General features: G+C 39.5%; 59 protein-coding genes and 1 pseudogene (2 of these 60 cut by a window edge). 24 read left to right on the top strand and 36 right to left on the bottom strand.

The window, feature by feature from the left end:
• The 3 genes from NSS60_RS02125 to NSS60_RS02115 all read left to right on the top strand — a co-directional run.
• On the top strand, positions 1-481 hold the 3' portion of the coding sequence (locus NSS60_RS02125; RefSeq protein WP_196762586.1) for a ZIP family metal transporter. Its footprint begins 59 nt before the window's first position; only the last 481 of its 540 coding nucleotides appear in the window; its start codon lies beyond the left edge, outside the window; its stop codon occupies positions 479-481.
• 91 nt (positions 482-572) lie between these two features.
• Positions 573-896: an ArsR/SmtB family transcription factor gene (locus NSS60_RS02120; protein WP_033015899.1), complete on the top strand. Its 324-nt coding sequence runs from the start codon at positions 573-575 to the stop codon at positions 894-896.
• 18 nt (positions 897-914) lie between these two features.
• The gene (locus NSS60_RS02115; RefSeq protein WP_064214496.1) at positions 915-3,014 is read left to right on the top strand and encodes a heavy metal translocating P-type ATPase; all 2,100 of its coding nucleotides are present in this window, start codon (positions 915-917) and stop codon (positions 3,012-3,014) included.
• A 731-nt stretch (positions 3,015-3,745) separates the two neighbouring features.
• Here NSS60_RS02115 and NSS60_RS02110 read toward each other — a convergent pair.
• Entirely contained in the window at positions 3,746-4,312 is a 567-nt protein-coding gene (locus NSS60_RS02110) for an SCO family protein (protein ID WP_033015904.1), read from the bottom strand.
• A gap of 307 nt (positions 4,313-4,619) precedes the next feature.
• On the bottom strand, positions 4,620-4,997 hold the full coding sequence (locus tag NSS60_RS02105; RefSeq protein WP_042410023.1) for a FixH family protein: 378 nt from the start codon (positions 4,995-4,997) through the stop codon (positions 4,620-4,622).
• A gap of 320 nt (positions 4,998-5,317) precedes the next feature.
• On the opposite strand from NSS60_RS02105, the gene NSS60_RS02100 reads away from it, so the two are divergent.
• Positions 5,318-6,232 carry a cation diffusion facilitator family transporter gene (locus NSS60_RS02100; RefSeq protein WP_033015916.1) on the top strand — a complete coding sequence of 305 codons (915 nt, stop codon included), beginning with the start codon at positions 5,318-5,320 and terminating at the stop codon, positions 6,230-6,232.
• Positions 6,233-6,640: 408 nt separating this feature from the next.
• On the opposite strand, the pseudogene NSS60_RS02095 reads toward NSS60_RS02100, so the two are convergent.
• The 3 genes and pseudogenes from NSS60_RS02095 to hxlA all read right to left on the bottom strand — a co-directional run.
• A pseudogene (locus tag NSS60_RS02095) lies at positions 6,641-6,802 on the bottom strand (IS701 family transposase); the annotation flags it as partial.
• A 495-nt stretch (positions 6,803-7,297) separates the two neighbouring features.
• Positions 7,298-7,855: a 6-phospho-3-hexuloisomerase gene (gene hxlB, locus NSS60_RS02090; RefSeq protein ID WP_064214570.1), complete on the bottom strand. Its 558-nt coding sequence runs from the start codon at positions 7,853-7,855 to the stop codon at positions 7,298-7,300.
• Between the two features lie 4 nt (positions 7,856-7,859).
• Positions 7,860-8,495, bottom strand: a complete 636-nt coding sequence (gene hxlA, locus NSS60_RS02085) for a 3-hexulose-6-phosphate synthase (protein WP_064214571.1) — start codon at positions 8,493-8,495, stop codon at positions 7,860-7,862.
• Positions 8,496-8,967: 472 nt separating this feature from the next.
• On the opposite strand from hxlA, the gene NSS60_RS02080 reads away from it, so the two are divergent.
• Positions 8,968-10,083 (top strand): IS4 family transposase, encoded by a 1,116-nt coding sequence (locus NSS60_RS02080; protein WP_032101754.1) that lies wholly within the window; start codon positions 8,968-8,970, stop codon positions 10,081-10,083.
• A 300-nt stretch (positions 10,084-10,383) separates the two neighbouring features.
• A complete protein-coding gene (locus tag NSS60_RS02075; protein ID WP_340720613.1) occupies positions 10,384-11,502 on the top strand; it encodes an RNA-guided endonuclease InsQ/TnpB family protein in 1,119 nt (372 codons plus the stop codon).
• 171 nt (positions 11,503-11,673) lie between these two features.
• On the opposite strand, the gene NSS60_RS02070 is transcribed toward NSS60_RS02075, so the two are convergent.
• The 6 genes from NSS60_RS02070 to NSS60_RS02045 all read right to left on the bottom strand — a co-directional run bounded on the left by NSS60_RS02070 (position 11,674) and on the right by NSS60_RS02045 (position 17,580).
• The gene (locus tag NSS60_RS02070) at positions 11,674-13,023 is read right to left on the bottom strand and encodes an ISLre2 family transposase (RefSeq protein ID WP_075039588.1); all 1,350 of its coding nucleotides are present in this window, start codon (positions 13,021-13,023) and stop codon (positions 11,674-11,676) included.
• Positions 13,024-13,359: 336 nt separating this feature from the next.
• Positions 13,360-14,244, bottom strand: coding sequence for a helix-turn-helix transcriptional regulator (locus NSS60_RS02065; RefSeq protein WP_064213871.1), 885 nt, complete (start codon positions 14,242-14,244; stop codon positions 13,360-13,362).
• Positions 14,245-14,802: 558 nt separating this feature from the next.
• Positions 14,803-15,024, bottom strand: a complete 222-nt coding sequence (locus NSS60_RS02060) for a DUF3221 domain-containing protein (RefSeq protein WP_445290607.1) — start codon at positions 15,022-15,024, stop codon at positions 14,803-14,805.
• Between the two features lie 233 nt (positions 15,025-15,257).
• Complete coding sequence (locus NSS60_RS02055) at positions 15,258-16,631, bottom strand: IS1380 family transposase (protein ID WP_088223305.1); 1,374 nt, start codon at positions 16,629-16,631, stop codon at positions 15,258-15,260.
• Between the two features lie 92 nt (positions 16,632-16,723).
• A complete protein-coding gene (locus NSS60_RS02050) occupies positions 16,724-16,849 on the bottom strand; it encodes a hypothetical protein (RefSeq protein ID WP_340720612.1) in 126 nt (41 codons plus the stop codon).
• A 233-nt stretch (positions 16,850-17,082) separates the two neighbouring features.
• Positions 17,083-17,580 carry a hypothetical protein gene (locus NSS60_RS02045; RefSeq protein ID WP_340720611.1) on the bottom strand — a complete coding sequence of 166 codons (498 nt, stop codon included), beginning with the start codon at positions 17,578-17,580 and terminating at the stop codon, positions 17,083-17,085.
• A 167-nt stretch (positions 17,581-17,747) separates the two neighbouring features.
• On the opposite strand from NSS60_RS02045, the gene NSS60_RS02040 reads away from it, so the two are divergent.
• Positions 17,748-18,929, top strand: coding sequence for an IS701 family transposase (locus NSS60_RS02040; RefSeq protein ID WP_088223650.1), 1,182 nt, complete (start codon positions 17,748-17,750; stop codon positions 18,927-18,929).
• Between the two features lie 147 nt (positions 18,930-19,076).
• Here NSS60_RS02040 and NSS60_RS02035 read toward each other — a convergent pair whose 3' ends face one another.
• The gene (locus NSS60_RS02035) at positions 19,077-19,601 is read right to left on the bottom strand and encodes a sigma-70 family RNA polymerase sigma factor (protein ID WP_331202016.1); all 525 of its coding nucleotides are present in this window, start codon (positions 19,599-19,601) and stop codon (positions 19,077-19,079) included.
• A 285-nt stretch (positions 19,602-19,886) separates the two neighbouring features.
• On the opposite strand from NSS60_RS02035, the gene NSS60_RS02030 reads away from it, so the two are divergent.
• Together NSS60_RS02030 and NSS60_RS02025 are read left to right on the top strand one after the other, a co-directional pair.
• Positions 19,887-20,261: a hypothetical protein gene (locus tag NSS60_RS02030; protein ID WP_064214481.1), complete on the top strand. Its 375-nt coding sequence runs from the start codon at positions 19,887-19,889 to the stop codon at positions 20,259-20,261.
• A 151-nt stretch (positions 20,262-20,412) separates the two neighbouring features.
• Entirely contained in the window at positions 20,413-21,528 is a 1,116-nt protein-coding gene (locus NSS60_RS02025) for an IS4 family transposase (RefSeq protein WP_064214425.1), read from the top strand.
• 77 nt (positions 21,529-21,605) lie between these two features.
• Here NSS60_RS02025 and NSS60_RS02020 read toward each other — a convergent pair whose 3' ends face one another.
• The 4 genes from NSS60_RS02020 to NSS60_RS02005 all read right to left on the bottom strand — a co-directional run bounded on the left by NSS60_RS02020 (position 21,606) and on the right by NSS60_RS02005 (position 23,959).
• Positions 21,606-22,754: a transposase gene (locus tag NSS60_RS02020; protein ID WP_340720610.1), complete on the bottom strand. Its 1,149-nt coding sequence runs from the start codon at positions 22,752-22,754 to the stop codon at positions 21,606-21,608.
• Positions 22,755-22,768: 14 nt separating this feature from the next.
• Positions 22,769-23,170, bottom strand: coding sequence for an IS200/IS605 family transposase (gene tnpA, locus NSS60_RS02015; protein ID WP_064214348.1), 402 nt, complete (start codon positions 23,168-23,170; stop codon positions 22,769-22,771).
• A gap of 145 nt (positions 23,171-23,315) precedes the next feature.
• Entirely contained in the window at positions 23,316-23,711 is a 396-nt protein-coding gene (locus NSS60_RS02010; protein ID WP_004888889.1) for a type II toxin-antitoxin system death-on-curing family toxin, read from the bottom strand.
• Complete coding sequence (locus NSS60_RS02005; protein ID WP_004888888.1) at positions 23,708-23,959, bottom strand: AbrB/MazE/SpoVT family DNA-binding domain-containing protein; 252 nt, start codon at positions 23,957-23,959, stop codon at positions 23,708-23,710. The genes NSS60_RS02010 and NSS60_RS02005 overlap by 4 nt, the downstream gene beginning before the upstream one ends.
• A 344-nt stretch (positions 23,960-24,303) precedes the next feature.
• Here NSS60_RS02005 and NSS60_RS02000 point away from each other — a divergent pair, with 344 nt between their 5' ends.
• The 3 genes from NSS60_RS02000 (at position 24,304) to NSS60_RS01990 (ending at position 26,282) form a co-directional block, all read left to right on the top strand.
• Positions 24,304-24,612: an AbrB/MazE/SpoVT family DNA-binding domain-containing protein gene (locus tag NSS60_RS02000; RefSeq protein WP_004888884.1), complete on the top strand. Its 309-nt coding sequence runs from the start codon at positions 24,304-24,306 to the stop codon at positions 24,610-24,612.
• A complete protein-coding gene (locus NSS60_RS01995) occupies positions 24,612-24,998 on the top strand; it encodes a type II toxin-antitoxin system PemK/MazF family toxin (RefSeq protein ID WP_035018420.1) in 387 nt (128 codons plus the stop codon). The genes NSS60_RS02000 and NSS60_RS01995 overlap by 1 nt, the downstream gene beginning before the upstream one ends.
• Positions 24,999-25,409: 411 nt before the next feature.
• Positions 25,410-26,282 carry a sce7726 family protein gene (locus NSS60_RS01990; protein WP_340720609.1) on the top strand — a complete coding sequence of 291 codons (873 nt, stop codon included), beginning with the start codon at positions 25,410-25,412 and terminating at the stop codon, positions 26,280-26,282.
• Here the strand turns inward: NSS60_RS01990 and NSS60_RS01985 are convergent.
• From NSS60_RS01985 to NSS60_RS01940, 10 genes are all read right to left on the bottom strand, one after another.
• Complete coding sequence (locus NSS60_RS01985) at positions 26,258-27,307, bottom strand: beta family protein (protein ID WP_340720608.1); 1,050 nt, start codon at positions 27,305-27,307, stop codon at positions 26,258-26,260. The genes NSS60_RS01990 and NSS60_RS01985 overlap by 25 nt on opposite strands.
• 305 nt (positions 27,308-27,612) lie before the next feature.
• Positions 27,613-30,576 (bottom strand): type III restriction-modification system endonuclease, encoded by a 2,964-nt coding sequence (locus NSS60_RS01980; protein ID WP_340720607.1) that lies wholly within the window; start codon positions 30,574-30,576, stop codon positions 27,613-27,615.
• Between the two features lie 3 nt (positions 30,577-30,579).
• Entirely contained in the window at positions 30,580-32,463 is a 1,884-nt protein-coding gene (locus NSS60_RS01975) for a site-specific DNA-methyltransferase (protein WP_340720606.1), read from the bottom strand.
• 13 nt (positions 32,464-32,476) lie between these two features.
• Complete coding sequence (locus NSS60_RS01970) at positions 32,477-33,238, bottom strand: DUF4391 domain-containing protein (protein WP_340720605.1); 762 nt, start codon at positions 33,236-33,238, stop codon at positions 32,477-32,479.
• 5 nt (positions 33,239-33,243) lie between these two features.
• Positions 33,244-36,483, bottom strand: coding sequence for a helicase-related protein (locus NSS60_RS01965; RefSeq protein ID WP_340720604.1), 3,240 nt, complete (start codon positions 36,481-36,483; stop codon positions 33,244-33,246).
• Between the two features lie 365 nt (positions 36,484-36,848).
• Entirely contained in the window at positions 36,849-38,207 is a 1,359-nt protein-coding gene (gene rlmD / locus NSS60_RS01960; RefSeq protein ID WP_340720603.1) for a 23S rRNA (uracil(1939)-C(5))-methyltransferase RlmD, read from the bottom strand.
• A 12-nt stretch (positions 38,208-38,219) separates the two neighbouring features.
• Entirely contained in the window at positions 38,220-38,351 is a 132-nt protein-coding gene (locus NSS60_RS01955; protein ID WP_268915696.1) for a hypothetical protein, read from the bottom strand.
• A 107-nt stretch (positions 38,352-38,458) separates the two neighbouring features.
• Entirely contained in the window at positions 38,459-39,223 is a 765-nt protein-coding gene (gene pdaA, locus NSS60_RS01950; RefSeq protein WP_051035135.1) for a delta-lactam-biosynthetic de-N-acetylase, read from the bottom strand.
• Between the two features lie 103 nt (positions 39,224-39,326).
• Positions 39,327-40,850, bottom strand: coding sequence for a fumarate hydratase (locus NSS60_RS01945; RefSeq protein WP_340720602.1), 1,524 nt, complete (start codon positions 40,848-40,850; stop codon positions 39,327-39,329).
• A gap of 92 nt (positions 40,851-40,942) precedes the next feature.
• The gene (locus NSS60_RS01940; protein ID WP_340720601.1) at positions 40,943-41,137 is read right to left on the bottom strand and encodes an SE1561 family protein; all 195 of its coding nucleotides are present in this window, start codon (positions 41,135-41,137) and stop codon (positions 40,943-40,945) included.
• 112 nt (positions 41,138-41,249) lie between these two features.
• Here NSS60_RS01940 and yfkAB point away from each other — a divergent pair, with 112 nt between their 5' ends.
• Positions 41,250-42,374, top strand: coding sequence for a radical SAM/CxCxxxxC motif protein YfkAB (yfkAB, locus tag NSS60_RS01935; RefSeq protein WP_004888867.1), 1,125 nt, complete (start codon positions 41,250-41,252; stop codon positions 42,372-42,374).
• A gap of 34 nt (positions 42,375-42,408) precedes the next feature.
• Here the strand turns inward: yfkAB and NSS60_RS01930 are convergent, their stop codons facing one another.
• The gene (locus NSS60_RS01930) at positions 42,409-43,161 is read right to left on the bottom strand and encodes a YfkD famly protein (RefSeq protein ID WP_230456243.1); all 753 of its coding nucleotides are present in this window, start codon (positions 43,159-43,161) and stop codon (positions 42,409-42,411) included.
• Between the two features lie 125 nt (positions 43,162-43,286).
• Positions 43,287-44,336 carry a calcium/proton exchanger gene (cax, locus tag NSS60_RS01925; protein ID WP_004888865.1) on the bottom strand — a complete coding sequence of 350 codons (1,050 nt, stop codon included), beginning with the start codon at positions 44,334-44,336 and terminating at the stop codon, positions 43,287-43,289.
• Positions 44,337-44,476: 140 nt separating this feature from the next.
• On the opposite strand from cax, the gene NSS60_RS01920 reads away from it, so the two are divergent.
• Both NSS60_RS01920 and NSS60_RS01915 read left to right on the top strand, forming a co-directional pair.
• Complete coding sequence (locus NSS60_RS01920; protein WP_088223636.1) at positions 44,477-45,649, top strand: MFS transporter; 1,173 nt, start codon at positions 44,477-44,479, stop codon at positions 45,647-45,649.
• 65 nt (positions 45,650-45,714) lie between these two features.
• Positions 45,715-45,861, top strand: coding sequence for a BH0509 family protein (locus NSS60_RS01915; protein ID WP_004888862.1), 147 nt, complete (start codon positions 45,715-45,717; stop codon positions 45,859-45,861).
• A 206-nt stretch (positions 45,862-46,067) separates the two neighbouring features.
• Here the strand turns inward: NSS60_RS01915 and NSS60_RS01910 are convergent, their stop codons facing one another.
• Genes NSS60_RS01910 through NSS60_RS01900 form a run of 3 tightly spaced genes read right to left on the bottom strand, consistent with a single transcriptional unit; the run spans position 46,068 to position 47,668 of the window.
• Positions 46,068-46,901 (bottom strand): YihY/virulence factor BrkB family protein, encoded by an 834-nt coding sequence (locus tag NSS60_RS01910; RefSeq protein ID WP_004888861.1) that lies wholly within the window; start codon positions 46,899-46,901, stop codon positions 46,068-46,070.
• Positions 46,891-47,184, bottom strand: coding sequence for a hypothetical protein (locus NSS60_RS01905; RefSeq protein ID WP_004888860.1), 294 nt, complete (start codon positions 47,182-47,184; stop codon positions 46,891-46,893). The genes NSS60_RS01910 and NSS60_RS01905 overlap by 11 nt, the downstream gene beginning before the upstream one ends.
• 13 nt (positions 47,185-47,197) lie before the next feature.
• Entirely contained in the window at positions 47,198-47,668 is a 471-nt protein-coding gene (locus NSS60_RS01900; RefSeq protein ID WP_004888859.1) for a low molecular weight protein-tyrosine-phosphatase, read from the bottom strand.
• A gap of 79 nt (positions 47,669-47,747) precedes the next feature.
• On the opposite strand from NSS60_RS01900, the gene NSS60_RS01895 reads away from it, so the two are divergent.
• Entirely contained in the window at positions 47,748-47,966 is a 219-nt protein-coding gene (locus NSS60_RS01895) for a DUF1128 domain-containing protein (RefSeq protein ID WP_004888858.1), read from the top strand.
• On the opposite strand, the gene NSS60_RS01890 is transcribed toward NSS60_RS01895, so the two are convergent.
• The gene (locus NSS60_RS01890; protein WP_081254031.1) at positions 47,961-48,353 is read right to left on the bottom strand and encodes an HD-GYP domain-containing protein; all 393 of its coding nucleotides are present in this window, start codon (positions 48,351-48,353) and stop codon (positions 47,961-47,963) included. The genes NSS60_RS01895 and NSS60_RS01890 overlap by 6 nt on opposite strands.
• 201 nt (positions 48,354-48,554) lie before the next feature.
• Here NSS60_RS01890 and NSS60_RS01885 point away from each other — a divergent pair, with 201 nt between their 5' ends.
• From NSS60_RS01885 to NSS60_RS01850, 8 genes are all read left to right on the top strand, one after another.
• On the top strand, positions 48,555-49,262 hold the full coding sequence (locus tag NSS60_RS01885) for a phosphoadenylyl-sulfate reductase (RefSeq protein ID WP_004888855.1): 708 nt from the start codon (positions 48,555-48,557) through the stop codon (positions 49,260-49,262).
• A gap of 13 nt (positions 49,263-49,275) precedes the next feature.
• Entirely contained in the window at positions 49,276-50,322 is a 1,047-nt protein-coding gene (locus tag NSS60_RS01880; RefSeq protein ID WP_004888854.1) for an inorganic phosphate transporter, read from the top strand.
• Positions 50,323-50,366: 44 nt separating this feature from the next.
• Positions 50,367-51,446, top strand: a complete 1,080-nt coding sequence (gene sat / locus NSS60_RS01875; RefSeq protein WP_004888853.1) for a sulfate adenylyltransferase — start codon at positions 50,367-50,369, stop codon at positions 51,444-51,446.
• The gene (cysC, locus tag NSS60_RS01870; protein ID WP_004888852.1) at positions 51,443-52,030 is read left to right on the top strand and encodes an adenylyl-sulfate kinase; all 588 of its coding nucleotides are present in this window, start codon (positions 51,443-51,445) and stop codon (positions 52,028-52,030) included. The genes sat and cysC overlap by 4 nt, the downstream gene beginning before the upstream one ends.
• A gap of 9 nt (positions 52,031-52,039) precedes the next feature.
• Positions 52,040-52,813 (top strand): uroporphyrinogen-III C-methyltransferase, encoded by a 774-nt coding sequence (cobA, locus tag NSS60_RS01865; protein WP_004888851.1) that lies wholly within the window; start codon positions 52,040-52,042, stop codon positions 52,811-52,813.
• Positions 52,814-52,816: 3 nt separating this feature from the next.
• A complete protein-coding gene (locus NSS60_RS01860; RefSeq protein ID WP_004888850.1) occupies positions 52,817-53,533 on the top strand; it encodes a sirohydrochlorin chelatase in 717 nt (238 codons plus the stop codon).
• Positions 53,530-54,027: an NAD(P)-dependent oxidoreductase gene (locus tag NSS60_RS01855; RefSeq protein ID WP_004888849.1), complete on the top strand. Its 498-nt coding sequence runs from the start codon at positions 53,530-53,532 to the stop codon at positions 54,025-54,027. The genes NSS60_RS01860 and NSS60_RS01855 overlap by 4 nt, the downstream gene beginning before the upstream one ends.
• A gap of 143 nt (positions 54,028-54,170) precedes the next feature.
• Entirely contained in the window at positions 54,171-54,449 is a 279-nt protein-coding gene (locus tag NSS60_RS01850; RefSeq protein WP_004888848.1) for an acylphosphatase, read from the top strand.
• Positions 54,450-54,465: 16 nt separating this feature from the next.
• Here the strand turns inward: NSS60_RS01850 and NSS60_RS01845 are convergent, their stop codons facing one another.
• From NSS60_RS01845 to NSS60_RS01830, 4 genes are all read right to left on the bottom strand, one after another.
• Complete coding sequence (locus tag NSS60_RS01845; RefSeq protein ID WP_004888847.1) at positions 54,466-54,612, bottom strand: FeoB-associated Cys-rich membrane protein; 147 nt, start codon at positions 54,610-54,612, stop codon at positions 54,466-54,468.
• A 14-nt stretch (positions 54,613-54,626) separates the two neighbouring features.
• Positions 54,627-56,630, bottom strand: a complete 2,004-nt coding sequence (gene feoB, locus NSS60_RS01840) for a ferrous iron transport protein B (protein WP_340720600.1) — start codon at positions 56,628-56,630, stop codon at positions 54,627-54,629.
• A complete protein-coding gene (locus tag NSS60_RS01835) occupies positions 56,627-56,857 on the bottom strand; it encodes a FeoA family protein (RefSeq protein ID WP_004888845.1) in 231 nt (76 codons plus the stop codon). Before NSS60_RS01835 ends, feoB begins: the two co-directional genes overlap by 4 nt.
• A gap of 107 nt (positions 56,858-56,964) precedes the next feature.
• A protein-coding gene (locus NSS60_RS01830; protein WP_064214051.1) for an arginase family protein crosses the window boundary here: on the bottom strand, positions 56,965-57,671 show its 3' portion. Its footprint extends 10 nt past the window's final position; the window shows 707 of its 717 coding nt (coding positions 11-717); its start codon lies beyond the right edge, outside the window — the gene reads right to left on this strand; its stop codon occupies positions 56,965-56,967.

The following is a 57,671-nucleotide window of genomic DNA, read 5'->3' as shown; positions in this document are numbered from 1 at the left end:
ATTACATAAAAATTTAAATGTGGCCAATGGAAGCCTAGAGTATATACGTTCTTTTGTACTTTTGCTTGTTGCAATTGGCATTCATAACTTGCCAACTGGTTTGGCGTTAGGGACCACAATGAAAACCGATGCATTTTCTCTTTCTCCACTGTTAGCCGCATTGATTCTACATCATATTCCTGAAGGAATGGCTTTAATGGGGGCAATGGCATTTGTAGAATCCCCATCCGTACTGTTTGTAATTAGTGCTGTTTTTTTGGCTGTTGTTCTTGGCGCAAGCATTTTTATCGGATTTCTAATTGGAGACAATTCTTACAAACTCAATACTCTCTTGTTCGGAGGAGCAATTGGCACTTTATCATTCGTAACGTTCCATGAAATCTTATGGAAAGCCAAAAGAAAAATGAGATTTCATGAGTTTGGGTTGTATGTATTACTTGGTTTATTGTTTGTTTATATGTTTTTATTACTTATTCATTAAATATTGTTTGACAGTGTATAGAGTATTATGATACTTTTTTTGTAGCATATATAAAAATGTGTTCATATATTCAATATAGGAGGAATATTTTATGGAAGAATCTAAACACACACAATCTGTTGATAAGGATTTAGACGAGGAAACCTTATTTATTGTTTCACAAACGTTTAAAGCATTAAGTGACCCGACGAGAATTAGAATCTTATATTTACTATCACAAAAGGAGTATTCAGTGAACGAAATTGCTGAAAAATTGTCGTTAGGACAATCAGCTGTGTCACATCAATTGCGCTTTCTAAAAAATTTGCGCCTTGTTAAATACCGACGCGCAGGAACGACGCTGTATTATTCTCATGACGATAAACATGTCATGAACATCCTGAAACAAACAATTGATCACGCGAGACATCATTAAAAAGGCAGGGATTTTATCATGGAGGAATATCGAATAAAAGGTTTGTCATGTGCTCATTGCGCCGCCGAAATCGAGAAGAAAATTCGGAGTTTAGAACACGGGGAATCAGCAACACTAAATTATAATACAGGAAAACTAAAAATTGATGAAAAAGTTGATTTAAAACAAGTCGAAAAAATTTTATCAGAAGACGGAGCATTTATTGAAAAAACTCAAGCTCATCATCACGAACATGAGCATTCACATCATCAAGGAGTCAATTTAAAGTTTTTACTTATTGTTTCGACTGCTTTATATTTCATAGCGTTTTTCCTTGAGAAGCAGACAAACAGTTTTCTGGTGATCGGTTTGTACTTAATTGCCATGGTTATTAGTGGATATCAGACGTTTTTGAAAGGTTTAAAAAACTTAATTAAACTGAAATTCAACATTGATACGTTGATGACCGTGGCATTAATTGGGGCCATCTCCATAGGAGAGTGGAAAGAAGCAACGGTTGTTGCCATTCTTTTTGGATTAAATGAATATCTTGAAGGCATTGGAATGGAAAAGGCCAGAAAGTCGATGGAAAAGTTGTTGGAAGTGGCTCCAAAGCAAGCGACAGTATTGAAGGATGGCATAGAGAAAGTGGTTCCTATTGAGTCCCTTCAAGTAGGAGATATTGTTTTAGTAAAACCCGGAGAAAAAATTCCTTCGGATGGAGTAGTTGTGGAAGGTAAAAGCTCCGTGAATGAGGCCGCTATTACGGGGGAGTCATTACCTGTTGAAAAGGAAAATGGAGAAACAGTATTTGGCGGAAGTATTAATAACGAAGGGATTTTGAAAATTGAGATTACAAAATCATATGAGGATTCATCATTAGCCAAAATTTTACACTTAGTCGAGGAAGCACAGGAAACAAAAACGCCAACTGAATTGTTTATCAATCGTTTTGCCAAATATTATACTCCTCTAATCATGATTGTTGCCGTTTTAGTTATGGTGATACCTCCACTATTTTTTGGTGCCGAGTGGAACAAATGGTTTTATCAAGGTTTAGCCGTTTTAATTGTCGGGTGTCCGTGTGCGCTAATTTTATCTTCACCGATTGCAATTGTTTCTGGGATTACAAGAAATGCTCGTAACGGGATTCTTGTGAAAGGGGGAGTGTTTCTTGAGCAGTTAGGAAAAATTAATACGATTGCCTTCGATAAAACGGGAACTCTTACAAAAGGAGAGCCACATGTTGAAAAAGTAACGGTTTATATAGATGATCAAGATGAGTTTTATCGGATTATCGGTTCAATTGAGAAAAATTCATCCCACCCGTTGGCCAAGGCAATTATGAAAAAAGTGGTTGAGACAGAAGTTGCTTTACATGATCCGGAGGAAATCGAAACGGTTTCTGGACAAGGAATCATCGCGCTTATTCAAGGCAAACGGTATTGGGTGGGGAACGAGAAAAGTATTTCGCATTTACAAATAACGGAGAAAGTAAAAGCCGATATTGAGAAAATGAAAGAAGAAGGCTTGACGTTAGTGTTGCTTGCTGATGAACGTCAAGTGATGGGGCTAGTCGGAATTTCTGATGAAATTAGAGAAGAAAGTAAAAGTGTAATCAAGGCGCTCCATCAAGCGGGTATTCAACATACAGTGATGTTGACGGGTGACCATCAAAAAACAGCAGAGAAAGTGGCACGAAAAGTGGGAGTAACAGAGTATTACGCCAATCTGTTACCAGAAGATAAAGTGGAAAAGGTAAAAGAATTAGCGTTAAAAGGCAAAGTGGCGATGATTGGTGACGGTATCAATGATGCACCTGCTTTAGCAACAGCTGATTTGGGTATTGCAATGGGAAAAGGTACTGACAGCGCAATTGAAACGGCAGACATCGTTTTAATGCAAGACCATCTTGGAAAACTACCGAGCGCTATAAGAACTGCTAAAAAAGTAAATCGTATTATCAAACTAAATATTTCCCTTGCATTAGGTCTTAAATTATTAGCTCTATTACTGACTATTCCGGGCTTGCTTACACTCTGGATTGCTATTTTATCGGATATGGGTGCCACTATTTTAGTTACTTTAATTAGCTTAACGATTTTGTGGGAGAATAAAGAACATAATGTAATAAATTAGATAAAGAAATATACATCTAAGTTTTCGATGTATTTGATACACGCATAAAATAAAATTGCTAAAGATTAACCGTTGGTGGGAAAACGGATGAAACCAGAAAAAACGGAATCGAAAATGAAAAAGAGTATAGAACAGATTATTGAACATTTTAGAAAGAAAGGCATTCAAGTAGAGAAGGTATTATCGAGAGCGAGCATGGCAAGAAATCTTAAATGTGTTCTGTTATAAAAGTCATATGGTTCTTACGAAATTAAGTAAGAGGGGAGCGGGGCGACTCTCCCTTGTCTTCTCCACCACCTAGCACGCGGTCCTGAACTAAGTGGTTCACTAATCTTGATGAAGTTCAACATATTTCTGCATAATGCTCTTGAGTCCTCGGGATTGCCAATACGCAATTCCGAGGACTTTGTTCTGTATAAATGAGGAGTGCGTGTCGTCCGCCATGCTTTTTGGGTAAAAGCGTCATCTTTCCGTTCATATGCCCACCCAAGTTTATTGAAATAGCCCTTGGCGGCTTTGGACTTTACCTTGTCTAGCAGTCTCATCGGGCAATTTGGTTCGTGTAATCTAGACCAGCGTTTGCCTCCAGATTTCTCCAGATTCTACCTCGTGATAGACACCTTGCCTTTGGTTAGCCGTAGACGCTCGCTAATCCCCGCCTAGGATTTTTATAGATGACGCCCATACTGGGAGCACCATGAAAAGGTAAAAATGCGCCGCCATTTTTGCGCCTAGGATGATTGCAAAATTTTAATGTGCTCTAAAATCGTTTCGTACGGAACATCCTGCACTCCGTTATATGTCTGGACGATTTTGCCGTCTGGACCGACCAAATAAAAGCTTGTTCCGTGAATGACTTGATCGTCGTTTTCCGGTTTTTTCACGATCGTTTTAAAGCTTTTTTGCGCCAGTTGCTCGATTTCTTCTTGGCTATATCCCGTCAACAAATGCCAATTTGACAAATCTGTTGTAAATTTTTTGGCATAGGCCTCGAGCTTTTCCGGCGTATCTACTTCCGGATCGACGCTAAATGAGACAAATTCGACCTTAAGCCCTTTCTTGGCCGCCATTTTTTTCAGCTTCGCCATATTCGCTGTCATCGGCGGACAGACGGTTTCACAGCTTGTAAAAATAAAATCAGCTACCCATACTTTTCCCTTTAAATTACGCAACCCAAACCTCTTCCCATGTTGGTCGGTAAACGTAAAATCATCTACCGGCCAATTTTTGGCGTCCGGAATCGTTTTTCCGCACGCAGCTAGCAACACGATGGAAAGAATAAGCAACATTCGTTTCATCTTTACCTTCACCTATCCTCTCTCTTCGTCCGTATCATACATGATCCTGAGCGCTACGTCTCCGGTATAAATCGAAATAATTGGCGTCGTCCTGGCAATATCGATATGCGAACATCCCGTCGCTTCTATGAGCACCTGTTTCAGTCATTTCGCTCATGCCTGCGCATAGCATGGGCAATCGCCATCGCCCGTACGGTTTGCTTGGCGAGTTCCTCTGCAAACTGATTCGTTAAATATTTCACCGTCCGTGAGAAACTTTAGCTTGTCCATAAAATCGATAAGCTGAAGTTTCTTTAAGGAGTTTTTTTCACTTTACAATTACTTCGTTTTTAGGCATATTATGCATTCCTCTAGCTGTTGTGTGTGAAATGACATAGTACTTTCCTGTTTCTTTAAAGACATAAGTAACCTTGTATTCACCATTTTTAGTGTGTTTGGCTTCAATTTTTTTATGTTGGTCTTTCGTTTGTCCTTCCTTCCAAATTTCAAATGTTACTTCATCAGCATCTTCTACTTTTTCGGTTCCTTGAGTAACAGTGGCGACTAATTCCACCTCTTTATTGACCTTTATATTCTCTGGAATTGTTTTAAATTTTACTTCAATCAATTCTGGGGCTTCTTTTTCCTGGCTACACCCACCAAGTACAAAAAGGCTTATTAAAGCCAACGCGAATAACTTTTTCATTTTTAACACTATCAAAAACCTCCCTAAGTAAGGTTAGTAATATCTTATATCATTTTACTTCATAAAAAGGCTTTGTTCTGTTATGAAATGTGGCTAAAAACCAACAATAAAGAAATTTCCATGCACAATGCAATATTATTAAATGAATATATATTCATATTTAAAACATCACTGATTGGTATGTAAAATATAAAGGCTGCAAAATGGCGAATATACGAATGATTGGTTGCTATCGTTTAATGAATACATTTGGAAAGAGAGAAACCTATTGAATAATAAAATAAATTCAGAAGAAGAATATGTAAAAAGGAGGTTCAAATATGGGACATCATCATGGTTGCGGAGATCATTCTCATGCACATCATGCAAATCAAAAAGCATTGCTAATTAGTTTTTTTCTCATTTTATCATTTCTTGTTGTTGAAATTATAGGTGGGATTTTAACGAACAGTCTTGCTTTAATATCCGATGCAGGACACATGTTAAGCGATGCAGCAGCATTGGGTTTAAGTCTTTTAGCTCTAAAGATGGGAGAAAAGCAAGCAAGTGAAACGAAAACCTACGGATATAAACGATTTGAAATTTTAGCTGCATTATTGAATGGAGTGACCCTTTTACTCATTTCTGTCTATATATTCTACGAAGCCTACCATCGTTTCTTTGATCCACCTAAAGTAATGAGTTTTGGAATGTTGACAGTAGCTGGAATTGGACTTATCGTTAATGTTTTAGCTGCATGGATTTTAATGAAAGGAGATAGGAGTGAGAACCTTAATTTAAGAAGTGCTTTCTTACATGTGTTGGGAGATTTACTTGGGTCAGCTGGGGCGATTGTAGCAGGATTACTTATATTACTTTTTGATTGGAACATTGCTGATCCGATTGTGAGTGTGTTGGTATCTGTTTTAGTTTTAATTAGTGGTTGGCGTGTAACGAAGGAATCTGTCCATATTCTCATGGAAGGAAGACCGGTGCATATTGATTTGCAAGAAGTGAAAAATAAATTGTTGTCTTTATCAGGAGTCACAAGTGTTCATGATTTACATATATGGTCGATTACTTCAGGCTTTCCGGCTTTGAGTTGTCATCTTGTTGTTGATTCTCGGATTGATCGCGATCATGTATTACATGAGGCAAAAGCGATGTTACAGAAGCATTTTGGCATTCAGCACTCCACTATACAAATAGAAGGCGAACAAATGAAAAAATGTACGGAAACAGATATTTGCAATTAACACCCCCTTTTTTTTGATAAGGGGGAAATTTTATTCTTTATACGCCTAACCTACAATAGCCTTTTTGTTAAAATGTGAAATAGGTTTTTTAAGAAAGTTTTTTTAATAAAAATACATATAATACCAAGTTTGCATTTACATCAAAGTGTTAGATTTGCGAAGTCGGTATCCGACAACGTATAGGAAATTTAAATAGAGTACGGCATGATGTTGTATTGCTTGAACGTTGCAGTCATAATTACTTTATAAATTTTATATAATGCTTTGTATATATAAAAAGTGACTGTATATGGCAGAATAAAAGTGGTTCTTACGTAATTTTAGTGATAGGAAGGGGACTAATTAACTGTAGTTGAGCAATTTTCGTTACAATAATTACCATTTAAAAAGAGACAAACAGGGTACCCCTTATGCCACGTGGAGCTGTTTTTTCACGGTATCAATGGGAATATTTTGTTTTGCTGCACGATAAATGAACTCCACGAGGCTATGTCCTTTTCTCTTGCGCAGGAGATCGAGCCCATCCGAAAAATCACTGTTAGACTCGAACATGCTGTACACATACGCAAGTAATGTAAATTATCAATCGTTTAAGATGACTATAAAAACCCGCCCGCACTCTCATTCGTTTGCTATTGCCAAAAGTTTATCCATCACGATTTTTCTCTGAGTTTTAACGTCTGGAAAAAAGCTTGTCACCTCTGTTTTTCGGCCATCATGAAATAACTACATACTCAACAGCCCAAACATTGTGATGAACAAGGGGGAAGAGATGATGAGAATATCTGATTTTCTTAAAAGATATCATTTGCATGGGAGTTTAATGGCGAACAGTGCCAGGCACTGTTCGCCTACATGTTGCACTGATTGTCGATGATCATGAAAAGGTAAGACGTCTCATACTTCGCACGACTCTAATGAAAAGACCGCAAAACGCTTCCTTTAAGAAACGCTTTACGGTCTTTTTGTTCTTTGTTTATTGAGGTGAAAATTCAGTTTGATCAATTACTTGAATTAGTTTAAAATTTTAGTTAGGACTTAAAATGGTGATTAGGACTCCTTACACTATTCAAGATTGGCATGTCTTTTAAACATCGTATTGGAGTCCAATCCTTTTTTCTCCATGCATCTCAATATGATCGCATCATAGAATAATAGGAGAGTTTGCTCAAATAGTGAACCCATTGGCTGGATCGTTTTATATCCGCTGTCTGATTGGTCTTTCGGTGAACCAGGTAATTTAACAGTGATATCAGCTAATTGTCCGATGGTTGATTCAGGGAAAATCGTAACAAGCGCTACTGTCGAGCCTAAGCGTTTTGCTTTTTCCGCCATGGAAACTAACGTTTTCGTTTCTCCTGAACCGGAGCCGATGATTAAAATGTCATCTTGTTCCAGGTTAGGGGTTATCGTTTCTCCTACTACATAGGCATCTAACCCCATATGCATCATTCGCATCGCAAAAGATTTGGACATAAATCCAGATCTGCCTGCACCAGCTACAAAAATTTTCTTTGCCTCAAGAATCCCCTTTACCAATTTTTCAGCTTCTTCATCAGCGATTAAATCGACTGTGCGATTTAACTCTTTTATGATTTCCGCTAAATATTGTGTAGTCTGCATAATTTCATTCACCTTGTTGGATCATTTTTTTCATTTCAGCAGCTGCAGCTCGTTTATCTTTTTGGCCGGTAATACCGCCGCCGACAACGATAAGATCCGGTTTTGCTTTAATGACTTCTGGCAGCGTGTCTAATTTAATGCCGCCGGCGATGGCTGTTTTCGCATTTTTCACAACACGCTTAATTGTGTGAAGTTCTTCAAGAGAATCTTTTCCGACTGCTTGAAGATCGTATCCTGTGTGTACACAAATATAGTCTACACCAAACTCATCCACTTCTTTAGTGCGTTCTTCTAAATTTTTAACACCGATCATGTCAACCAAGATTTTTTTTCCTTGTTTTCTAGCTTCTTCAACGGCCCCCTTGATTGACATATCTTCAGCCACTCCAAGGATCGTGATAATGTCCGCGCCAGCTTCGGATGCTTTCATGACTTCATATGCAGCCGCATCCATGATTTTTAAGTCGGCTAAAACGGTTAAATGAGGAAATGCTTCTTTAATTTCCTTAACAGCTCTCAGGCCTTCATTAATAATAACAGGAGTACCGATTTCTACAATATCCACATACTCCTCAACTTCTTTCACAAGTTCTTTTGCTTCAGGAATATTTACAAGATCCAATGCTAATTGTAGTTGCATGAATTCTTCCCCCCTAATAAAAATTGATTGTTTGTTGCACAAGCGAACGTATCTTTTACCTGCTTACCACTTGTACAGCAATCAGTGTACTATGTATGACTTTCTTTAGAAAGTACGCACTTTATTTTTACATAGTGTTAAAAAGTATACTATTGGATATGATCATTTCATTCTCGGAACACCTGTCTTCCTTTTTCAAAATGTGCCTAACAACATCTGACCGATGCGTATGTCGAAGCATGAAATTCCCTCCTTCCCTCTTCAACCGCGCTAATATGTACTTTCTTTCGCCATTTTGCAAATAAATCCTCATTTTTTCAAAGATGTTCATTCACTAGCATTGCAGTAATTAAATCTGATGATTCAAAATACTAAGAATGTTCAATTTTTTATTGATTTCGAAACAAAAAAATCCTTTACAATGGAAGTACAGGTGGTTCCTGTCCAAATCCAATCGTAAAGGATAACTGTTATGGACAAGAATACACTAATTTCATCATTTGGTAAATGGGTTTCACCCATAAATATTCAAAAACTTAGCGAACAAGTCAAAGAATTGAAACAGGACTATTACACAAAAAAGCTGACAACAGAAGCCTATATTAAATTTTTATTGGTAGCCCAACTGCTCGAATTTAAGAGCTTAGAGGAAATGAGTGATGCACTTGTAGACGAAGATCTTCAAAAAGCACTCGGATTTGAATCGATAAGTGCCTCTCAGCTATCCCGAAAAAACAATCAGATCAACCCACTAATTCTTGCAAATTTGTTCTTGGATCTTGTTTGGAAAATTCAACGGTACCATTATAAAAACGGAAAGAATATGCCACTGAAAATCATTGATTCGAGTACACTCCCGTTGAATTTGACCAATTATAAATGGGCAAAATTCCGTAAAACAAAAGCTGGTGTAAAGCTACACTTACGGCTCGTTTTCATGGATAAAGACACCGTCTATCCTGAAAAAGCAGTGATTACGACAGCAAAAGAACATGACCGAAATCAACTCGAAGTCCTAGTGGATGATAAAGAAGCCATGTATGTGTTTGACCGCGGTTATGTGGACTATGAACGTTTTGACCGGATGACAGATGATGGCTATTTCTTCGTTTCAAGACTGAAGAAAAACGCAGTCATTCGTGAAGTCTATACATTTTCACTTCCTGATGATTGTCACGTTCTATCCGATAAAATGGTCTATATTGGTACCACACAAAATCGTACTGAAAATGTCTATCGTCTACTAGAAGTTATGGACACAAAAGGGAACTTACTTCGTTTAATTACCAACCGATTTGATTTAAAAGCAGAAGAGATAAGTGGTATTTACCGATCTCGCTGGGCTATTGAACTCTTTTTCAAATGGCTTAAGCAACACGTAGAAATTAAGCACTTTTATGGAATGAGTGAAACAGCTATTCAAAATCAAATTTTCTTAGCCCTTATCACGTATTGCTTACATGTTCTCATTCAATTGGAGATGAAAAGTAAGAAATCCCTACTTCGAATTACTCGTTGGTTAAAGAGAGCTCTGTGGAAACCAGCTTATGTTTGGTTGCGAAAATTTGATGGGCGAGCCAGTCCATAATCTCCCTTTTGTCGTTGTCACTCTGATTTAACTGTATATATTTACCAAATGGGCAGTACCACCTTTCTTTAGGTTTTATCTTTTTGGCACAAATTCACAAAAAATAATTAACAGAAAATTCTAACTATATTTATGCAATGCTAATGATGTTCATTGACTTCACAAAATGACGAAACAGTAGTAAAATTCATGATTAATCACGCAGGAAACCCCTGCTTTCAAGCATGGGGAGGAATGCGTTTTTTTGTTTATTTTTCGCTAAAAAAATATAAAATCAAATTAGTGAAAGGTGGTGAGGACATGAAATTGACTTTAACAGCAAAAATTAAAATTTTACCGACATCTGAACAAGAACAACTTCTTCAAAAAACGATGCAAGCATATCGTGATGCGTGCAATGCGGTGTCGGAAGTGATATACAAAGAAAACACCCTTGTGCAAGCCAAACTTCACAAGATGACGTACCGCAAACTTCGCTCTACATTTGGCTTAAAATCTCAAATGGCGCAGTCTGTGTTAAAAACGGTGATTGCAAAATATAAAACCAACCAAACCAATGGACATAAGCGTTGTCAGATTGCGTTTAAAAAACCGCAAATAGACCTCGTTTTTAATCGAGATTACAGCCTAACCAAAGGGTTGTTTTCCATCAATACGTTAGAAGGACGAATCAAAGTTCCTTTTCAAACGAAAGAACTTGAAACGTATTTCGACGGAACATGGACGTTTGGAACAGCAAAGTTAGTGAATAAACATCAAAAGTGGTTTCTCCATATCCCTGTATCCAAAGAAATGGAAGAAGCAAACCTTCATCACATTTGCCAAGTGGTTGGCGTAGATATGGGTGTAAATTTTCTTGCGACTGTTTATGATTCAAACGGACAGACGTTATTTTTCAAAGGTAGACACATCAAACACAAACGAGCAAAGTATAAACAACTCCGCAGACAACTACAAAAAAAGCAAACTCCGTCTGCTCGTAGAAGATTAAAGAAAATCGGTCAACGAGAAAACCGTTGGATGCAAGATGTCAACCATTGCATCAGTAAGGCACTCGTTGAGCGTTATGGTAAGAACACGCTGTTTGTGTTAGAGGATTTAACAGGTGTTCGCCAAAGAACAGAAAAAGTGTCCGTTAACCATCGGTATGAAATGGTATCTTGGGCGTTTTATGATTTAAGACAAAAAATCGAGTACAAAGCACACAAACACCGAGCCAAAGTGATTGTGGTAGACCCAACATACACATCCCAAACATGTCCAAAATGCGGACATACAGAGAAAGCAAACCGAAATAAGAAAACGCACACGTTTTGTTGCCAAACATGCCAATACACATCAAACGATGACCGAGTTGGTGCGATGAATCTTCAACGAAAAGGAATCGAGTACATCGTTGAAGAAACAACAAAAGCATGACTTTTGTTGTTGGGTAGTTGTCAACCTGCCCTGATGCAACGTTTGAGTCAAGACTTTGTGGGAGATTTTTTTCTCGACCGATTTTTTTGGTTATATATGGTTTTATAAAATCGTTATATGTAAGCGCTTTTACTTACTCTCATCCTGTAGGTATGTGCGTTTTCTCTCGTTTTAAAAACCTTTCAATGCTTGCAATGCCTCGTAAATCGGTGTCCCTGAAGATTGGCGAAGGTATGGGATGTTATCTCGTACCACTTCTGTCATTTGCGTTTGCACGCGCTTCAGTGCCTTTTTCACGATCGTTTCTCGTTTCGTTTCTTCTCGTTCTTCCACGCCATACATCACTCCATCGCGTGTCCGAATGAGTAACGTATCTTTTATCGCGACGATCGCTCGCAACATCGCTTCAATCCCTGCATCCCTCCAACTTCGACCGTTTTTACTTCGTTTCGCAAACACATGCATCGTTCCTTCCGCACTCCCCATCGCCCTCATGTTTGTCGTGTCAATCCCTTTTTCCTTCAACCATACGCGATAGTCACGTAAACATCCTGGTATCTCCTCGATTCGACGAACAAGCGCCTCGAGTTGCTTTTCCTTCTCCTCATGTTCTAACGTACCGATGGCACTTGTGAGTTCTCGTAACACACCTTCTTCATCCCATGATGCTAACTTCTTTCGAATCACCCGATATCTCGCATGACCTCGGAACAATTGACGAATCTCTCTTGCCACATGGAACCGATCAAGCTGAAAGTACCCCCTGTCCCCGAAATATTCTCGACACGCTGTAATCCATGGGGCTCCATCTCCATTGATGACCACCCAATCCTCAAACGGATCATAGCTGTATTCCTTCATCAGAAAATTCTCTACAGCTTCCCAAATCGGTTCATTCGTTTGATGAACCATATACCGTCGATTCACTAAGGATACGCGTTTCCCGTTTTTCTCCCATCCTTGGTGAATCGTGATGATCTTTTCTTCTTTTCCTTTGATGCGGCTTCGTTGACGTTTCACGTACAACCCGTCTGCTTCGATAAAAAACACGCGCCCTTTTTTCTCCATCGCACGGTGCCCTTCCACCTCTGCCTCGATGATGGACTGGCGAATCGTTTCGTGACTCATACATGCATACCCCACCAGCTTTTCAAGCGACTGCGCAGCCTGTCGATACGAAGAACCCGTCACGGCGAGATGAATCGCTGTCTCCTCTAATAGCGGACTCACTCCATGCGCCCCATCGAACTGGAGAAAGACATCGAGTAAAGACGTATACACCTTTTTTTCACGGTCAAAGTAGTAGTTTCGCTTCACTTCCACCTCTCCAAATAGCGTTTGGAGTCGGATCGTCCGCTTATCTTTGAGCGCATATCGTTTCTTGTCCCGCTGTTCTGCCAATGTGCGGTCGATCTCCTCCAACACCTGTTGAAGGAGATGACCATATTGTTTTTGCATATGTCTAAATAAAGACTGTTCGATCTCTTTTAATGTCAAGCCGTTTGTGATATAATCCTGCATGGGCTCCACTCCTTTCTTTGGTTGTATTTTTTTTTCACACTTACTACCTTACCAGGAGGAGAGCCCGTTTTTCATCTATTTTGCTTACATATCTGACAGGTTCCTTATTATACCAAATCAGGAACCTGTCTTTTTTTCTCCCACAAACATTTTACTCATACTGATGCAACCCCAAGTGAAGGAAGGAGGATAACATCCGCTTGCACTTCTGGGGAGTTGCAAGCCCACGGCTTTAGTCGTTGGGTAGTTGACATAATCATATAAGAAAGGTGGGAATAAACAATAAGGCGAACAGTGCCAGGCACTGTTCGCCTATTTTACGGGGATAAATATCATCTACTCCCACTCTTCAAAAGATAAATTGGTAGGCTCGTCTAAAAGGTCAACTGTAAAATCAATATTTGTTGTTGGTGTACGCTCATCCACTTCCTCAAATTTAAGTTCATCAATCCACACTTGCCCTTTCCCCAAAAGTAAAACACCAAAAGATATGACTGCACTATTTTTAGGAACATCTAAAACGATATAGTAATGATTCCATTCAGTATCTCCTACAATCGGGCGGTCACTCATATTATCAAATTGCAACACATCCCCAAGTGCATCATCCACTCGCATCCAAAACCCACAGAATCCATCAACACCTTTTGATTTTATAAACCCAGAAAGTTTTATCCTTTTACCAAGATACTTTTCTGCCTTAAATTGTTGCATCATTGTGGCAAATTCAGCTTGAGATTGGACAGTAACAGCCTTTAAGAATCCAGATGCTTTCCCCTTGTGAAAGATTTCTCTGTCAATTCCCATTTTATAATTAAACGGGTGACTTCCGCTTAATTTCCATCCTTTCAATTGTTCGTTTTTCAACATGACATCCTCCCTTTGTAAAGTTAATTTACCCATGATTTTGCGGTATTGTCCTGGCGGTAATTGATAATATTTCTTAAACGAACGGGTAAATGATTCTTGTGTTTCAAAGCGATAATAGAAAGCAATATCTATTATCTTTTTATCCGTATAAAGCAGCATGTTGGCTGAATTAGCAATTCTTCGATATCGAACATATTCAGATACAGTCACACCAACTTCTTTTTGAAAAATACGATGAAAATGGTACTTTGAAAAACCAGCAAACTGAGCAATGTTTTCTAAAGATAATTCTTCATGCAAATTAGTCTCTATATATTCAATCGTTTTTTGAATAATGGGACTGTAGCTCATTTCATAGGCCTCCTTACACCTCCTTACAAATAAGATAACAGAAGAAACCATGATTTTTTTGACCTATATTGCTTTGTTTAACATCAAACGAATATTGATTTTGTATATCATAAAGTTCAAAGCATAGGATAAGTCCCGAATTTCCTGATCAAATCACATCAAAAAATGATTTTCCTTTCGCCTGCCCCCTTTAAGTAACAAACCGTAAGAACGCGATGATCCCATTTTGAATTCCCTACTATGTCAAGAGACAATAAATCATGTCCATCCCTCTCCTCCCCCCTCAAACCCTCTCTTCCCTAGAACCTCAAGGGTTTTCGGGATTTGAGGAACCAGTTGGAACAAAAAACCAGGAAAATAAAAAGTGTCCGTCCAATTGGAATAAATTGGCGAACAGTGCCAGGCACTGTTCGCCTTTAAATAGTGCACAAAAAGACGAGGAAACACCTCGCCTCGTTTTGTCAGATATCGTTGAATGCAACATATTGGCTATTATGTTGTATTTATTTTCTCCTTTGTAAAGAAGGATAGCTATGAAAACTTGTGAGTTTAGTTAGTTTAATTATCTATCACCTCAATCTTTTCTGCACCAACCTGTAAAATTTTAGACTCTTGCACAGGTGGGGTATACCAAACTCTAATTTTTTGACCAACATTTATATTCTTATAATATTCCTCATCAACATAGAATAAAAAGCTATCATGATTAGCTGCATATTTAAGTATTTCGTCCTGAGACATACTACTGATATCCTCTTTGGTAATATCATTAATAACCAATAGTCTTTTACCATTATACTCTTTCCCTGAATCCGTGATGGTTGGAAATCAACTTTGATTTTGGTGTTAGTTCTATGGATATATGATCCATACATCCCTTTTTTTGATGATTCCCTGCACCACTTTCATGTTTGAAAACGAGATAAATCCTCTTTTATGGAGATACAAACCAAAAAAGAGACAAAAAAAGTACAGGGGGGAGTGATGGATATGAGTACACGAACATCTGTTTGTTATCTTGCCTCTTTCCATTTTTGATACACATTCAGTAGGAGTATACTGTACCCACTCCTTCGCGTCAGTTTCATCCAGATCTGTCGTGATCGGCGGACGAGTCGACCTGCCATCGTGATCACCGTCTGAATGATCGTCTTGATGCGGCGGCGTTTCACTTTATGATGTAATGGATGTCTCGGATCGCTTAATAGATCTTGTCCAATCAGGCGAAGAAGGTTGTACACGAATGCTCCCATGACTAACACGAGCGCATTCGTTTTCATCTTCCCTGATGGAAGTCGCTCTAAATCTAAGTCGCTTTTCAGTTCGCTATGAAACTGTTCGCATGTCGCATGATCGTGATACAATGCGAGCACATCACTCATTCGAACATGCTCGTATCCTTCGAGGCGCACCCAGTAGCTTTCGACTTCGTAATCAGGAACGAGCATCAGCTGTCCATTTCGTTCCATCGTTCGTTCCGTCACTTGGGTGACTTGAACGTACGTATACGTGTGTCCATCGATTGCTGCTGTCTGTGGAAGGCATAACTCATACGTTTGTACTCCTTCTGTTTGTCCATCATCGACGCGTCTGCCCTTTTGCGAAGCGATCTGGAACCAAAGCGCTTTCGATTCTCGGCGTAAGTTTCGCTTGATGACAAAGTCCACGTCTTCCTTTAGACATACGTGCACATTCGCTTCCGCATCGTTTCCTGCATCCATGCGGACAAGCAGACGAGACGAGGTCAGCGGACGAGCTCGACGGATGGCGGTAGTTAAAAACGAAGGCATGTTGTCTTGTACATGTTGTTTCCCTGGACGCAGCTCGGCATGAACGATATACCCTTCCTTCCCTGCGTACGCAAACAACGGCGTAAAACCGTCAAATCCTTTATACGTTCGACTCACTCCTTCTTTTTTCGTATCGGAGTTATCAAATGGGGAAGCATCTATATCAAGGGGAAGCCATGTCGTTTTCCCTTTCGTCCAACAAGCGGACAAGGTAGCGTGTTGTCGAACCAACAGACGCATCGATTCCTCCCAAATGATGGTTTCGGTCATCGGGAGACAAGCGAGCTGATCGAGACGCTGTCGCAACGTTGGGGAGGAAGGTACGTGCCGAATGCCCATTGATGTCGAAAAGATATCGTCCTGACGATACGCTTCGATATGATCAAAATCCGTTTTTCCTGTGGCAAGCAAGCCGATCATCGAGCGAATGACGTCGCTATGGGAAATGTGCACATCTCGACGAACCGTTGGGAGCCGAAGGGCGTTTACTCGTTTATCCAGCTTCGTTTGGTGCAGTAAGTAGCCCACGAGAGCAAGCCCAGCACTTGGAGTAATCGCTTCATCTGTCAATACAAACCGAATCGGGAAATCTTTCATCACATTCACCTACTTGATGAAGAGTCGTCAACGTCGTTTTCCCTTATCGTATCAACGGTTTGCGACCATTGTAAAGATGTTTTGTCACGGATTCAGGCTTTCTTTAACGCTACATACCCTTCAAATAAAACAAAATCAGATGATTCTTTTCCTGTTTCATTTTTAGAACAAGAAATTAACAATAATAGGATTGGAAACCAAAGAAGTTTCTTTTTCATAGCTACCCCCTGACCAGAACTAATAGAGATTAGTTTTAGTATTAAAAAACAATTTCAAAAAAATCAAAACGCTCTATAAAATGTAATAAAACTTTCAGTCAAATCTTACATTTGTATCGCTGGCGAACAGTGCCAGGCACTGTTCGCCTTGAAGCGCTATATAGAATTAAACAGACGATTTTTCCCTTAGCGTAGGGAAAATCTTAGTGGCAGTACCTTTTTAAGAAATGGTTTTAATCAACTTTAAATGGGATTTCTTCTTTATAAGCCTTTGTATATTTTTCAATCAACTCCTTCTTCTCCACATCGCTATTAATTGGAATATCTCCACCAACAGGGATTAGTGTGTGCCACTTTTCTTCCGCTAAATATCTAGTCGCGAACAAGTAAGTTTGTCCTTCCTCAATTAGTTTATCACCCTCCATTAAAAACAAATAATCTCCTTCATACCCACCTACTTGGTTCACTTTTATTGTACCGTTTACTTCACCCTTAATATTATAAAGAACCTCAACTTCGAATTGTGTTTCTGGATAATCCCTATTTCTTGTTCCAACTTGCTTTACAACTCTACCTACAAAAACATTATCTGAAAAACCTACAACCTCTCTAGGATTGCTAATATCAATAGCATAATTTAAATCTATAGACTTAATTATAGGATTTTTTGGTGGAGTATTTGTAAAATAATTAGGAACAAAATATATAATTGATATAAACGCAATCATCACTGGAGCTAAAACAAGTACCCATTTACGTTTTGGCTTTTTTAATTCTAACTGTAGATGAGCAAATTTACTAACATAAATTTACAACCAAACAAAAAAGAAGACATGAACCCGATTCCTTGGTTAGAATAGATGTGCCAACAAACCATTCACAAGGAGGTTCATGTCTCATGAATAGATTAGCACATCACCAAGGAATCCACAAGTTTTTGACGATGTTGGGGTTGGCCCTTTATTTCTCGAAACCTGTCATGAAGCATCTCGTTCATATCGTGGATGCGATGATTACAAAGGGCTTTTCGGGAACGCTGACCGATCTACATCATGGGAGTTTTCATCCGAACCATCGCACGACACTGAGCCATTTTTTCACGAAAAGCCCATGGGAGGAAGAGACGCTGCTTCGCAAACTCCAACAGTGGGTGCTTCATCGTGTCGAACGCAGCTCGAAACGAGAGAATCAACCCATTTTTGTTTCGATCGATGATACGATTTGCCAAAAAACGAAGCCCTCGTCACGGGCAACACACGCCATTCAAGGGTGTGATTGGCACTATTCTCACGCAGAGAAAAAGTCGATCTGGGGACATTCTCTCGTTTGGCTCATGGTTCATACGATGACCCAAGCGTTTCCTTTTGCCTTTCGCCTCTACGACAAGACGGCGGGGAAAAGCAAAGGGGAACTCGCGATCGAGATGCTTTCTTCGTTGGATGTGAGTCGCCCCGTTTATGTGCTCATGGACTCTTGGTATCCATCGAAAACCCTCGTGGGAGCCTGCTTGAAAAAAGGGTTCCACGTCATCGCGATGCTGAAGACGAATCGGATTCTCTATCCAAAAGGGACGGCCATTCAAGCAAAGGAATTTGCCAAATCTATGGAGCCACGGGATACCCGCCTCGTCACGGTGGGAAAAGAGCGTTATCGGGTGTATCGCTACGAAGGTGCTCTGAACGGTCTCAAGGATGCCGTGGTGCTGCTCGCATGGAAAGCCGATCAGCCGATGACGCCGAAACATCTTCATTGCGTCTTGAGCACCGATCGCGAGCTAAGCGATGAAGAGATCTTGCGCTACTATGCTGCACGTTGGTCGATCGAATGTTTTTTCCGTCAAGCGAAAGACCAGCTGAAACTCGATGGATACCGCGTTCGCGGGCGTCGGGCGGTGAAACGGTATTGGATCTTGGTGCAACTTGCGTATATGTACAGCATGTTCGAGTCGAACAGTGATTTTTCGGATGGGCTCGATCTCCTGCGCAAGAGAAAAGGACATAGCCTCGTGGAGTTCATTTACCGTGCAGCGAAACAAAATATTCCCATTGATACCGTGAAAAAACAGCTCCACGTGGCATAAGGGGTACCCTGTTTGTCTCTTTTTAAATGGTAATTATTGTAACGAAAATTGCTCAACTACAGTTCTAATTTAGCTTTTTGTATTCCCAACTTACTTCTAGTGTGAACTTCCTTCGGGACTTCAATCTTATTTATTTCCTGTGTAATTTTATTGCTCACATACATCATCTCCTTTCCATTCTTTTTGAAGTTTTTTTAACGCTCTATATAAAATTGTTTTTGCTGTTCCTAAAGGAATATCAAGTATGTCCGCAACTTCTTGAATAGTGCAACTATTATAGAATCTTAAGATAATGACATTCTTCTCATCTAATGATAATTTTTCAATCAAATCCTTTATTGTAACAGAATTTGGAATATTGTCATCTATATCTTGTTTACTTACCTGAGATTCGACTACATCGTAATTTTCGATTAACGTAATTTTCTTTTGAGAGCGAATAATATCTAAAGCACATCTTATTGCAATGCTAATTGACCAAGTTTTAAAGTATTTTGGTTCTCTAAGACTGATTATCGATTTGAATGCTCGATATGCAGTTTCTTGAACTACATCCAGTGCATCATCTTTGTTTTTTAGATAAATAAATGCAATTCTATAAATTTCTCCTTCATACGGCTGAAATATTTTCAAAAATGCTTCTCTATCGCCTTTCTGGGCTCTTTTAATCAATCTTATAATTGAAAACACCTCCAATAATTGCTTTATCAATTATTAGACGTAAAGAGTTATAATTTAGCTTTTAGTTTTCGGAAATTTTTTCAACTATATAAAAACAAGGATGTCTCAAAAGCGTTCGTATATTGTTCACTTTTGGGGAATTTTTTTGGCAAAAAAGAAGAAAACCGTTCCTTTTTTGGTATCATAAGGTCACCACAACCCAACCAAGAAAGGACGGTTTTCTAATGTACATTCATTATAACCGAAATCAACTCATTTTGCCAATGAATCTTGATAATGTCCATTCCAGAACATCATCTTTGCCAGATTGTGTATCTAGCCGTAAAATATCGAACAGTGCCAGGCACTGTTCGCCAAATATCTGAAGGTAAAAACAATACCATCAGACTTAAAAATGTTGATTTAGAAAAGATAAGACGAAAAGAATTATTTTCAGAGGCTGCTAAAAATGATTATCAAAACTTATACTTATCTTATTTTGAAGAAAGTGACTTCTATAACAAAGATAAAGGATATGAATATTTTATTATTCCTAGTGATTATGAAGGTTTTATTTATGTGAGTAATACCAATACTAATCTTTACTATATGTATTTATATCCAGAAATGATGGGTCCTACAAGACCTTATTGGATTAAAAAGTTAAATTAAAAACGTTAGATCACTAGTGTTGTATTAATTTAATTTTAATATTAAAAAGACTCACAATCTTCACTTATTTTATTTTGTGAAAAGAAAAAGTCCTTTATAATGGATAAGTCAGGTGGTAACCCGTCCAAATCCACTAAAAAGGACCAAACTCATGGACAAGATTACACGAAAAACTTCATTTGGACAATGGTTTTCGCCAATAAATCTTCAATTATTTGAAGAACAGGTGAAAACGATGAAATTAGATTACTATACGAAAAAATTAACGACAGAGTCATTTCTAAAATTACTGCTTTTTGCGCAATTGGAAGAAATCGAAAGTCTCCATGCGCTAAGCGATTGCCTTTTTGATGACCAGCTTCAAAAAGGGGTCGGCCTTAATTCTATCAGTATTTCACAGTTGTCACGGCGATTAAATGGTATAAACCCAGATCTATTTCAAAAGCTTTTTCTTGATTTAGTCGCAAAAATTCATGCCAAAACACAACACACAAAACGGGTCATGCCTTTAAAAATCATTGATTCAAGCACATTGCCACTTAATTTGACCAACCATAAATGGGCGAAGTTTCGCAAAACAAAGGCGGGTGTAAAGCTACATTTGCGCCTTGTGTTTATGGAAAAGGGGATATCCTATCCTGAAAAAGCTTTGATGACAACGGCAAGAGAACATGACCGTGGACAGCTTGAAATCATGGTGGATGACAAGGAATGCATGTATGTGTTTGACCGTGGCTACCTAGACTATGAGCGCTTTGATCGTATGACGGATGACGGCTACTTCTTTCTTTCCAGACTACGGAAAAACGCTGTTATACGGGAAGTTTATGATTTTAAACTACCCGAAGATACGAGTGTTTTGTCAGATCAAATGGTATTGATTGGAACAACTCAAAACCGTGCTGAAAATTACTTTCGCCTTCTAAAAGTGATGGATTCAAAAGGAAATGAACTCCATTTAATCACAAATCGTTTTGATTTAAGCGCCGAAGAAATTTCCGAGATGTACAAATCACGATGGGCTATTGAACTGTTTTTTAAATGGATCAAACAACATCTCAGCATCAAAAAATTCTATGGTCAAAGTGAATGGGCGATTCAAAATCAAGTATTTATCGCACTTATTGTTTTTTGCCTACATGTTCTGGCACAAATTGAAACAAATAGTACGCGAAAAACCTTACAAATTAGCCGTTATTTAAGGGCTGCATTGTGGAAACCAGCGCATATCTGGCTTCGAAAAATTGAAGGAAAAGCCATCCCTTAATAAGTAAATTGTCGTCGTCGCACAGGTCTAATTGTCAATAAATTTCCAAATGGATGGGGTCACCTTTAATTGGGTATTCACCTTTTTGGCCCTAAACAGGAAAAATAATAAAACTGAAAATTACGACAATATTTATGCAACACTAGTGATTTTCCGTTGGCATCGACTTTTGTTTCTTTTGCCTTTGCTTGAAGTGCTCTGAAATTCATTTTTTCTACTTGGATATGATGACCTAATGCGATGATCCAATTGGCAAGCCGTTGATGATCTTGTTTCCGTTTATCTGCCATTTTTCTTTGTAATTCTGCTAACTGATTTCTCGTTTTGAGATAATTTTTACTCCAAACCCATTTTTCCTTGTTGTCTTTTTTTATTGTCCCATCTTCATTGTATTTGTGCGGATTATTCGCCCGTCTTTGACGATCCAATTTTCGTTGAAGAACTCGCTTTTGCTTTTCTATGTTTTCGACACTCGGCGCAAGAATAAGCAACTTGACATTATTCATCGAGCAAATAGCGACGGTTTGTGTTCCTATGTCGATACCAACATCGCCTCGCCCTATTGGATGTTTTATTTCTCCTGTTTGGCGGTTTATTTTCTTTGGTGGTACACCTTCAAGAGTGAGTTGAAGAAAATACTTGATTTTTCCTCTAATTCGTCTACGGACGATGCGACAATATTTTATACGGTCTTGTAGAGCCAGATGTGTATATATGTCGTTTGGGTGAATTATAACAGGAATAGATAAACCATTCCAAAGCAAATGTTTGTTTTCGAAACGGATGCCTGTGCTATTTGTTTTTCCTTCTAATGAATCCATATCGTTGTATTTCTTAAAAGACACTTTTTTTGCATTACCAAAGATGAGTTTTTCCATTGCCATCCATGCTCTCGTAGCGATTTTTTGTGCGGTGTGTGAGTCGATGTGTTTCTTGAAATGGTGTTGCATTGGCTTAACAAAATCGTGCATAGCGTATTCATTGATTCCGTACTGACGATATAACTCATTTAGCAAGTTGTTTCTTTCTTTTGATTTTGGTTGTTGGGCTAGATGACGATACTGCTTATCATGTTGTAGTTTTTTATGCCGTTTCAGCAATTCGCCCAAACAAGCGTTGTATATTTTTCTGCCAATTTCAAAACGTTTCTCTAATATGTACGCCTGCCATAGTTCTGTTTTGAGTTTCAACGTCAGCACATAACTTTTGGTTTTTGTTTTCGCCAACGACACCACTTCCTTTATACGTTCTTTTGATTTTCGATGTATTGTTTAACCGCTTCTTCTGAAATATAGCCGACAGTACAACAAAAATAACTTCGTGTCCATAGCGACGGTAGTCTGCTTTTTAACGAAGGATATTTCTCCCTTAATATTCGACTGCTTTTCCCTTTAAACGCTTGTATAATTTTGTGCAAATGTTGACGAGGGTCAAAAGAAATGAACAAATGAACATGATCAGGCATAATTTCCATTGCTTTGATTTGTACATCATGTTCTTTGGCAACTTCTTCAAAAATTCTTTTTAAATCTCGTTCAATATCTCCAACTAACACTTTTCTACGGTATTTTGGACAAAACACAATATGATATTGATTGAGATAAACAATCCCTTTTTTATGGGTGTATTTTTCGTTTTCCAAAAACAATCACCTCTATACTAAATATACCATAAACAATAGATAAAATAAACACATCTAATAAATTTATCAAAAAAAATACGCAATTCATCCCCTTGTCTAAAGACAGGGACTTTCTTGCGCCTCCCCCGTAATCGCCATACAAATATTAATATTTACGTTCAAATGCATACTCTTTGATGGTTGCAACAATTTGCTCGAAGGAATATCGATGATTCACTACATCAACAACAAATTCAATGGCATCATCTTGCGGCATCGTAAAATAGTATCCATTGTATTTTAAAAATTGAACAAGTGCTACAAAGGCAGTTCTTTTGTTTGCATTATGAAAACAATGGTTCTTAGCCAAAGACTCAAATAATGCTGCCGCTTTTTCAAAAATAGTAGGATAAGCATCTTTACCAAACACACTTTGTTGTGAACGGTAGACAGCCGATTCTAACAATGCAGGTTCTTTTATCCCTTTCAGCTCATTTGGAGAATATTTTCCAATAATGAAAAAATTAATCGCAACGACTTCTTCTACGGTTAGATATCTCATCGATCAATAAGCCCCTTGATGGTCTCATCATATTCTTCAAGAGTTTCGTTTAATACTTCAAAAAAATCTTGGGAGATTCCTTTTGGCAAATCAACTTTTTTACTTTTCTTTATAACAATTTTATCCTCTTCAAGCTCCATTTGTATTTCATCTCCTTGATGAATACCAAGCTTATTTAGAAACTCCATTGGAAAGGTAACCCCAAGTGAATTGCCAACTTTTAATACTTTTCGTTCTGCGCTTAACATTTATCTCACCTCTTTGTTATAACTGTTATAATAATTATAACACGAATTAGATTTATAGAACAGTGCCAGGCACTGTTCGCTAATTCCTCAGCTATAGATGCTTTAGATTCTCCTTGAAGGTCCTACTTTTTTGTTATGGCAAAGCTTTATACATCATTTCGCAATTCAACGTTTGTAACTATACTTGTTGATATATGCTTTTGAGTCTAAAAAATGCATTTTTAATTAATCGATTCAAATGATTGCTTTTGCGACGAGAATAGTATTTGTCGAAAAATCATTGGTATCATTTTTTATAAATATGTATATACTATGTATATACATATTAGGTTGGGGGTGATATAATGTATTCAAAAGAATATTTAGAAAACAAAATAAACCAGAGTAAAGGGGTTGACTACATGTCTACAGTTATTGTTCAAAAATGGGGAAACAGTTTGGGCATTCGAATCCCAAAAGATGCTGCTGATAAAATAGGGATTAAACAAGGTTCCGAAATAGAATTAAATGTGATTGGAAATGAAGGTATCATCACATTAAAGCCAAAAAGAACACGGAAGAAATACACACTGGAAGAACTAATATCACAGATTACACCTGAAAATCGACACGAGGAAATTGATTTCGGGATAGAAGGGCGTGAATTGATTTAATGCCAGCAGACGTACCAGAGAGAGGCGATTTCGTTGTTTTAAACTTCAATCCACAAACTGGTCATGAGCAGGCTGGGAGAAGGAATGCTATTGTTTTATCGCCTAAAGAATTCAATCAAGCAACAGGATTTATAGCTGTTTGTCCGATTACCAATCAAAAGAAGGGTTATCCTTTCGAAGTGGATTTACCAAAAGAAGGAATATCCCTTGATGGCGATGGCTATCCAATAACAGGGGTAGTTTTAACTGATCAAATTAAATCATTGGATTGGAGAGCTCGTAATCTAAAAATTTTAAAGAAGTATAATCCAGAAGATGCACAAATTGAAGAAATAGATAAAATCATTGATGAATGCCTAGCGAAAATAGAAACATATCTGACTTGACAAGATCCTTTCTCTTTCAGAAAGGGATTATCGAAACTGTTCGCTATAATCGCCGACGGATACAAGGTGGCCTAGATTGTCAAACACCCGCTCAATATGCAAAGGCCATTTAAAAGCGAACACAACCTTCCCGTCCTACCTACCTCTTTTAAGAATTCCCAGGAACTATCAAATACTTCCCTTGACAGTTCTTAGGGGGCTGAGACACTGTGAAAAGATTAAGAAAAGAAAAGGAATCAGAACCGCTTAGCCCTGATTCCTTCGGGTTAACCGATTTTATATTGTCTACTTTTGGAATCGCAATGCACAAGACTATTCGCAAAAAAATATGAGCTTGTTAAAAAATACTATAGAATATGTATTATAATTTATGATATCTTAAATCTGAAATTTTTAAAGGAGGGATGCGCTGTGAAAGATTTATTAAAAGAGCTGGAACTTCATTGCAACGCTCAGATCCTGGAAAATATTGCACGTGCTCTTCACAGTGCATATCAACCGTTTTTGTTAGATGTTCAAATTTGGCAAATTATTGAGAAGGTATTTCCTGAAAACCTTTTAGAGATCGTACGACCTTACAAAAAAACTTTGTTGGGTCACGATTTAGTAAACGATTTAGTTTTAAAATATTATCCAGCTGAAATGCAAATTAAATATCATTTTGCAAAGAAATATTTAAATCGTAAAAATGAAATTATAACCTTTGAGCTGAATGTAAATAATAGCCGTTTAGACATAGCTAGAATTAATGGGATTTCATATGCGTATGAAATTAAAACAGAGTTGGACACGTTAGACAAATTAGAAAAACAAATACAAGACTATGCCCTTGTTTTTGAATATATTTACGTTCTAATACATCCAAAACATCTAAAGGGAGCTTTAAGCAAAATCCCAGATTATGTAGGTGTTATTACATACAATTTAAACGAAACTAGCTGTAAATTTCATTTCAAACGCAAAGCAAGCAAAAACGTTGATTTAGATAGTAAGACTCAACTACAAATTCTTACCGCAAAAGAGCTAGAATTTTTCTTAAAACACACTAATGCCTCAATATCAATGCCAGCTAGCCGCTTACAAAAAGAAGAATGGATATTGAGGCATTATGATGAAAAAAAAATCAATACTTTGTTTAAAGAAGTATTAAAGAAACGTTTTGATAAAAAATGGTCGTTCCTTTGTGACCACTTTGACCAAATCAATCCTATTGATATTCAAGTTTTCTTTAAAACTTCTGCTAATCCAAAATGGGTTTATTATAAAAATTCTTCCATAGTATAGAGATAATGGCCTATGGCAAATCCTTTCCATTCAGGTTGACTATTGCCCGATTTCGTCCCGTTACTTATTTGAATGATTGCAGAGCAACCCATACAACTTTGTTTATGTGTGTTGTTATATTCATTCCAAACTTGTGAATTGATTATCGTCGGAACAACCATTGTTTCAAATGTGTGCGCTTGCTTTAATATACCATTGAAACCATAATAACAATTGCTATTCCAAGAATACATTAAATATCCAGGACTTATTATACCGCCATCAGTCAGATTATCTTTCTTTACACCTGCATAATCGCCAAAAGCATTAAATCCAAAATTTACATAGTCTGTTTTAAGACTATTATCAGCCTCTTGAACAATTTGTCCATTCGCTAAGCCCACATTTGTTAAGTCTCTTGGTATCGCTGACCGAAGCAATACAGTTTTATAATTTACATTTGGATTTATTGCTTGAACTATTGGATAATTGCTTCTAATTGACGGGTGATAATGTGACGCTTCATCAATATCAAATATAACAATATCCCCATCTTTAATAACAGATGACATTTCTTGAGTTATTTGCGTTAGATGATTTGGAAAAATACGAAAAGCTAATACTTTATAGTGTGGTCTAAGAAGTTGTTCTTGGTGAGTAACTTGACCAGGTTGATAAGGCACAGTAGGATCATAAGTTACAACTGGTATGATATGTGAAAGAGACAATAACTGTTGATTTAAAAATAAATTAACACGAGAGGCTGGATTTACTTTTATAGGGTTAATAAAATTTCGCACTGCAGATTTCGTCTGGTTAGTTAAAGTTAAATATAACGGGAAGTCAAGCATTATACAAGTATTAAACTGCCCAAAATCATTCACAAATGAAGTAATTATATCATCTCTGGAGTTTGATCTTAATTTTTCCGTCACTATTTCAATTAAAGGAAGCATTTTATTGCTAATGGCAGTCGATAAAATGGCTTTCCTCTCTTCCTGTCTATACCGCAAGACAGGTACATACTTAAAATCATTTATTTGCATACTTTTTCCCCCCTTGTAAAATTATATTTAAAAATTTAAACTTATTAAACAATTCTATTAACTCTTTGATTATATCAACATTTTACATTATAAAACATTAATTTGCAAAGATAACTAGAGAGTATAAGTGCGAGCGGTGCCTTTCACTCTTCGTCTTGTCCATACAAACGCTCAATTTACGAACGGTTTGTCGCTCATATAAAATTAAACACTATTTACTATAAATAAATTTTACAAGAAATCTTTTCAAATTATGTAATAAAAACAAAAAAGACAGAAGCCCTGCAGCTTCTGTCGCAAATGAATTATGAACGGCTAAGTGCCCGCAGCATAAACTGATTCACATCTTTCTCCGGTCCTATGAATTCGATATTTGTACCGATGGCTTCGAAGTGTTTGCGGGCGAAGTCGATTTTTGCTCTTTCTTCAGGACGCAAAAATTCTTCAATTTCCGTGCCTTTTGTTTCAAGAACAAAATATAGTTTTTCTTCCCCATCTTTGTCAATGACAAGCGCCCAGTCTGGGTTGTACGAACCGATTGGGGTGTCGATTTTAAACCAGCTTGGCAGCTTGACGTATACTTTGACGTTTTCGTCGTTTTCAAAGCGCTGGGCGAAGCTTGCTTCAATATCCGAATCATAAACGACATAATCAAACGGTGACTTCTCGCTGCGAATGGCATTGTCGTTTAAGTAGGCCAGCAGCTCTTCGTTTTGGAACAATTCGACGGCATAATACGCACCGTCGCCGATTTTGTAATATTTGACACCGTCATTGAGCAATAATCTCATTTCCCGCTGGATGATTTTCGTCACTTCTTCAATAAACTTTTGCGGGTTGTTTTTAAAATCGTCAAGGCGCTTGCATCCGGTTAAAATTTCCACAATCGTCTTCCGTGTTAAATTTGTACGATTTTGCAGTTCTGTTATAATATCTGGCAATGTATGATGAGCGGTAATATAATCTTCGACACGCTCACTCACCGTTTGCGCATGAATTCCTTCCACTTTGTCCATCGTCACTTGATCTTTTCGGCTTAAAATACGAATTTTATGAATCGGCGGCATTTTTTGAATGCTTGCAATGCTCTTCTTAATTAATTGTTCGCTATCGAATTCAACAGAATAGACAGTTTTATATTTTATTCTCTCCCACAACTGAATAAACTCTTCACTATCTAAAATCGCTTTATTCAATTGAACTTTTTTTCGATCGTTTGCATTTTTTATCGGCAAGCGTTGTAAATAGTGTCTTATTTCTTTTATAATCGCTTGTTTCCAAGGTTGAAACTCATCACTGAAGTTTAATTCATGCTTGTCTAACGCTTCTTTTAACGATGGCTTTGCCTTTCCATTTTCATCAATATAATCATATTGTTTCAGTTCTTCATATAATTTTGCCGACAACTCATACCCCATTTGCACAGGTTCTTCTGTATCTGGATCGATATACACTAGCTTCGCAAACACATGCTTTTCGAATTTGCCAAATGTCACTCCTGTCTCCTCTTCTATTTCCTTTTGCAATGAGGCGACAAACTCTTCATATGATTCATTTGCCATAACCGTTAACGTGTTGACGTTATAGTCTTGGACACGTTCGCCATTTTGGTTCACTGCTAAACGCAGGCCTCGTCCAATCTCTTGTCGTCTTGACACGTACGTCCCCGCTGAATCTTTTAATGTACAGATTTGAAACACATTCGGGTTATCCCATCCTTCACGCAGCGCCGAGTGTGAGAAAATAAAACGAAGCGGCTCGTCTAAGCTTAATAAGCGCTCTTTGTCTTTCATAATCAAATTGTATACATCTGTATCCGCTTCTGTATTTCCCTTTGTATCTTTTAACCTTCCTTTTTTATCTTGCGCAAAATATCCGTTATGAACTTTCTCTACATCCATATCAACATCGATGTCATTAAATAATGTACGATATTTTGGCTTCTGAATTAATTTCTTGTATTCTTCTTCAAACATGATGGCGTATTTTCCTTTAATCGGATTACCATCTTTATCATAATCACGATAGTTGGCCACCTTATCAATAAAGAAAAGACTTAACACTTTAATGCCGCGCGGTCTTAGACGCAGTTCTTTATCTAGATGCTCCTCAATCGTTTTGCGGATTTGATATCGTTTAATCGTATCGTCGTCAATATCGCCAATGACGTCACCTACTCGCAAATAATGACCGTTTACTTCAATGGACTCATTTCCTTCTGTCCAATCAATTTGTTCAACAATATAGCCGCGGTACAATTCCCGTTCTCCAGAAATATCGTATAAATCGTCCCCATACTTCACTGTTTTTGTTGTTCGTTTCACTTTGCCGCGCGTTTCAACATCAAGTTCAATTTTTGCTTTTCCTTCTTTTACTTCTACTAATTTTATATAAGGGACGTTAAATGATTCTTCAGAACGGACGGACATTACTTCAATTTTCTTTACGAGTTTTTGATTATAGGCATCCACTGCATCAAGACGGTACACCATGTTGTATTTATCGACATGGGTAGCCGAATAACGCAACGTACATAACGGATTTAGCGATGCGATCGCCTCTTTGGACTTCGGTGTCGTATCGACACTTTGCGGCTCATCGATGATGACAATCGGATTCGTTTGTTGAATGAACTCTATCGGACGATAACCGTTTAGTCGGTCGTTCGTCCGGTGAATAACGTTTGCTTTATCTTCTTTTTCCGGGTCTTCAAAACTTTTACGGAAAGCATCGATATTAATAATCATCACTTGAATCGTTGTTGCCGTCGCAAAGTTACGCACTTTATCGAGCTTTTGCGAATCATAAATGAAGTACTCTAACGGCGTACGGTTGTACAACTCGTCAAAATGCTCTTTCGTAATTTGCAATGACTTATACACACCTTCGCGAATCGCCACAGATGGCACGACAATGACAAACTTTGTAAAACCGTAATGTTTATTTAATTCATAAATCGTCCGTAAATAAACATACGTTTTCCCGGTTCCCGTCTCCATTTCGACAGTAAAATTCATGCCATCGAGCGTTTCGCTGCGCGGCAAAACGTTCTTCATTTGGATGGATTGGACATTTTTTAAAATTTCTTGAGGCGTAAGGTCTAAACGGTTTCCTACGCCTAATGCCGTTTGAATCATGCCGGCTTCTTCTTGCGTACCATAATATACAGTAAAGTTGGACTGTTTCATTTGTTGGCCTTTAAAAATTTGCACAACGGAATCAATCGCCTGCTTTTGGTAGTCTAAGTCAGAAATAAACTTTAACTTCATGGCTTATACACTCCTAACGTCCGTGATTCCGTTCTTTTTCAATGTTTGTATGGCATTTGTTTTCACTGAATCATTGATGAAACCAGACTCTTTGAAAATCACTTTTGGTGTCATGTGCTCTGACTGATGTTTCATCATCTCATTAACAATGTCTAAATCAATCTCATCTTCTAGACATAATAAAACAGAACCAAATCCGACGTTGTAAATCGTTTTCCCGTTATAGTCAATCTCTTCGATTGGCGTTGTGAGCGGTAAACCGATTTTTAGTAAAATTTCATACAATAAGTCTTCTTTCGTACGGTCTTCTTTGATGTTATCCTGCAGATCGAAAAGGGTTTGTTCTAGGTTCTCGAAATCCGGGTCCCAAAGCTTGACGTTAGAAGAATCAAGTTTAAATACTTTAAAGCCAATATCCAAATCTGTTTTCCCTGTTTCTTGAACGATTTTTTCACCAGCGCGGCGGATGCGTTCTTTTCCAATTTCGCAAATGTTTTTATATCCCGCTTTATACGCTTCTGAGTTTTCATCTGTTTCCTCCGGCAATTGCACCATGATAAACTTACGATTACCGCCGTCTTCAGTATTTAATTGCATCACGGCATGGGCAGTTGTTGCTGAACCAGAGAAAAAGTCTAAAACAATTGAGTCATGATCTGTACCAACTTTACAAAATCTATACAATAATTCTATTGGTTTTGGGAAACTAAAAATTTTTTTATTAAATAATTCTTCTACTTCAGCAGTTCCTCTCCTGTTTGAAACTTCTTTATCAAGTTGCAAGCTTCTTATTAACTTTTCAGAGTGTCGCATTTTTTGAACAATCCGATATTCATTATTTTCGGTTTTATAACCTATAATTTCTTTATTTAATTCTTTTTTAGCTTTTTCCTTTCCCCATCTCCATACAAATTGAATGTTATCTTTTTGAGACTTTGGTGGAAAAATCTCTATAAATCCTTCTTTTTTCTCTAAATGAATTGCATAAAATCCTTCATCCCCAAGTGGGCAATTAGGATCTAAATAAAATGGATAGAATAAATTAGGTCTATTTAAATTTGTAAAAGCTGTATTACTATTGTATAGAGGGTGTATGTTAAACCCCCCTTTTTCATCTTTAAATCTAAAAGATTTGTCTTCATCGGGAAGTAAATTAGTAGTTGTTTCTTTTATATTTTTTGCATAGAATAACGCATATTCATGCATTTTACCTATATGTCCATAATCTCTCGCATTAGGAGTAGAGTTAACTACAAAATTCCCAATAAAGTTATCTTCACCAAAAATTTCATCACACATTTTTTTCAAATTCATAACTTCATTATCATCAATACTAATAAATATAACCCCATCTTCCCTCAACAAATTCCGTGCCAACTTTAATCTCGGATACATCATATTCAACCAATCGGTATGATATCTTCCATTTGTTTCTGTATTCGCCCTTGTTGTTTGCTGAGTCATTTCTTTATAGTTCTTAATGTTATCCCTGAAATCATCTTTATACACAAAATCTTTTCCCGTATTATACGGTGGGTCGATATAAATCATCTTAATCTTGCCAAAGTACGATTTTTGCAACAGCTTTAGTACTTCGAGGTTGTCTCCTTCAATATAAAGGTTTTCCGTTGTATCCCAGTTTTTGCTGGATGCTTTGTCTGGGCGGAGTGTTCCCGTTGATGGCGTTTGTGCAAGTTTCATTGCCTGCGTTTTGCCGTGCCATGTGAATTCATATCGTTCGTTGCGTTTTTCAATTTCTTCTCCAAGCACAAGTTTTAATTTTTCAAAGTCGATTTTCCCTTCGGTGACGACTTCTGGGAATAATTGCTTGAGTGACTCAATATTTGCTTTGACTAAATCCAGCGATTTTCCGTCTAGTTTTTCCATCGTTTGTCTCCTTTCATCGCAATTGTTGTTTTAACTGCTCGATTTGTTTCGTTAGCTGTTGAATTTTAATATTCATCTCCATTTTTCGATTGAACTGCGTTTCTTTTTTAAGTTTATTTTTCCATTTTGTTATTTCCGCTTCAAAATGTTGGATTTGCACAATGAGCTGCTGTACTTCTTCGTCTTCTGCAACGATAAACGCTCCGACAGCCTTTGTATGCTGAAACGCTTGTACCGCTAGATGAATGTCTTTATAAAACCGAAAAAAATGGGAAAATGATATTTTCGTAATATGAATCGTTTTTATAAACTGATGGACCGTTTCACTATCGTCGTCTAATTGAAACCAAGGAGTGTAATACGATTCTTCCAGTACAACCTGCGACATATCTACTTTATTTAATCGTTTTAAGCATGTGCCGATTTGAAAGTTTCCTTGCTTTTCAAAGACAATGACGACAGGGTTCGGAAGTGCCCCTTGGATGATTTCACCGATGACCGGCAGATGATTGTCTTTCGCTTCCTCCCTCAGTTGAATCGTAATAAACATAACCCCTTCATAATGGTATTCTTCGTTGATAAATGGCTGGATATTGATCGTACTTGGGGTTAATAAATAACTTAATTCCATTCGTTCAATATATTTCGTAATGTAGTCTTTTTCTTTCTTGTTTAAATCGGCGAAGTCGTAGAACATCTTTTTATCTAATTTTTTATGGAGCGGGCGGACTTTATCGTCCAGCCCAATCACGCGATAAAACATCTGTCCAGCCATCATTCTCACCCTTTAATAATCAGATAAGAAATAATCTCAAAATCCTGCAGGCTAGTATTCGCATTTGTGACAAGGCTATCTAAATTTCCTAAGCTAAAAATATTCAATGTCAGTTGTTGGTCAAATTTCCCGACGATTTCTTCCACCGCTTTTTCTAACAATATTTTGTATTGCCCCATGTCTTTGCCGTTCTTTGTTTCTTCATAAAACGCCGCATATAATTGTGCTTCGACTTCCTTTTGCCCATTGCATAGCGAGCGATAAATATCAAGAATTTTTTTGATGTGAACATGGTTATAGAGTACATGCCCATCCTCTTTTATATACACCAAATAATATGGATGGAGCGCATTTTGTTCATTAGAAGCTGTAAAGTTGTTAATTTGTTTTAGGCAAAAAATAACTCCAGGTTGAATTTCCGCACTCAGTTTTTCATTTTTATTCGTTGTGATACTGAATAAACCTAATGGAGCCTTCTCGATTACATCTTTATTGTTCTTCATGAAATTTAATAAATCCATTCGGAAATCATCCATCGTGAAATCCGTTAATGAAATATTCCCAGAAATATCTTCTAAATCAATGACTTCGTTTTGTAGTTTTTCGAGTTGTTTCCGGCGATATTCTAAATCTTTCATTTCGTTGCTGTTGTCAGCGATGACGTTTTCTTCCCCAGTAGAAGAAATATCAAGGATGGTCATTCGGTCTTTGACCCTGCCGACTAGATTAATATATTCATCGAGTTCCATCGACGGCCAAAAGTTCACTAACTGAATACGTTCATTTTTACTTCCAAGTCGGTCAATACGTCCAAATCGTTGAATAATGCGCACCGGATTCCAATGAATGTCATAGTTGACGAGATAATCGCAATCTTGCAAGTTTTGTCCTTCGGAAATGCAGTCGGTGGCAATAAGAATATCAATCTCTTCCGTCATATTCGGCATGACTTTTGCTCTTTCTTTGGAAATAGGTGAAAAGTGCGTTAAAATGCTGTTGAAGTCAGCTTTCGGTACATTAAATGTTGTTCTTGGCCGATCTTTACCTGTAACAACTGCACAATGAAGCCCAAATTGTTTAGAAACCCATTGATGTAGGTTTTCGTATAAATATTTCGCTGTATCGGCAAATGCAGTAAAAATGAGTAGTTTTTTGTTTTGTCCATTGATTGGATGTTCGATTTTCGTTTGAATAACTTTTTTAAGGGCTAATAGTTTTTGATCGCGATTTGGATTGATTCGTTTTGCATGCTGCAATAACTTCAGCAAAATTTCCCGATCATATAACAAATCTTGTTTCCAACGAATGAGATCTATATCACGAAGCAAAATTTTTACTTTTGCACCAATGAATGCATCTTCCAATTCTGGATCTTCTGTATCCATGTCAGCGAACTCGCCGATGCTGTCACTTGTTGAATAATGGTCAATTTTAGCAATGCAAGAGTCAATTTGAGCAATAATGCTTTCTAACGTTAACGAAAAAGAATAAACGCTGCTTTCAAGCCGTTTTAATAAATTTGTTTTCATTAAATAGACGAGGTTGTTTTCTCGGTCCGTTTGTTTAAATACACGCCCGTTGGCCACTTTCGTATCATACTTTTCGTGGTAAAAAGCCTGCATATGAGGCAAAATATACTTCATTGGTGAATAAAGAGCAAATCGCAAGCGCAAAATATCATTATTAATTACGGAGAGAGGCGGAAATTCATTTTCCACATCAATCTTCTCTTTCATATTAATTGGCTTTAGGCGCTGTGGAAATTTTCCGATATCCTTAACATTGTAATATTTTTCAATATGACGGCGGGAACGGGCAATCGTCAACGAATCAAGCAACGTAAAATAATCCCAGCTTAACATGTCCAATAACTGTTCCGTTGTCCGCTCTTCTTCCGGCAAGTTGCTCCATTTGTTAAACTGTGACTGCGCCCGCCGAATCGTTTGGCTGATGCTTTTAATGTTTGCTGTTTCTGCTAACGCTTTGTCATTTCCTTCTGTAATAAAAGCAATTTGGTTTTTTAAATCATCCAGTTTGTTGTTCACTGGAGTAGCGGAAAGCATCAGCACTTTTGTTTTAACTCCAGCTTTTATAATGTCATTCATTAACCGGGCATAACGGGTGATATGGCTTTTCCTTGGATCATTGTTGCGAAAATTATGTGACTCATCAATGACGACTAAATCATAATTTCCCCAATTCACATACTGCAAATTAATATCGCCACTATACCCGCTCTCCCTTGACAAATCGGTATGATTCAGCAAATCATAAGAAAAACGGTCTTCAGCTAATATATTCCGCTTATCATTGGAACGGTAAATCATCCAGTTTTCCCGTAATTTTTTCGGTGCAAGAACTAACACGCGGTGATTACGGAGTTCATAATATTTGATAACCGCTAACGCTTCAAACGTTTTTCCGAGGCCGACACTATCGGCAATAATGCAGCCGCCGTACGTTTCGATTTTGTTGATGGCACCAATCACGCCATCGCGCTGAAAATCGTACAGTTTATTCCAAATCACTGTATTTTCAAATCCGGTTCTCGTTTGTAACGCCTCGTAATCTTTCGTATCTTGTAAAAAATCTTTGAAAAGGTTGTAGAGTGTAACAAAGTAAATAAACTCCGGCGAATTTTCTTTATACAATACTTCTAAACAACGCAATATTTGTTCTTTTACATCCTGCAAGGCGTACTCGTTTTGCCAAATCGCATCGAATTTCCTGATAAGCTGGGCATTTGTCGCCGCATCATCAACGATATTATTAATGTACATACTTGAGGAGTTGCTGTAGCCTAATCCCGGACTTGAGAATGGCGCTCCACCGACAAGGCCGATTTGCGTTCCGTCTTTGTTTTCGACATGATATAACCCGCCTTGAATCCGTTGATTGGTGACTGACTTAATTTGTGCTTTTTGTTTCAGCCATTTGGCAAATTCTTTGGCGATATATGCTTGATTTAATTTTGTTTTATACTTTTGCTCCTCTTCGACTCCGTACAATAACGCCTCGTTTTTTTCTATTTGCCCTTTTAATAAATTGTCGCCTTGCACGAAAGCCGGTTCTGTAAAAATAAAGCGAAATTCTTCTAACTGAGAAAGCTCTTTCTTTAATTCGACAAACGCATATAAAGTAAAATGTGCAGCAGCAACGGATAACTTACTGCCCTTTGTAATATATTCTTTCAAGACATCTCCCACTAAACCCGTTTGTTTATTATCAATAATTCCTTTTGACATGTTTCAGTCTGAACTCCTTTATTAGAATGCCTATTCAACGTACTGAGACAGAAGACCATATCGTTATTTCATCATAATTACATTATACTAAAACAACAACGAAAAATTTTGATGAATTTTGTCGAAAACTTATGTGAGTATACACATGTATAAATATGGAATTCGGGATAAATATAACTTCTCCCCATGCAAATGAAATTCTGTCACCCATTTCTCATTTGATTTCGATGCGTGAAAGTCATAAACTGTATTTAGTCATATAAAAACTGCACCTCCAAAGGTTAGTTGTGTCTAACAATTGGGGTGCGGTTCAGCTTAAATGTGCTTTTTTATTCCTGTCTACTTGACAGGGGTCACTTCATCCATTACTTCCTCACCAACTTCGCGACACTTTCGACATGCGCCGTATGTGGAAAAAGATCGAACGGTTGAATGTATTCGATGTGATAGTGCTTTGCAAGGGTGTCGATGTCGCGGGCGAGGCTGGATGGGTTACAAGAAACGTACACGACTGTTTTCGGTTTCACTTGTAACATCGTTTTTAATAAAGCGTTGTCGCAGCCTGTTCGTGGAGGGTCGACAACGATGACGTCTGGCTTCCACCCTTCTTTCACCCATTTTGGCAACAATACTTCCGCTTTTCCAACCGCATAAGTGACGTTGGTGAAGCCGTGACGTTCGGCATTTTGGCGCGCATCGTCAATCGCTTCGGGGATCGTATCCATACCGCGCACTTCTTTTGCCTCGCGAGCGAGCCAAAGCCCGATTGTGCCGACGCCGCAATACGCATCGACGACGCGTTCGTTTTTCGTTAGTGCTGCTGCTTTTTTTACTTCGTCGTATAGCTTGATCGTTTGAATCGGATTAAGCTGGAAAAAAGCGCGGGCGGATAGTTCAAATGAAAAATCGCCAAGCACTTCTTGAATGTACGGCTCGCCTGCGAGAACGATCGTTTCATCGCCAAAAATAAGCGACGTTTTTTGCCCGTTAATGTTTTGCGCGATCGATTTCACTTCTGGCAAACGGCGTTTCACTTCCGCTACAAACAGCTCTTTACGCGGCAGTTCTTTCGTCGCTGTCACAATGACTAATTGTATATCACCTGTAAAAAATCCGACCCGGGCGACAATCGTGCGCACAACACCTGTTTTCTTTCGTTCGTGATAAACCGGAATGCGCAAATCTTGTAAAATCACTTTCACGACCGTTGTGACGCGATTAGTCGCGTCATGTTGAATCAAGCAGCGGTCAATGTCAACGAGCTCGTGCGAGTTCATGCTGTAAAGTCCAGCGATGACGCGCCCTTTTTTCACTCCGACTTGAAATTGGCTTTTATTGCGATAATGCCACGGGTCTTCCATTCCGATCGTCGGACGAATATGAAGTGCTTCTATATTTAATCGGCTATGGCGTTCCAGTGCTTGAATGACGATATCACGTTTTGCCTCTAATTGCGCGTGATAGTCAAGATGTTGCAGTTGACATCCACCGCACCGTTCATATACTGGACAAGGCGGCTTAACACGATGAGGGGAGCGTTTTCGTATGCGCACCATTTTTCCTTCTGTATATGTTGGGTACACATTCGTCGCTTGAACGACGACTTCTTCTCCTGGAAGCGCTCCTGGAACGAACACCACTTGTTTTTTAAAATAGCCGACCCCTTCTCCGTTAATGCCTAATCGTTTAATCGTTAATGGAAATTGCTGTCCTTGTTGTAGCATTGCTTATCTCCCCTATTCTATACTTCTCCACAAATACAAAGCGGCATAGCTTGCATATGGTTCCCACATTCGTTGAAATGCGTCCATTTCTTTCATCGTCGGGCGATGATCGAGCTGAAATGTTCCTTCAATCGCCCGTTGCAAACCGACGTCTCCTTTCGGGAGTACATTTGGACGCCCCAGACCAAACAGTGAATCATTACCATCTCTCCCCTTTCCCATTGTATCAAAACAAATCCCTTTGCACATCGTCAAAGGGAGAAAATCCAAGTAGGAACATTGATTTTTTGCAACATGAAATCGTCTAAGCTTTTAAAAACATATCCTTCTTTTCGCAAATCGTCAATAATTTTAGCAAGCGCATCGGCATTGTCTTTGGATACTGTATGCAGCAATATAATCGCACCAGGATGAATTTGTTTCATGACGTTATTGTAGGCATACAACCAACCTTTTTGATCGTGCACGTGCCAATCGACGAACGCTAATGACCAAAAAACATGATAATAGCCGAGTTCGCGCGCAATACGCATCGTACGCTCATCAAAAATGCCGCGTGGAGGACGCATGTAGCGCATATGCTTCTGACCCGTCAACAGTTCTGTTTTCTTTCTAACCATCTCTAGCTCCTCACGCAACTTTTCATCGCTGACGGTCGTCAAATCGGGGTGGTGCCATGAGTGGTTACCTACAATATGCCCTTCATTGACCATGCGTTTGACTAAATCAGGGGCAGATTGTAAATAATGACCAGTTACAAAAAACGTCGCAGGAACGTTTTTTTCTTTAAGCACGTCTAAAATTTGCGCTGTATAGCCATTTTCATATCCGTTATCAAACGTTAAGTAAATATGTTTTTTCGTCGGATCGCCTAAATAAAAAGCATCGTATTTGGCGAGTAGTTCGTCTAACTGTTTCCCAGCAGAAGGAGGAAGATGATTTTCGCTTCGCTTAAACCCCCATGACATCGCATCAACTTGACTAAGCGGAAAACATAAAAAGAAAAAAAGCAACATGATCGTTTTTTTCACTGCTTGCACCTCCGTATTCATTTCAATAATAGGTTGTGCAAAAAGAGATATAAAAAATCCGCCTAGCTCATCACTAGACGGATTTCCATTAAAATACACGTTCTTTAAACTGGGCTAATTTTTCAAGCGATGATTTTTCGACGTCTTCGTGCAAGCTGTTTCCGTGCGAATCCATCGTGACGACGGCTGTAAAGTCTTTTACACGCAAATGCCACATCGCTTCTGGAATGCCAAATTCTAAAAAGTCGACGCCTTCAACGGATTGAATGCAATCCGCATAATATTGCGCTGCACCACCGATGGCATTTAAATACACGCCGCCGTGTTCCTTTAATGCCGCTAACGTTTTCGCCCCCATGCCACCTTTTCCGATGACAGCACGAATACCAAATTTTTTCATAATTTCTCCTTGATACGGTTCTTCACGAATGCTTGTCGTCGGACCCGCTGCTTTCACGTGCCATTTTCCATTTTCGTCTTTTAACATGACCGGCCCACAGTGATAAATGATTTGACCGTTTAAATCCACAGGGGCATCATGGTCCATTAAATATTTATGAATCGCATCGCGTCCTGTATAAATCATGCCGTTAATACGAACGACATCGCCGACTTTTAATGAGCGAATTTGTTCTTCTGTAATTGGCGCTTCAAGCACCACTTCACGCGCTTCGCCCACAACTTCCGTTTCTTCTTGTTGGAAGTCGACGTCGTCTCCCTCTTGATATAGCCATTCTTGAATATCGCCCGTATGCGGATCAATGATAACGCCTAAGCGGCGAAACGCCCAACAGTTGTATGCGACAGAAACGAAAAAGCTTGCCGGGATGCGGTGCATGACACCGATTTTACAGCCGAGTAGCGTCGTTTCTCCGCCAAATCCCATCGTGCCGATGCCGAGTTTATTGGCTGCTTCCATAATGTATTCTTCTAATTTGCGCAAGTCTTCATTCGGGTTCACATCGTCAACAGGGCGGAATAGCTGCTCCTTCGCTAAGTCATATCCGGCAGAGCGGTCGCCGCCGATGCCAACGCCAATAAATCCTGCGCTACATCCTTGTCCTTGCGCTTGATATACCGCATGTAAAATACATTTACGAATGCCATCTAAGTCACGACCGGCACGACCGAGCCCTTCTAATTCACATGGCAAGCTATATTGAATGTTTTTATTTTCACAGCCGCCACCTTTTAAAATTAAACGAACATCAATATAATCTTTTTCCCATTGCTCAAATTTCACAACAGGCAGTCCGATCCCTAAATTATCACCGCTATTTTCGCCTGTTAGCGAATCAACGGAGTTTGGACGCAATTTTCCGTCTTTCGTTGCTTGAGCGATCGCTCGACGAATCGCTTCTTTCATCTCCATTTGATTGACGCCTACAGGGACTTTAATTTTAAATGTCGGCAATCCGGTATCTTGACAAATCGGCGATACATTTTCATCTGCCATTTGAATGTTTTGTACGATCGTCGCAAGCGACATCGCCGCCCTCGTTCCAGCATTTTCACGCATCTTCGCCTTAGCGATGGCGCGGCGTACATCTTTCGGCAATTTTGTTGACGTCTCAACGATTAGCTTGTACATACTCTCTTGAAACTTTTCCATCCTATAACCCTTCCCCTTTGTTCAATATGTAACAATTTTTCGAATTCTCCACTTGTATTATACATCTTTTTTAAACGCAAAAAAAAAGCCGCTTAGCGACTTTTTCCCCAATCCTTTTTAAACCGCTCGTATTTCATTTCTAAATCATCAATCATTTGAATAAGACGGTCAATATCTTCTAACTCCGTCGTTTCTGGGTCAATGGCTTCAAGCACTTCAAGAAACATATTTAAGCGCGTTTTTAAATAGGATAGTTGTAGATTTTGATCTGATACTGCGTTGCCCAACGTCGTCACCTCGCTTTTTCTTTATCGTACGCAATCGCAACATCGTTGACAATCGTTCCATTTCGTTTGCATAATTATCGTTAGGTCTATTTTAATTAAAAGGAGCTTGATTATGGGAACATTATTGCGTCAAGCGATTACCCCTACATTTGACCCATGGGAAGCATATATGGATGTCGAACAGTACGGCAGCATGCAGTTGACAAATATCGAGTTTACAACAACGACGCTCTGTAATATGCGTTGTGAGCATTGTGCAGTCGGTTACACATTGCGTACGAAAGATCCTGAGGCGTTGCCGCTTGATCTCCTTCTTCGCCGTCTCGATGAAATTCCGCACTTGCGCTCGTTAAGCATTACAGGCGGTGAACCAATGCTTTCGATGAAATCTGTTGAGCAATACGTCGTGCCGCTGTTAAAATACGCACATGAGCGGGGGGTGCGCACACAAATTAACTCAAATTTAACGCTCGATTTAGAACGGTACGAAAAAATCATCCCTTACTTAGATGTTTTGCATATTTCGCATAATTGGGGCACGATCGATGATTTTGTCGAAGGCGGTTTTGCGATGATGGAGAAAAAGCCAACCGTCGCACAGCGTGAACGTTATTTTATACGCATGATCGAAAATGCACGTGCCATTTCGAAAACGGGCGTCATCGTATCCGCGGAAACGATGTTAAATAAACGGACACGTCCACATTTAGAAACGATTCATCGCCAAATTGTAAACGACATGGGCTGTAAACGACATGAAGTGCATCCGATGTATCCGAGTGACTTTGCGAGCAACTTGGAAACGTTAACGCTCGATGAACTGCGCGAAACGATTCATCATTTGCTCGATATACGGGATGAAAACGTTTGGATGTTGTTTGGCACGTTGCCGTTTTATCCGTGCAGCGACAACGAAGAAGATTTAGCGTTGTTAAAACGTTTATATGCAAGTAAAAATGTTACAGTACGAAACGATCCAGATGGACGTTCACGGTTAAACGTCAACATCTTTACAGGCGACATTATTGTGACTGATTTCGGTGATGAACCGACGCTCGGAAACATTCAAACCGACTCGCTTCTTTCTGCTTATGACAAATGGATGGCATCTCATTTAGCAAAATCACTAAACTGCCACTGCCCTGCGGTGAAATGTTTAGGACCGAACGTGCTCGTGAAAAACCGTTATTACCCAGACGTTGATTTTACGACGCGAAAAGCAAAAATTGAACGATAAAAAGCTTGTCGAACGCTCGACAAGCTTTTTCTTGTCATCGTGGTACGTCGCTAGCAACAAATGCGAATGATAGACGGTCTTGCACAGGAATCCAAGCACCGATACCTTGCGATGTTACGTTTTTCACGACAATGCTTTTTTTCTTTCCTTTTAAGACGATATATACTTCGCCATACGTCACTTTTCCTTTTTCATTGACCGCCGGGGCGTAAGCATATAAATAGCCTAACTTTTTCGGCGGAACGTTATACGCTTGTTCCTTTTTCGTTCCCATGCCGATCCATGTGCTGAAAGAGAGCGGTAAATTTGTTTTTTTCATCGCTGTTAAAAGCATCATTTTTTTCACATCTTCTTCGTTCGGTATGCTTGCCGTTAGGCCTCCGCGCACTTGTTTTTGCATCTCTTGGCGATACATCAATCGAACAGCCGTTTTCCCACCACGATTGTCAATAAAGTTTGTATTTACTTTTTGATACTCCCAGTTCGTTGATGTTTCTATCGATTCGTAATTCAACGGCCATTGCCCTAAATAAATCGTCGCTTCGTAACCAATCGCAAATGGCGTGCTTGAAATCGACGATTCGTTTAAAAGACGAATTAATTCCGGATTTTCAATTTTAACATTCGCGGACTGAAGCAGTTGTTTCGCTAGTTCGCTCGGTTGTAAATACGGCAAATTTTGTGTCGGATTCGGATACGTATTTTCTTTTGAAATGTCAATGACCGATGAAGGAAGTTTGACAGTTGCTTCACTAATCGTTGGCATACAGAAGAAAATAAACATCATGCTGAAAGCAAACCATCTCTTCATACGTAAGCCCCTTTCCTTTTTACGTTGTTCATCGTTATTTTTTTCAAAAGTAAACAATTTATCCTCTTCACAAAAAAAATCCGTCAGCAACCGCTAACGGATTACAACAAATAAAATCCGATTCCCATAATCATATACGCTCCAAGCAATGTCGCTCCTTCAAACCAGTTTGTATCTCCATCGTTCGAAAGCACAATTGTCAACAATACCGCTGTCACCATTGCAACAAGTTCTGGAAGCGTAAAGACGAGCGCCATTTTCGTCGGAAATGCAAGCGATACAAGCACTAATACAGGCGCAACAAACATCGCAATTTGAAGCGTTGAACCAACGGCAATTTCAACAGCGACGTTCATTTTATTTTTATATGCCATAATAATGGCGGAAGCATGCTCAGCGGCATTTCCGACAATCGCGACAATAATGACACCGATAAACAGTTCGCTCCAGCCAAACGAATGGGCGACGACTTCAAACGTATGAACTAAGCTTTCTGATACATATGCTACAGCCGCAGTAGCAAGCGCTAAAATGAGCATCGCTTTTCCTTTTGACCATTCTGGCTCTTCATGTTCTTCCTCACCTTCTTTATGTTGATATACACCGCGATGAGTGACGAGTTTAAAATATAGTGCAGCTAAATAGAGCGCAATCATAATGACTGAAATGCCTACGCTTAACGACAGCGTCTTTTGTTCATTCACCGTCATCGAAAACACTTCTGGAATAACAAAGGCAACTAAAATGGCAAACGTTAATAGACCTGAGTTATGGCGCGCATCATATACGTTAAATGATTGCCGTTTATATTTTAAACCGCCGACAAAAAACGATAAGCCTGCCACAAGCAGTAAGTTACCAAGCACAGAGCCGGTTAAAGATGCAAGCACGACACCAACTAATCCAGCTTTTAGCGCAAAAATCGAAATGATGAGTTCTACCGCATTGCCAAATGTCGCATTTAACAAACCGCCAATGCGCGGCCCTGCCACAATTGCCAAGCTTTCTGTCGCTCGCCCCATATAACTAGCAAGTGCAATAATGGTAACACAGTAAACGACAAACATCGGTGCTGCGGGCCAATGAAGCAAACTTCCTGCAACAGAAAGCGGCACACCAATCGCCGTCAATAAAAAAAAGATGCGTTCCATCGAATCGTCCCCTTTTTCATTTATGGAATATCAACCATATTTTACACAAATTCATTTCCGTTTTCATCTGTCTTTTTTGTTGCTTCTTCGCATAAAACATTTTAACATCGAACATAGTGAACACGTTACAGGAGGGCACTATGCGACAACGTCATTTTTTCATTTTAATTAGCAGCGTCATGATTTCTGGTCTTGCGCAAGGGCTATTACTACCGCTTATTTCTGTCATTTTTGAACAAAATGGCGTTCATTCATCGCTTAGCGGCATGCATGCCACAGCCATGTACATCGGCGTCCTAATTGTATCGCCACTTTTAGAACGTCCGCTTCGCCGTTACGGCTTTAAACGTTTAACTATTATTGGCGGAGCGATCGTTATCGTTTCGTTGGCTATTTTTCCAATTTGGTCATCTTTGCTGTTTTGGTTTATGCTTCGTTTGTTGATTGGAATTGGCGACCACATTTTTCATTTTGGCACACAAACGTGGATTACATACGCATCTCCTGCGCATCGACGCGGGCGCAACATCTCACTATACGGCTTATCGTTTGGCGTTGGTTTTATGATCGGACCGCTTCTCGTTCCGCTCGTTCACGTTCATGAGACGTTGCCGTTTATCGTCTCATCATTGATTAGCTTATGTGGGTGGGTGTTATTATTTTTTCTCCCACATGCCTATCCTGAAACAGAGCAAGCTGAAAAAATTGGCACGCTACGCTTTTTTCATGCTTGGAAACAAGCGTGGCCCGCATTGTTATTGCCGTTTGGCTACGGATTTTTAGAAGCTTCACTCCATAGCATGTTTCCGATTTACGCCTTGCGAAATGGACTACATGTTGAGACGGTCGCGATAATGCTTCCGGCGTTTGCGCTTGGCGGAATTGCTTTTCAACTCCCGCTTGGCGTATTAAGTGATCGCTTCTCGCGAAAAGCGATGATCACCGTTTCGTTAACCGTCGGATCGATCTGCTTTATCATTGCACAATGGTTCATTTCTCCTGTGCCGTTGACAGTCACCTTTTTTGTCGCAGGTATGTTTGTCGGTTCACTTTTTTCGCTCGGCATGGCGTATATGACCGATTTGTTGCCAAAATCACTTCTTCCTGTCGGCAACATATTGTGCGGGATGTTATATAGCATCGGCAGCATATGTGGGCCTGCGATTGGGGGCATTGTATTACAACAGCAAGAAAGGCTATTTTTCTTTAGCGTGAGTTCGCTACTGTTTCTTTTATTACTTGCCCAGCGTCCGCTCACGAAATTTTCAAAATATTTTTCAAAAAAACAAGAAAAAAACATTGACGCTTTTTAAGCCTCTGTTATATAATACAATTAAACAAAACAAACTGTTTTAAAACAGAGGGGAGAGCGATGATGATGAGTAGAGAAGAAAGAAAAAATATGATTGAGTTTATTACAAAATTACGGAGCTTTAATCAAGAACAACTCGTTTATATGACTGATGAAGAAATCGAACATATTTACAACCAAACATACTATCATTACGAAGAAATCGCAGAATAAAGAGGGATGCGCGCCGCATCCCTCTTCTCTTTAGTGATATCCGTTTTGTCCATTCGCACTGCTACTCGTTTTATGTTTCGGGCGGTTTTTTCCTTTTTGCTTTGTTCCGCCGTCTTTTTTCGTTTTTTTCGTCACGTATATTCCCCCTTCATATCCACGTTCACTTTTAATATGGTTTAACCGCGTTTTTTTATAAGAGGGAATAACTACCGTATGCGCATATTTCCTTCTCGTTTACAACAAAGAATAGCGTTTAGCTCCCCACCTAATACAATCATCATGCCAGATAAATAAAACCAAACCATTAACGCAATAATTCCGCCTAAGCTGCCATACATCGCAGAATAGTTACCGAACTGGTTTACATAGGTAGAAAAAGCAAGTGAGACGCCCATCCAACCTACAGTCGCAAATAACGCTCCTATCCATACGTCGCGAAACCGGACATGTTTGCTTGGGGCAAAAACGTATAACACAGAAAAAACAAAAAATAAAATGACAAAGCTAACAAACCAACGAATCGTTTCCCATACGTGTAAAAACACATCAGAAAGACCAAACGCTGAAAAAAGAAATGTACCGATCATTTTTCCGAATACAGGGAAGACGAGCGCGACAATAATGACAAAAATCATCGCAAAAGTAAGCAAAATCGAAACTCCACGAGCAACGAGAAAAGAGCGTGTTTCTTTCACATCGTATGCTCGATTTAATGCCCGAATAATGGCCGACATACCGTTCGATGCAGCCCACACCGTAGCAAGCACGCTAAAAGATAACCACTTTCCACTTTGCGCTGCTATAAGTTGTTTAATGTTTGTCTCAATTAAATGCGCCGTTTCGCTTGGCGCATATTGACTGAAAAAGGCGATCACATCTTCGTGCGGGATAGGCAAATACGATAAAAACGTTAACAAAAACAGTAAAAATGGAAATAGCGACAGCAAAAAGAAATATGCTAACTCAGCGGATAAATCAAAAATTTCATCTTCTTCAAACCGTTTCATTAGCTCACGAACAACAGAAAAGCTAACAATCATCTCCCACCCCACCTCGCTTCCACGAGGAACGTTTACGAATCAGCTCCTCTATCCACTCCATCACTTGCGGTGTTGTTTCTTTTACTTCACTTAGTTTATTCACAATAAACTGCAAATCATTCATCATCTCGTCTACATGTTGTCTCGTTTGATGAACAGTCTCCTTTACTTGTTCTACGCTATCCATCCACTCACGACACGTTTCTTTAATGACTTGTCTTGTTTTGTTATTCGCTAACAACAAAGCTATCCCTGCTAATGCAATCCATTTCCCCTTTCCCATCGTCTTCTCCCCCTTACAACGAATGATCTCGTTTTATTCGCTCTAATATATGTTTACATCCTTCTTCGACTAATTCGTACACTTCTTCAAAATTTCCTGTAAAGTACGGATCAGGGACATCGTCTACGCGACGGTTTGGCACAAAATCCATAAAACGAGCAATGACAGCGTGCGACGAATCGCCAACAAGGCGACGAAGATGAGCGATATTATCGCTATCCATTCCGATAATATAATCGAATGTATGAAAATCTTCTTTTGAAATTTGACGTGCTTTTAACCCTGTAAAGTCAATTTGTTTTTCCGTTAAAATACGCTGAGTCCCGTGATGTGGTGGTTTCCCCACATGCCAATTGCCCGTTCCTGCCGAGTCAACAGAAATGACATGATCCAATCCTTCTTGCTTCACAAGATGCCGGAATACAGCTTCTGCCATTGGAGAACGACATATGTTTCCTAAACAAACAAATAACACCCGAATCATTGCTTTTCACCTCATAACGTAGAATAAGTAGAATGAACAGTCAAACCATGGTACAATGAACACAATCATATACGAAAGGATGACGACGATGCATTTATCCGTTGAACAAATGATCGAACAAATAAAAGAAAAGTTAAAAGTATTAAATTTTGATGCCATTAAACCGGACCATTTCGATGAACAGCTATACGATGAATTAAAAGATATATACGATATGGTGATGAAAAAGCAAACATTTAGTCCAAGCGAAATGCAAGCAATCGCTGAAGAGCTTGGAAACTTGCGAAAAAAACTATAAAATTGCCTGTCCGGCAATGAGGAGCGACGGATGATCAACAAGCGAAATTTCCTCATGTGTATCCATATATCGGACATATGGACGTTGCATATGCTCAACAATTTTTGTCACGATTGCGTTTCTTCCGTCGCTCATTTTCACCATCGTTCCTGGTAAATACGCAGGGATCGTATCAACAAACAACCGCACAAGTTGTTGGCTATAGCGAATGCCACTCCGCGCCATAATAATTTCAAGCGCTTCATGCGGTGGCACAAATTCGGAAGAAATTAAATTTTCATATTCGTTGGCAATAGCGCAAATTTGAGCGTACAAATGAATGTTCGTTTCTTTTAATCCGCGCGGTGCACCAGAACCATCTGCATGCTCATGATGTTGATACGCCATATGTGCGCATAACAAACTCACATAAAATGAGTCGCAAACATCTCCACCCCCTTCAACATCTCCCATACAAACAGTATAATCATGTTTTTTTTCATTTGCCATGACGTTTTAAAAAAATAAATTCCGATAGAAAAACTATGATTGACATTCGGTTGAATTGTGTTAAAATTTAAAACAATCAAATAGTAAGGGGGATGAAGCATGATTACGTATGAAACGTGGGATGATGTCCAAAAACCTACTTTTCCAATAGATAATAATGAAAAAGGGGCACTACATGTGCTGTCATGGGCGTACGATCATTATGGTGATGATCTTTTGTATGCTTGCAGTTTCGGCATTGAAGGGATTGTGCTCATTGACCTTATTTCGCAAGTACGTGACGATGCGGAAATTGTTTTTCTCGATACGCATTTACATTTTTCTGAAACGTATGAAACGATTGAACGCGTGAAGCAAGCGTATCCTCGCTTGCGCATTCATTTGCAGTCCCCATCTTTATCGCTTGCAGAGCAAGAACAACAATTCGGGGCTGAGCTTTGGAAAAAAGATCCGAACAAATGCTGTGAACTAAGAAAAATTATTCCCCTTCGGCAAGCGATGACAGGAAAAAAAGCATGGATTTCCGGACTGCGCCGCGAGCAATCACCAACACGGCAACATGTCGAATTTATCAATCTCGATAAAAAGTTTCAAAACATTAAAGTTTGCCCGCTTATTCATTGGACATGGAAAGACGTATGGCGCTACGTGCATCGCCACAATCTTTCCTATAACCCGCTTCATGATCGTGGATATCCGAGCATCGGTTGTGCACCATGTACAGCCCCTGCTTATACGGAAGAAGATTTGCGTTCTGGACGGTGGGCTGGGCTAGGAAAAACAGAATGCGGCTTGCACGAGTCGTAAAGGGGGAAACGCGTTGGTTACAGTTGCTTTTATTATCGCTTTTTTCTTTGCGATGAACATCGGGGGAAGCGGTGCTGCCGCAACGATGGGTGCTGCTTATGGGTCAGGCACATTGTCAAATAAGCGCATCGCTTTATTCATATGCGCTGTTGCTATTTTTCTCGGCAGCTTAAGCGGAGGAGAAGTCGTCAAAACGATCGGTTCTGGCATCGTCCCTACATCTATTTTGCAAACGGATCTTGTCGTCATCGTCTTAGCAGCCGCTACCATTTCATTATTTGCCGCAAACATGCTCGGCATTCCGTTATCCACAAGCGAAATTACAGTTGGGGCGGTCGTTGGAGCTGGCATTGCATATCAAAGTTTATACGTCAGCAAGCTTATGTGGATCGTTTCGTTTTGGATCATTACACCGTTCGCTGCTTTTTTTCTCGCTTTTTTCATTAGCAAGTGGATAAAAGGAAAAACATTGAAACAAAACAAATGGGTTGGCTTGTTGCTCATTATCGCTGGATTTTTCGAGGCATTTTCTGCAGGAATGAACAATGTCGCAAATGCTGTTGGTCCCCTTGTTGGAGCAGGTTTATTATCTGTCCAGCACGGCATCATTTTTGGTGGATTGTTCGTTGCACTAGGGGCGCTTTTGCTTGGCAGCCGCGTGCTAGAGACGAACGGGAAAAAAATTACGACCTTCTCTCAACTTGAAGGGTGCATTATTTCAGGAATCGGCGCAACACTCGTTATCGTTTCGTCTCTTTTTGGCCTTCCCGTTCCGCTCACACAAATTACGACATCAGCCATCATCGGCATCGGCACAACAAAAAGTGGCTTTTCGATTTGGCAAAAGCAAATTGTCATTCAAGTGCTAAAAGTATGGATTGTCTCGCCTATTTTTTCACTAGCTGTCTCATATAGCTTAATTAAATTGTTCCTTCATAGCGATATTTATACAGCAATCGCCATTGTTAGTGTTTGTTTTGCTACACTCGGAACGATTAGCTTAAAAAAGACGATCACCGAGGAACGTCGTTCGTTTCACGAGCACGGTGGCGGTATTTAATCCTAGTTATTTTATAAGAATAATAAGTTTAGGAGGCATAAAAAATGAAACAAATTGTATTAAGTAAGGCAGAATTAAGTGACCTTGAATTGCTTGCGATTGGCGGCTATGCACCACTCACTGGATTTCTAGGGGAAGATGACTATCATTCCGTCGTCGAAACGATGCGACTAACGAATGGAGCAGTATGGAGCATCCCCATCACACTTGCGGTAACCGAACAACAAGCAAAACAACTATCGCTCGGCGATGAAGTCGAGCTCGTTTATGAACAAACCGTATACGGCACAATGGAAGTACAACATATATATCGCCCAGATAAGCGAAAAGAAGCTCTTCTTGTATACCAAACAGAAGACTTAGCACACCCTGGCGTTAAAAAATTATTTGAAAAACCAGATGTATATATTGGAGGCCCTGTCCAACTTGTACGCCAAACAGACAAAGGAATTTTTACACCGTTCTTTTTTACACCAAAAGAAACAAAACAACGATTTGCGGAACTTGGTTGGAAAACGGTCGTCGGGTTTCAAACGCGCAATCCGGTTCACCGTGCTCATGAATATATTCAAAAATGTGCACTTGAAATTGTCGACGGTCTTTATTTAAATCCGCTCGTTGGCGAAACGAAAGAAGATGACATCCCAGCAGACATTCGCCTAAAAAGCTACCAAGTATTGCTTGAGCATTATTATCCAAAAGATCGTGTTTTCCTTGGCGTATTTACGGCCGCGATGCGCTATGCAGGTCCACGTGAAGCCATTTTCCACGCGCTCGTACGCAAAAATTTCGGCTGCACGCACTTCATTGTCGGACGTGACCATGCGGGAGTTGGCAACTATTACGGCACGTATGATGCACAAAAAATTTTCTTACAGTTTACAAATGAAGAACTCGGCATTACTCCGCTCTTTTTCGAGCATAGCTTTTATTGCACAAAATGCGAAGCGATGGCGTCAACAAAAACATGCCCGCACGATGCAACAGCCCACGTCGTTCTTTCCGGCACAAAAGTAAGGGAAATGTTGCGAGCTGGTGAGATGCCGCCAAGTACATTCAGCCGTCCCGAAGTGGTTCGCGTGCTGATGGATGGATTGCAAACAGTCGGAGGTGGACGGTCATGAATATCGTTTGGCATCAAGAAAGTGTGACAAAAGAAGATCGCCGAAAAAAAAATAACCATCACAGCTTCGTTCTTTGGTTTACTGGGTTATCGGGATCAGGGAAATCCACGTTAGCGAACGCTGTCGCGAAAACGTTGTTTGAACAAAACGTTCAATGTTACGTGCTTGATGGTGATAACGTGCGTCACGGTTTAAATAGCGACTTAGGTTTTTCCGCTGAAGATCGCACCGAAAATATCCGTCGCATTGGTGAAGTCGCGAAATTGTTTGTAGACAGCGGCCAAATCGTGCTCACGGCCTTTATTTCTCCTTTCCGCCAAGATCGCCAACTCGTTCGCAATAAACTAGAACAAGATGAGTTTGTAGAAGTTTACGTCCGCTGTCCGCTTGAAACGTGCGAACAACGTGATCCAAAAGGGTTGTACAAAAAGGCGCGCAATGGCGAAATTCGCGATTTCACCGGCATTGATTCGCCATATGAACCACCGCTTTCACCAGAACTTGTTGTCGATACAGAACAATATTCGATTGAACAATGCGTGCAACAAATTATTTCTTACTTAAAAAATAAACAATGGATTTAGGTGGAGACAATGGGGAAAGTATATTTAGTCGGCGCAGGTCCTGGGGACCCCGAACTCATTACTGTGAAAGGATTAAAATGCATTCAACAAGCAGACGTCATTTTATACGATCGCCTGATTAACGAACAGCTACTATCGTATGCCAAACGTGACGCAGATTTGATTTATTGCGGAAAGCTACCAAATTACCATACAATGAAACAAGAAACGATTAATCATTTTTTAGTGAAACATGCGAAAAAAGGGAAAACAGTCACGAGATTAAAAGGCGGCGATCCATTTATGTTTGGACGCGGTGGCGAGGAAGCGCAAGCACTTATGAAACACCGCATTCCTTTTGAAATCGTTCCAGGCATTACATCCGGCATCGCTGTTCCAGCATATGCGGGTATCCCTGTAACTCATCGCGACTTTAGCGCAAGTGTTGCGTTCGTTACAGGCCATCGCCGATGTGATGCCACAGATGCAGTACAGTGGGAACATTTAGCGAAAGGAGTCGATACGCTCGTCATTTATATGGGCGTAAAACAACTCCCTTTCATTTGCAAACAACTAAAGTTATATGGCAAACGGCCGCAAACTCCTGTTGCGATCATCCAATGGGGAACGCTTCCCGAACAAAAAACGATCGTAGCGACATTAGATACGGTTGTGGACGTTGTGAAAAAACATCCGATCTCTAATCCTAGCATCATTATTGTTGGAGAAGTCGTTCGGCTACATGAACAGCTGCAATGGTTTGAAATGATGATGGATGAAAAAATGGCACATGGAATGAGGTAGCGTATGAAGGCTGTTTTATATATTTGTCACGGAAGTCGTTCAGCAGAAGGACAAAAAGAGGCGGTCGCTTTCGTCGAACGTCTCTCTTCTTCTATTTCCATACCGATTCAACATATATGCTTTTTAGAATTATGTGAACCGAATATTGTCACAGGAGTGGAACGTTGTGTTCGTGAGGGAGCAAAAATGATCTATGCTATTCCCCTTTTACTATTGTCAGCTAATCACGCTAAACACGACATCCCGCTTGAACTAGAAAAAGCAAAAGGGATGTTTCCTTCTGTGACGATTACATACGGAAAGCCGTTCGGTGTGCAACATGATATCGTTTCCGCTATATCCGATACAATTCAACAAACTGACGCCATTATGCTCGTTGGCCGCGGAAGTAGCGATACGGAAGCACAAGCGGATTTTCAGCAGATCGCTCATTTATTGCAAAACGAAACAAACATACCCGTATATCCATGTTATTTAGCGGCTGCTTCTCCTTCTTTTTCTGACGTTGTTGCTTCGCTTGCACATACAGGTTGTCATAAACAAGTTGCGGTTGTACCATACATTTTATTTTTCGGGCAGCTGCTTGACTACATTCATCAGACGTTGCAAGCACAACAAACAAGCGAGGTGTCATTTACGTTGTATCCTCCCATTCGAACATACGACGTTTTGGATCGTCTCGTTGAAAAACAATTGAATGAATGGGAGGAAAAGGTATGATCCCTCTTTTCGTGCGAATGACAGGAAAAAAAGTTGTCATTGCTGGCGGAGGGCAAATTGCTTATCGCCGCTTGCTTCCCCTGCTTCATGAAGGAGCCCACATTACCGTCATTAGCCCAGAAGTGATCGATGAGATTGTTCATTTAGCACAACAACAACAAATTACATGGCATGCGCGCGAAATCGAACCGAACGATTATGCCGATGCTTTTTTGATTATTGCAGCGACAAACGACCCGAATGTCAATGAACAAATCGCTACATATGCAGCGCCAAACCAACTTGTCAACGTAGCTAGCCATCATCTTCTCGGCAACGTTCATGTTCCTGCATTTTTTTCGCGCGGAAAATTACAAATCGCCATTACAACAGGTGGTGCAAGCCCGACTCTTGCCAAGCAAATCAAAAAACAACTTGAACAAATATTTGATGAATCGATTGCTGAATATATCGACGAGCTATATGAGCAACGGCAACAACGAAAAGAGCCTTGATCCTTTCGATCAAAGCTCTTTTTTTTACGACTCTAATACTAGCACCTCTAATGAGTAAATCTTTTTACGTATTCAACGTATGCAATGCGAGGTAGGCTGTTGTATGATTTTTATAGAAAATTTTTAGCGAAGGAGATAAACATATGATCGTTCGTTATTCCATTGTTGCGCACGGTCGCGTACAAGGTGTAGGGTTCCGCTACTTCGCCCAATATGAAGCAAGAAGACGGGGGCTGACTGGTTGGGTAAAAAATTGTGATGTCGACCATTTAATCGAAATAGAAGTGCAAGGAGAAGTTGAACGTGTGGAGGCGTTTGTCGATGAAATAAAAAAAGGACCGCCATTTGCGCGTGTGGAACGAATAGAACAATACGCCATTCCTACAGTTCCTCACGAAACTACTTTTCGCATTATATATTGAAAAAAGCTGACTGATGTCAGCTTTTTTCATGACAACTTGTGCCGCACGATCCTTTGACAGAGCAAGCCGCACATGTTCCACGCTTACTTTTTTGAATGAAACGAAAAATCGTCCATGCTGCGTATCCAAAAATGACTGATCCGATAACAATATTCACAACCATATATATCCCTTCCTTTAGAAGCCAAGCAAGCTTCCGCCTTGGTAAATCACAAATGAAACAATATACGCCAGTACGAGCGCATATCCAATGGAAAACATCGTCCATTTTCGTGAACCTGTTTCTTTGTAAATCGTTGCAACAGTTGCTAAACACGGAACATATAGTAACACAAATACCATAAAACTAAACGCAGATAAAGCTGTAAAATGCGAGGCCATGAGCCCTTGAAGCGACTCAACATCAGGCACATGATAAATAATGTTCATCGTCGACACAACGACTTCTTTAGCTAAAAATCCGGTCAACAGTGCTGCTCCAGCTTGCCACGTTCCAAATCCAAGCGGTGCAAGTAACGGAGCAAGTACACCACCAATCATCGCCAAAAAGCTATCGTCCATGTTTACATTGATACCATGCGGTCCAACGTAAGATAATAGCCAGATGGCAACAGAACCGCCAAAAATGAACGTCCCTGCTTTTTTCACAAATCCTTTTCCTTTATCCCACGTGCTACGCCATAGCGCTTGCCATTGCGGCATACGGTATGGTGGCAATTCCACGACAAACACCGATGCTTCTTCTTTTAAAATCGTTAACGAAAAAAGTTTTGCAAGTATAAGTGCGAGTGAAACACCAAGAACGTATAAAGAAAGAACGACAAGTGCCTGATTTGCCGCAAAAAACGCACCGACAAACAAAGCATATACAGGCAAACGTGCCGAACAAGACATAAGCGGTGTTAACAACATCGTCACGAGCCGCTCCCGTGGTTGCTCAATCGTCCGTGCCGCCATGACGCCCGGAACATTGCAACCAAACCCAATAATGAGCGGGATAAACGCTTTTCCATTTAATCCGACCGACTCCATTAATCGATCCATGACAAGCGCTACACGTGCCATATACCCTGAATCTTCTAAAAACGAAATAAAGAAAAATAAAATAAAAATTTGCGGAACGAACACAAGCACGCCGCCTACCCCTGCGATAATGCCATCAACAACGAGCGCACGGATAAATTCAGAAGCACCGATCGCTTCTAGCATCGCCGTCACCGAATCGGTTAACGGACCTGCAAAAAACGCATCAAGCAAATCGGAGAGCGGTGCCCCGAGCCAATCAAATGTGAGTTGAAATAATATATACATCGCTAGTAGAAAAATCGGAATGCCGACATATTTATTTGTGACTACCGCATCGATGCGGTCTGTCACCGTCACACGCGCAATTTTTTGGCGTTGCACTGACTGTTCAATCACTTCTCTTACAAAGGAGCGACGACGTTCGTAAATGAGCTGATCAAGCGGTGTTTGCTCGGCTTGTTGCACTTCTTTTTCGGCTTGTTCATATAATGAACGCCACGTTGTTTCCGGCAATTTTTCTGCTACATAATCGCGGACGTAGCTATTTCCTTCATAAAATTGAATGGCGAGCCAACGGGCAGGGAATTTCTCCTCCGCTCCCCACGTCTCAACAAAACGTGCAATCGCTCGTTCCAACGCGATTCCGTAATATATGTGGAGCGGTTTCACTTCTTGAGACACTTTTCCCATTAACATGCGCTCCACTTGATCGCACCCTTTTCCCGTTCGGGCAACGACTGAAACGATAGGTACATGCAACGCTTCCGCTAATTTTTTTTGATCGATGGATATCCCCCTTCTTTCTGCCACATCGACCATATTTAAAGCAATCGCCAATGGCTTACCAAATTCCAATAACTGTACAGTCAACAATAAATTTCGTTCTAATTGTGACGCATCGACAATATTTAAAATTTCATCGAATGACTCGGTCAATAAAAATTGCGTCACTACTCGCTCATCTCGTGAGATCGGATGAAGCGAATATACGCCGGGCAAATCAATTATTTTCGCTTTTTTACTGCGCAAAACGCCCACCTTTTTTTCAACCGTCACACCGCTCCAGTTTCCAACATACTCATACGTCCCTGTGAGCTGATTAAACAATGATGTTTTCCCTGTATTTGGGTTACCTACGAGTGCAACATGCATCATAACGGCTTCACCTGAATGTTCATCGCCTCATGGCGACGGATGCCAACACATTGCCCGCAATTTTCAATCATAAATGGGCCACCAAGCGGCATCGTGCATTTTAAACATATTTCTGACCCCTCTGTTACACCCATATCTAACAGCCTTCTTTTTACTAAATCACTTACTCGCGATAAATCAACAATTTTTGCGCGTTCCCCAACCCGTAATTGCGTCATCGCAACCATACGTAATCCCCCAATTAATAATGATAACCTTTATCAATACACATTATAATACCATAAAAAGAAAAAATCTATCTTTTTTCACCATGTTCACAAAATGTTAAGAAATGTTAAGACGCCGATGATATCGAGATATGTTTGAAACATGCACGTATAATCGCTTCATTTGCTTTTTCGTTTTTCGCACAAAATGAAACGTCTTCACCACATATATCAACACCGAGCACGTGCTTGTAGCGATAAAGATGGTCGATATACGTCACGAGCGTCTGTAATGGCATCGTCCCTTGATCCCAATTTGTTTGGGCATCTTGTGGGCGAAGCACATCTTTGTCAATGCTAATGTATATATGTTTTGTCGGAATGGCGCGCACAATCGTCATTGGCGCGTACATCATATCGCTTTTTGGAAAGATAGTTACACATGAAGAGACGTGCGAAGTTGCTGAACCGATGATGACAATGTGTTTTAATGCTGGAACGTGTTTTTGAGCGTATGATACCCATGAGCCACATGAAAGAAGTGGAAACAACGTTTGCTCATTCATATCTGTATGATGGTCAAACAATACGAGCGTAAACGGCTCATGAAGCTGCTTAAGCAATACGTACGAAACATAATGATAATTGCCGCTACCGATAAACGTAATCCCTCTCGTGTAGCGACGAGTAAGACGGCTTTCAATTTCTCGAATGGCTTGATCATCACAATATAAATTCGTTCCTTTAATGTCATACATATCGATCCACTCATGAGGAAAACGAAGAAGATTTCGCTGCCACGTATACGTATCGTCGAAGTTTAAAAACGTTACAC

This window comes from Anoxybacillus sp. FSL W8-0382 (genome assembly GCF_038003845.1).
Taxonomy (GTDB): Bacteria; Bacillota; Bacilli; order Bacillales; family Anoxybacillaceae; genus Anoxybacillus; species Anoxybacillus flavithermus_G.
The sequence above is the reverse complement of the archived record's forward strand: the minus strand, read 5'-3'. Positions and strand labels throughout refer to the sequence as shown.

Excerpts from the sequence above, each read along its gene's own strand:
- NSS60_RS02110 (WP_033015904.1), bottom strand. The coding sequence starts at position 4,312 with ATGAAACGAATGTTGCTTATTCTTTCCATCGTGTTGCTAGCTGCGTGC.
- NSS60_RS01930 (WP_230456243.1), bottom strand. The coding sequence starts at position 43,161 with ATGATGTTTATTTTCTTCTGTATGCCAACGATTAGTGAAGCAACTGTC.
- NSS60_RS01895 (WP_004888858.1), top strand. The coding sequence starts at position 47,748 with ATGACGACGATGCATTTATCCGTTGAACAAATGATCGAACAAATAAAA.
- sat (WP_004888853.1), top strand. The coding sequence starts at position 50,367 with ATGAAACAAATTGTATTAAGTAAGGCAGAATTAAGTGACCTTGAATTG.
- NSS60_RS02025 (WP_064214425.1), top strand. The coding sequence starts at position 20,413 with ATGGACAAGATTACACGAAAAACTTCATTTGGACAATGGTTTTCGCCA.
- NSS60_RS02050 (WP_340720612.1), bottom strand. The coding sequence starts at position 16,849 with ATGAAAAAGAAACTTCTTTGGTTTCCAATCCTATTATTGTTAATTTCT.
- NSS60_RS01945 (WP_340720602.1), bottom strand. The coding sequence starts at position 40,850 with ATGGAAAAGTTTCAAGAGAGTATGTACAAGCTAATCGTTGAGACGTCA.
- cax (WP_004888865.1), bottom strand. The coding sequence starts at position 44,336 with ATGGAACGCATCTTTTTTTTATTGACGGCGATTGGTGTGCCGCTTTCT.
- NSS60_RS01970 (WP_340720605.1), bottom strand. The coding sequence starts at position 33,238 with ATGGCTGGACAGATGTTTTATCGCGTGATTGGGCTGGACGATAAAGTC.
- rlmD (WP_340720603.1), bottom strand. The coding sequence starts at position 38,207 with ATGCTACAACAAGGACAGCAATTTCCATTAACGATTAAACGATTAGGC.
- NSS60_RS01910 (WP_004888861.1), bottom strand. The coding sequence starts at position 46,901 with ATGATTGTTAGCTTTTCTGTTGTTCGTGAGCTAATGAAACGGTTTGAA.
- NSS60_RS02040 (WP_088223650.1), top strand. The coding sequence starts at position 17,748 with ATGAATAGATTAGCACATCACCAAGGAATCCACAAGTTTTTGACGATG.
- NSS60_RS02070 (WP_075039588.1), bottom strand. The coding sequence starts at position 13,023 with ATGCAGGATTATATCACAAACGGCTTGACATTAAAAGAGATCGAACAG.
- NSS60_RS02075 (WP_340720613.1), top strand. The coding sequence starts at position 10,384 with ATGAAATTGACTTTAACAGCAAAAATTAAAATTTTACCGACATCTGAA.
- cysC (WP_004888852.1), top strand. The coding sequence starts at position 51,443 with ATGAATATCGTTTGGCATCAAGAAAGTGTGACAAAAGAAGATCGCCGA.
- NSS60_RS01915 (WP_004888862.1), top strand. The coding sequence starts at position 45,715 with ATGAGTAGAGAAGAAAGAAAAAATATGATTGAGTTTATTACAAAATTA.
- NSS60_RS01975 (WP_340720606.1), bottom strand. The coding sequence starts at position 32,463 with ATGGAAAAACTAGACGGAAAATCGCTGGATTTAGTCAAAGCAAATATT.
- feoB (WP_340720600.1), bottom strand. The coding sequence starts at position 56,630 with ATGATGCATGTTGCACTCGTAGGTAACCCAAATACAGGGAAAACATCA.
- yfkAB (WP_004888867.1), top strand. The coding sequence starts at position 41,250 with ATGGGAACATTATTGCGTCAAGCGATTACCCCTACATTTGACCCATGG.
- NSS60_RS01900 (WP_004888859.1), bottom strand. The coding sequence starts at position 47,668 with ATGATTCGGGTGTTATTTGTTTGTTTAGGAAACATATGTCGTTCTCCA.
- NSS60_RS02105 (WP_042410023.1), bottom strand. The coding sequence starts at position 4,997 with ATGAAAAAGTTATTCGCGTTGGCTTTAATAAGCCTTTTTGTACTTGGT.
- hxlA (WP_064214571.1), bottom strand. The coding sequence starts at position 8,495 with ATGCAACTACAATTAGCATTGGATCTTGTAAATATTCCTGAAGCAAAA.
- NSS60_RS01845 (WP_004888847.1), bottom strand. The coding sequence starts at position 54,612 with ATGGTTGTGAATATTGTTATCGGATCAGTCATTTTTGGATACGCAGCA.
- NSS60_RS01905 (WP_004888860.1), bottom strand. The coding sequence starts at position 47,184 with ATGGGAAAGGGGAAATGGATTGCATTAGCAGGGATAGCTTTGTTGTTA.
- NSS60_RS01985 (WP_340720608.1), bottom strand. The coding sequence starts at position 27,307 with ATGCAAATAAATGATTTTAAGTATGTACCTGTCTTGCGGTATAGACAG.
- cobA (WP_004888851.1), top strand. The coding sequence starts at position 52,040 with ATGGGGAAAGTATATTTAGTCGGCGCAGGTCCTGGGGACCCCGAACTC.
- NSS60_RS02120 (WP_033015899.1), top strand. The coding sequence starts at position 573 with ATGGAAGAATCTAAACACACACAATCTGTTGATAAGGATTTAGACGAG.
- NSS60_RS02065 (WP_064213871.1), bottom strand. The coding sequence starts at position 14,244 with ATGAGCTACAGTCCCATTATTCAAAAAACGATTGAATATATAGAGACT.
- NSS60_RS02080 (WP_032101754.1), top strand. The coding sequence starts at position 8,968 with ATGGACAAGAATACACTAATTTCATCATTTGGTAAATGGGTTTCACCC.
- NSS60_RS01885 (WP_004888855.1), top strand. The coding sequence starts at position 48,555 with ATGATTACGTATGAAACGTGGGATGATGTCCAAAAACCTACTTTTCCA.
- NSS60_RS02055 (WP_088223305.1), bottom strand. The coding sequence starts at position 16,631 with ATGAAAGATTTCCCGATTCGGTTTGTATTGACAGATGAAGCGATTACT.
- hxlB (WP_064214570.1), bottom strand. The coding sequence starts at position 7,855 with ATGCAGACTACACAATATTTAGCGGAAATCATAAAAGAGTTAAATCGC.
- NSS60_RS01980 (WP_340720607.1), bottom strand. The coding sequence starts at position 30,576 with ATGAAGTTAAAGTTTATTTCTGACTTAGACTACCAAAAGCAGGCGATT.
- NSS60_RS01965 (WP_340720604.1), bottom strand. The coding sequence starts at position 36,483 with ATGTCAAAAGGAATTATTGATAATAAACAAACGGGTTTAGTGGGAGAT.
- NSS60_RS01850 (WP_004888848.1), top strand. The coding sequence starts at position 54,171 with ATGATCGTTCGTTATTCCATTGTTGCGCACGGTCGCGTACAAGGTGTA.
- NSS60_RS01860 (WP_004888850.1), top strand. The coding sequence starts at position 52,817 with ATGAAGGCTGTTTTATATATTTGTCACGGAAGTCGTTCAGCAGAAGGA.
- NSS60_RS01995 (WP_035018420.1), top strand. The coding sequence starts at position 24,612 with ATGCCAGCAGACGTACCAGAGAGAGGCGATTTCGTTGTTTTAAACTTC.
- NSS60_RS01835 (WP_004888845.1), bottom strand. The coding sequence starts at position 56,857 with ATGGTTGCGATGACGCAATTACGGGTTGGGGAACGCGCAAAAATTGTT.
- NSS60_RS02100 (WP_033015916.1), top strand. The coding sequence starts at position 5,318 with ATGGGACATCATCATGGTTGCGGAGATCATTCTCATGCACATCATGCA.
- pdaA (WP_051035135.1), bottom strand. The coding sequence starts at position 39,223 with ATGTTGCTTTTTTTCTTTTTATGTTTTCCGCTTAGTCAAGTTGATGCG.
- NSS60_RS02010 (WP_004888889.1), bottom strand. The coding sequence starts at position 23,711 with ATGAGATATCTAACCGTAGAAGAAGTCGTTGCGATTAATTTTTTCATT.
- NSS60_RS01920 (WP_088223636.1), top strand. The coding sequence starts at position 44,477 with ATGCGACAACGTCATTTTTTCATTTTAATTAGCAGCGTCATGATTTCT.
- NSS60_RS01890 (WP_081254031.1), bottom strand. The coding sequence starts at position 48,353 with ATGGCGTATCAACATCATGAGCATGCAGATGGTTCTGGTGCACCGCGC.
- NSS60_RS02005 (WP_004888888.1), bottom strand. The coding sequence starts at position 23,959 with ATGTTAAGCGCAGAACGAAAAGTATTAAAAGTTGGCAATTCACTTGGG.
- NSS60_RS02000 (WP_004888884.1), top strand. The coding sequence starts at position 24,304 with ATGTATTCAAAAGAATATTTAGAAAACAAAATAAACCAGAGTAAAGGG.
- NSS60_RS02115 (WP_064214496.1), top strand. The coding sequence starts at position 915 with ATGGAGGAATATCGAATAAAAGGTTTGTCATGTGCTCATTGCGCCGCC.
- NSS60_RS01855 (WP_004888849.1), top strand. The coding sequence starts at position 53,530 with ATGATCCCTCTTTTCGTGCGAATGACAGGAAAAAAAGTTGTCATTGCT.
- NSS60_RS02030 (WP_064214481.1), top strand. The coding sequence starts at position 19,887 with ATGTCCATTCCAGAACATCATCTTTGCCAGATTGTGTATCTAGCCGTA.